This window comes from Streptomyces sp. NPDC049627 (assembly GCF_044465645.1).
Taxonomy (GTDB): Bacteria; Actinomycetota; Actinomycetes; order Streptomycetales; family Streptomycetaceae; genus Streptomyces.
In genome coordinates, this window is record NZ_JBITLW010000006.1 from 447,394 (window position 1) to 503,691 (window position 56,298).

Sequence of the window (56,298 nt, forward strand, 5' to 3'; positions counted from 1 at the left end):
CCTGCGCGGCCGCGAGCCGAAGTTCTTCTACTTCAGCGACTACCAGAACCTTCCCGGTCGGATCGCCCTGACGGAACGCGTAACACCTCCCCGAGCAACCGGTGCAACCTAGTAAACCTACTCCCACTGACAAGGCATCGTACGAGGATCTCGTCCCACGTACCCACTGAGCGAAACCGCCCGCGCCTTTCTATTCGGTCTCGATGGCATCGTTGTCAGCTTGTGCCGTGAGCCAGGTCCGCCGAGCCACATCGAGTTCGCTACGCACACGATCCCTACGCCGTCGGGGGAACTCGTGCGGCAGCAACCACCGTCCGACACCGGGATCTGGCCCGGTCACATGCCAGGCGGGAATCCCAGCCAGCAGACCGCGCAGGCACATGTCCGAAGTGCCGCCGGTCCCAGGGTCCAGGCGGGTGTGGAAGGCGATGATCAACCGCGGGTGCTCCTGCAACAGCATCCGAGTGTTCCGCTCGGGCCCGGCCGATCGCCACGCTTTTGGCCGTGCCTGTCGCTCGGCCTGCCAGTCCACCGGGTGACAGCGGTGGTGATCGCCGTTGAGTCCGTTCCGCTCGCACCAGAGGTGTGCTGCTTGATCTGCACCCGATGCAGCGCCCTCGATCACTACGAGCCGGTCACCGTAGCGCGCTGCTAGTCGGTCCAACACCGCGGCGACCGTGCCGGGCCAGGCCCACCGCCGGTCGCCGCACACCAGCACGCGGGGATCAGCCAGTTCCACGCGGCTCCTCGTCTTCTCCGGCCTCGTCGTCGGCCGGCCCTTCCTCGACCGCTTCGTCGTGCGGCATAAAGGACGAGGAGTCGGTCTTCCGCTCCTGGCATTCTGCAATCGCGAACGCGTTCTCGAGTCCCCTCAATTCTCGCTCGCCGATCAGTGAGGCGATGGGCCCGGTGATGTCGGTGAATACGATACGCGTTCCGGAATTGGAGATCCTTCGCACGAGGTCTCCGAGGGACGTCGGCAGTCGCGAAACGGGGACGCGATCCGCGTAGCTCAGCGGTGAATCCAGCCAGGCGCACGTGTGGAGCATATAATTCAGCGCACACGCCTGACTGGCTGCTTCAGTGGCACGGTCACGAGCCAATGCATCTTTGATCGCCTGGCTCAAGAACTCATCCGTGCTCTTTCCTGACGCCTTGGCCCAGGCGCGGATTCTTCTCTTCACCCCGGGCGCGAACGGGATGCTCATCCGCAGCATTCCGTCCGGCCCTGGGAAGAGGGTGCACAGCACGTCAATGGGAAGGGAGTCCTGGAGTCGCTTCCATACCTTTCTGATGGCAAGCTCCTCGTCTCGCGCCGACACGAGAACGGCGATGCTTTTTCCATCGCGTGACGAGGCCATTGGCATTCCGCTGATCCGTCGCGCGGCCTTCAGCTCGACTCCGCGTACGGTCCGAGTCAGGATGATCTCAATTGCGTGCAGAGACATGGGGACTCCAGGTCAGTAGAGCGAAATTGGGCCGTCGGGAAGCCAACCTTCCACGTATCCAAAGACCAGAAGGGCCACGCCTTCGGGTGAGACATCGCGGTGGCGAGTTCTCAGCTCGCTGATTTTCCAACGGGTGTGTGATGGAGACATCGTCAGGAACGAATCTGACTCTTCCGCGCTGATCCTTACGATGAAAACGTGGGAAACCGTGCGCTGGTCGTGCTCCCAGCATTCCGGCTCTCGCGTTTCGTGAACTCCATAGACGGATCCGAAACGCGGGTTCGAGATGCGAAATCGGTCGGCCAGGTACTGAGCGGCCCCGTCCTTGAAATCGGCGTCGCGGGTGAGGAGTGTCTGCGGGACTGTCCAGCCGGCGCAGCATCCGCCGCACAGCATCAGGCGGTCCTGGTCGTCCAGGAGGAGCAGGAGGACTCGGTGGTCGGCGACTGACGGGGCGTGGGAGGTTGCCATGCGGTCAGGCTGCCGCCTAGCTACTCAAGTAGCAATCGCGATGCCGCCCCATGGGTGACAGGTTCACTCGGGCAGTGCCAGATGCGCGCTGCGCGCCGTGGCCTGCCTGCACCGCCAGCGTGCACAGGTTGCACCAAATTCAGGCGTTGCACCGCACCCTGCACACACGACATGAGCTGCGAAAACGCTGCACAGGCGTTTGGGATTCGGGGCTGCCGCGTTTCGGGGGGTCGCACGCCACCAGGCCTGACCTGCGGCGACGGAATTTCCCACACATCCCACGAAGGCAAGGATCTCGGCGAGATCCGGCGACTAGCCTAGCGGATAAGGGATCGAGAATGGGAAGGTTCTCGTTTCCGCAGGTCAGAAGGGATCTGCGGGGGATGCTTGGGGTTGCGGTCGCGGGGGCGTACGTGGCCGGGGCGGGCGGCCAGGAGGCCGGTGATCGCCTCCGGTACCACCAGGGCGGTCAGGGCGGTGAGCGGTGTGCGCCAGCCGTCGGTGATGTCGTGCAGCAGGCCTGTGGCGAGTGGGCCGAGGCCGGCCAGGAGGTAGCCGGTGGTCTGGGCCATCGCCGAGAGGTCGGCGGCGGTCCGCGGGTCGTTCGTGCGCAGGCCGAGGAGCGTCATGGCCAAGGGGAAGGCGGCGCCGGTCGCCGCGCCGAGCAGGCACACCCATACCCAGCCGTGGGCAGGGGCCAGCAGCAGACCTGTGAGGGAGATCGGCTTCGCCGCGATCACGGCCACCACGAGGGACCGCTGGCTGCGCATGCGGGCGGCGGCAAGGGGCACGACGAAGCCCAGCGGGATGCCGATGGTCAGCATCACCGACATCATCAGGCCGGCCTGGGCGGGTGAGTAGCCGCTCGCCTGCAGGATCCTGGGCAGCCACGCCACCAGTACGTAGAACATGAGCGACACCAGCCCGAGGAACGCCGACACCCACCAGGCGAGCGCACAGCCCAGCAGGGATACGGATCCTCCGGGCGACCGGTGCATCGCCCTCGCCCCCGGCCTTGGCCTCGGCATCGGGGCTCCCCGCACGGCCAGCAGCCCCCACACCGCCGCAGCCGGCACCGCCGGTATCGCCCACACCGCAAGAGCGAACTGCCAGCCGGCCGCGGCGGACAACGGCACCGCGGCCCCGGCGGCGAGGGCGCCCGAGCCGGCCATGAGCGTCATGGTGAGGCCGGTGAACAGGCCGGCCCGGTCGGCGAAGTGGTCCTTGACGACCGCGGGTACCAGGACGTTGCCGACGGCGATACCGGCCCCGCACAGCACCGTCCCGGCGAAGAGCGCCGGCGGCCACGGAACCGCCCGCACCGCGGCGCCGAGCGCCAGTACCGAGGCGGCCGCGCACACGGCGGCGTGCGTCCCGAACCGGCGGGCGAGCGTGGGCGCGAGCCAGGCGAAGGCGCCCAGGCACAGCACCGGCAGCGTCGCCAGCAGGCCGATCCGGGCGCCGGACAGGGCGAGTTCCTGCTGCACGTTCCCGATGAGCGGCGGCATCCCGGTCATCGCCGCGCGCAGATTGACGGCCAGCAGAATCAGGCCGGCGACGAGCCACAGCCTGGTGTTCACGTGTGCTCCCCCGTGCACGTGCGGTCCCCGTGGATGTGACGGCGGCCCCCGCCTCCGCACAGGAGAGGGCCGCCGGGCTTTCGAGGCGGGTTCCGTCAGACGCTCACGCCGTGCCAAAAACGCTCACGCCGTGTCAGACGCTCACGCCGTGATCGACCGGACACGTCGCCCTGCCCGCGGCGCGGAACGCCGCACCGGCAGTCCCACCGGAGACGGTCGTGCCGAGCTGCTTGAGGATCTCGTCGGACAGCAGGTCCTCCTTGCCCTTCAGGGCGTCGGCGACCTTCGCGTCGGAGACGAACACCAGCTCCGCGGCGATGTTGTCCTGAACGATCCGCGCCAGGTTGTCCAGCGCCACTCCGATCGGGTCCGACGGCACCTGTGCCGTGGGGATGTCGATCAGGTGGGTGGCCACCTTCTTCTGGTTCATCATCGGCTTGATGATGATCTCCGCCTGGTTCAGCACCGACGTCGTCCAGATCGACAGCACCACCGTGTACAGGTCGGCCCAGGCCTCCTCCCCGATCTGCGCCCGCCACTTCCGGCACAGGCCCTGCACGCCGGAGATCTGCGCCGCCGAGGCGTGCTGCATGTTCACCCGGATCGACGGATAGACGCGCCGCGCGAAGTCCTGGAACGAGGCGATGTCGAAGGCGCGGGCGCGGACGGAGTCGGCGATGAAGGTCAGCGCCTCGTCGAGGATCTTCGCGCAGGAGTTGTGCAGCTCCTGCGGCAGGTTCGCCGCGGCGAGGTTGTTCTTCCCGGTGGTCAGGGTGTCGGCGAAGGATTGCAGCGGCGTGGTCCAGGCGTCGGTGCCGGGGCCCTTCATCGCCACCATGTCGAGGTCGTGGGCGTCGATCCGGTCGGCGTTGGCGACGTTCGGGACCTTGTCCGACAGGTACTGCGCGATCGTGGAGTAGATCCCGAGCGGCACATGGGCGAGGGACTTCGCCAGCTCGAACTCCTCGGCCACCGGGTGCTCGACGTACTGCTTGCCCTGGTGGACGAGGGTGAACGTGCCGCCCTTCGCGTCGTTCTGCACCACGATGACGGGCCCGAGATTCCTGACCAGGTCGGCTTTCAGCGCCGCGTAGTTGGCGCGCATCGCGGCGTTCACCGCGCGGAGGGAGTCCCGGGCGGCGGTCCGCGTGGTCACCGTCTCCGCGATGGGGGTGGCGTCGAGGGCGGCGGACGCCGTGGACGCCGCTGCAGCAGCGGGCGGCCGGGTGGCCGTATGGCCCAGGAAGGTCGCGGCGCCGATGCCGCCCGCGCTGCCGATGAAGGTCCGGCGTGTTGCCATGGCTTGCTCTCCGTAACGCATGGGTCGTCAGGTGTTCCCGCCGTGGGGGAAGCGGTGGTGTGGGGGGAACTGACCCGCCGGGAGCCGCTGAGGGCCGGGACGCGGGGAGCAATGCGAGGAAGGGGTCCCTCTCCGGCAGCGTGGGGCTGGAGGGAGGCCGGAGAGGGGGGAACTGCGGGGCGCGCCGGCTCGGCGCGGTGGGGGAGAGGACGCCGGCGCCAAGCCGTGGAGCACGCCGGCGCCAGGCCGTGGAGCACGCCGGCGCCAGGCCGTGGAGCACGCCGGCGCCAGGCCGTCGAGCCCCCGCGGCGGCGTCGTGCCCGACGTCTTCGCGTCAGACCAGTTCCTTGCCGGACGCGACGACCACGCCGTACGCGTCGGCGATGGCCGCCAGCGCACTGCGGTGCAGCTCGTCGGCGGACACGTCCACGATCGACCGGGTGGCGCAGGCGTCCGCCGGGACGGTCGGCCTGTTGCCGCGCAGGGCCGCGGACGCGGTCGTGTACGCGATGCACATGTGGGTCATGAACCCGGCGACGATCACGGTCTCGTTCCCGGCCTCGTCCACGAGCTTGCCGAGGTCGGTGCCGTGGAAGGCGTCCGGGGCCTGCTTGACGACCACGGCCTCGCCGTCGGCCGGCGCCACGTCGGGGTGGATCCGGCCGATCTCCGTGCGGATGTCGTACGGCGAACCCTCGCCGCCGTCGTGCTGGACGTGGATGACCGTGGCGCCGGCGGCGCGGGCACGGGACAGCAGGTCCGACGCCGCTTCCAGGGCGGGCTGCCAGCCGTCGAGTTCCATCACACCGCGGGTGTAGGTGTTCTGGTAGTCGACGAGGACGAGCGTCGAGGACGCGAGGGCCGCGGGGGTGTGGTCGGCACCGCCGAGTTCGCGCAGCGTCTTGCTTGCCACAGGTCTTCTCCAAAGGTCCACATGTTCAACACTCTGTTGAACGTGTATGCGACGCTATGGCCCGAACCGGGGGGTGGGCAATGACGCGCTCTATGCAGAAACCGACACCCATGTCCGCGAGGGAAACAGGGGGTTGCAGGGTGGGGGCCGTGAACCGACTGATGGTGATGGTGCTGTTCGAAGGGGTCGACCTCCTCGATGTCACCGGCCCGCCGGAGGTGTTCTCCCTCGTCCCGCGCGAAGTCCTGTCCAAGACCACGGAGCGCGCCGGCTACGAGGTCGTGCTCGCCGCCGAGACCCTGGAACCGGTGACGACGGCGGCGGGCGTACGGATCCTGCCCGACACCACGTTCCAGGACGTCGGCGCACGGGCCATCGACACCCTGCTGGTGCCCGGCTCGGTGGAGGTGGACAGCGAGCGCCGCGTCCACCCCGTCACCGAACCCGGCACGGTGGCCCGGGTGAAAGCGCTGGCCGGCCGTGCCCGGCGCGTCGCCTCGGTGTGCGTCGGCGCGCACATCCTCGCCGCCGCGGGGCTCCTCGACGGCAAGCGGGCCACCACGCACTGGTCGACCGCGCAGCGGCTCGCCGCCGACCATCCGGCGGTGCGGGTCGACCCGGATCCGATCTTCATCCGCGAGGGGGGCGAGGCCTCCCCGGAGGTGTGGACCGGCGCGGGGATCAGCGCCTGCCTGGACCTGTCGCTCGCCCTGGTCGCGGAGGACTTCGGCGAGCAGGTCGCGCTGCGCGTCGCCCGCCAGCTCGTGATGTACCTGAAGCGGCCCGGCGGGCAGTCCCAGTTCAGCGTGCCGCTGGAGCGGGTGTCCACGACACGGCGCATCGAGGATCTCCGGCACCACATCCTGAACCACCTCGACCAGCGCCTCACCGTCCCGGAGCTGGCCGCGTACGCGCACGTCAGCGACCGGCAGCTCACCCGGATCTTCAAGGCGGAACTCGGCACCACGCCGCACGCCTACATCGAGTCGCTCCGGGTCGAGACGGCCGGCCATCTGCTGGCGACCACCGACGACACGCTGGAACGCATCGCCTCCGGCTGCGGTTTCGGCACCGTCGACACCCTCATCCGGGCGTTCCGCCGCCGCCTCGCCGCGACGCCGAGCGAGTACCGGGCCAAGTTCCGCGGGACCACGGCCCAGCGGGCTTCCTTGACCTCAAGTTAACTTGAGATTTTACGTTGCTCTCGCGGGCCGCCCGGAGGCACCCGTGAACTCCCTTCACCAGCAACGGAATCGAGGCACCCTCATGTCCCAACCCCCGCTCAGGATCGGCGTCCTCATCGGCAGCGTCCGCCCCGGCCGTTTCGCCGACAAGGTCGCGCAGTGGTTCGTCTCCGAGATCGGCCGGCGTGACGACATGGAGACGCACGTCATCGACCTGTCCGAACCCGCCCTCGCCGACGAGCTCAAGCTGACCCTGGAACGGTCCGCCGCCCCGGACGACGCCCCGACCCTGGCCGAGCGCATCGGCGGACTCGACGGGTTCGTCGTCGTCACGCCCGAGTACAACCACGGCTACCCGGCCGCCCTGAAGCTGGCCATCGACTATGTCTACCGCGAGTGGCGGGCCAAGCCGGTCGGCTTCGTCTCCTACGGCGGTATGGCCGGCGGCCAGCGGGCCGTCGAGCAGCTGCGTCAGGTCTTCGCCGAGCTGCACGCCGTCACCCTGCGCGACACCGTCGGCTTCGCCATGGCCTGGGAGCGGTTCGACGAGGAGGGCCGCCCGCACGACCAGGACGGCACCGCCAAGGCCGCCGCCGTGCTCCTCGACCAGCTCGCCTGGTGGGGGCTGACCCTGCGCGAGGGCCGCGCCGCCAGGCCGTACGACGGCTGAACAGGCCCTCAGGACATCGCGACCCGGGCGAACCGCCCCGCCACCCGCAGGTCCCGCTCCACCCGCCCGGCCGTCTCCACGAGCTCCGGCAGCACGTCCCGTACGCACTCCTCCACGGACCGCCGCGCCGCGTGCATCGCCACGTTCACCGCGGCGACCACCCGGCCGCCGCGGTCGCGCACCGGTACCGCCACCGAGCGCAGGCCCTCCTCCAACTCCTCGTCGACCAGGGCGTATCCGCGGGTCCTGACGTCCTCCAGTACGGCCGTCAGCGTCGCGGGATCCGTGGTCGTACGCGGCGTCAGCGGGGACAGGCCCCCCAAGTGCCGTTCCCCGGCGGGGAGATCCGCCAGCAGCACCCGGCCCAGCGAGGTCGCGTAGGCCGGCAGTCGCGTGCCGACCGCGATGTCGACGCTCATCACGCGGGCGGTGGCCGCCCGGGCCGTGTACTGGATCTCCTCGCCGGACGGCGTCAGTACCGCCAGGGACGCCGACTCGTGGACCCGGTCGGCCAGTTCGGCCAGGTGGGGAGTGGCGATCCGCGCCAGGGACGTCCGGGACAGGGGCGGAAAGCCCAGCGACAGGACACGGGGCGTCAGGGAGAAGGCACGCGCGCCCGACGGGCGGACCAGGCCCAGATGCCCGTACGTGATGAGTGCCCTGCGTGCCGTGGCCCGGGACAGTCCCGTCGCCTGGGCCACGTCCGTGAGCGTCAGCTCGGCGCGTCCCTCGCCGAAGGCGGTCAGTACGGTCAGCCCGCGCGCCAGCGACTCGACGAACTCCCTGCCCAGTTCCTGTTTGGAGGCGCCCGTCCAGGTGGCCAGGCCCGCCGGAGCCGCCTCGCGGCGCGGCTCCGGGGCACCGCGCAGCTCGCGTTCCATCTCCGCCACCGCCGTGCGCAGGCGGGGGAGGAGTGTGTCGCGCAGGTCCGCCGCCGTGTGGCGGCTGGTGTGGCTGACCACGCTGGCCACGCAGGCGATGCGGCCGCCCGCCCGGGGATCCCGTACCGGGACGGACACGGCGACCAGCCCCGGTTCGATCAACTGGTCGTCCAGCGCCCAGTCGTCCTCCCGGGCCCGCGCCGCCCGGCGCTCGAAGGCCGTGTCGGACGACATGTGCTCCCGGGGCGGCACGGCCGGAAAACCGCGGTCCTCGGGGTCCGCCGCCCGGCGTGCGCGCCAGGCCTGCCACTCCGCGTCCGACCACTGGGTGGCGAACAGCGGGCCCGGCGCGGTGCGTTCGGCCGGCAGCAGGTCGCCGATGCGGAAGCTGAGGGACATCGCGCGGCGGCGGGTCGCCTGGTGGATGAAGCGGATGCCGTCGCGGTCCCCGACCGCCAGCGACACCGACTCGTCCAGCTCGTCGGCGAGCGCGTCCGCGTGCGCGGCGAGGAGGGCGGGCAGGCCCAGGGCGGCCAGGTAGGCGTTGCCGAGTTCCATCACGCGGGGTGCCAGCAGCACGTCACGGCCGTCGAGACGGACGTACCCCATGCGGGCGAGCGTGGACGCGATCCGGTCCACCGTGGAGCGGGCGAGCCCGGTGGCCTTCTCCAGCCCGCTCGCGCTGAGCGTCCCGCCGGCCTCCGTCAGCCGCCACAGCACCGCGACACCACGGATCAGCGGCGTCACCGCCTCGGCAGGTACGGCAGGGGCGTCCTGGATCGTCTTCGCGGGCATCGGCTCTCCGGTGGGGCGTTCACGGCAGGCCCCACCGTAATCCGCCGCAGGCCCGCTCCTCAGTCACGCTTGCTCCCGCGTCACCCGCACCCGGTAACTCCCCGCCAGGTCCGCCTCCACCACCGCGACCCGCACCCCCCGCTTCGCGTCCCGGAACTCCTCCCCGGGAACGAACGTCGCGTCCGAGAGTTCGGCGTGGACGTTGGGGCTGCGGGTGCAGCCGCCGCTGTCCTGCCGGGAGTCGTGGACCTGCACCGGCCCCATCCCGGTGTCCACGTCCGCGTCGACCTTGTAGACCAGCACGCCGGGCCGGCACACCGTCTCGTCGTTGCCCTCGCGCGTGCGCACCTCGACGGCGTATCCGGTGCGGCGGTCCAGCGGGATGAACACCAGCTTCGGACCGCCCGCGCGGGCCAGCGGCGTCAGGGAGTACTCGGAGGTCCCGCGGGCCGCCGCGCACCGTACCTGCGCGGCGTCCAGCCAGCCCAGCTTCCACTTGTGCCAGCCGAGCAGGTCGTTGTTGGCCCCCCAGTCCTCGCTCATGATGTCCCAGTGGCCGACCGCGCTCCCGCCCTCGGCGGTGTACAGGTCGGGCAGCCCGAAGACGTGGCCGTTCTCGTGGGGGAGGACGCGGTAGCCGGTGCGGTGGTAGGTGCCGGAGCCGTCGTCCTGGCGGGAGTAGACGAAGGAGGCGTTCGCGACCGAGACGCCGTCGGCCACCGGGGCCTCGGTGTTGCCCGCGAAGGACACCGACAGGACGGTGTCCAGGGCCGACGGGCCGGCGTTCGGCGTCACCAGCACGTTCAGGAAGTCGTACGCCCGGAAGTCCACCTCGGGATCGGCCGCCGCCACGATGTCCTGGACCAGCTCGCGGTACCCCGGGTCGAAGGGCGCGCCGCGCTCTATGCCGTACGCGTGGAACGACTGGGGCATGCGCAGCCAGCCGCGGATCGGGGTGCGGGGGCGGTAGTCGAGGCGGCCGTAGGAGCTGGTGCGGAACCACTCCTGGGTCTTCGGGAAGAACTCCGCGAAACGGTCGAGGGCCTTGCCCTGGCCGGGGGCGTCGGGGAAGTCGACCATCACGGTGAGGGCGTGGACGGTGCCGGTGGAGCGGGAGTAGCCGCGTACCGTCGGCACGCCCTCCGACATCTGGACCGCCGGCCGACCGCTGATCATGCAGGGGCCGAGAGGGGAGGAGCGGGCCAGGGCGATCGGTCCCGCCTGTGTTGCCGTCGAGGGGCCCGCCGTGTGGCGCCCGGTGCCCGCCGAGGTGCCGACCGCCAGGGTCAGGGCGGTCACGGAGGCGAGGGCAACCGCACGGCGGGGGCGTATCCGACGGCTCGGCTGCATGCAGGGGCCCTTCCGTCCATGACAGCTCGCCGGCCGCGCGCTGTGCCCTCTCGATCACCCTGTGGCGGGGCATGCGCGGGCGCGCGCTGGAAGAGACCGAACGTGGGTTCTTGGAACGGAAGAATGTGATTCAGGTCACATGAAAGTTTTCCGGAGGCGGGAAATAACCGGGGAGCCCTTCCCCGTTTAGCCATGTGTCCGAGCGAAACGGGGACAGCTTCCCCGGATCGCCTCCCACTGGAACTCAGGAGTACGCCGTGCAGACCGCGACCCCCGTAACGCGCAAGGCGAGCCGGCCGCGCGCCGACGCCCTGCGCAACCGGGAGCGGATCGTCACCGCCGCCCGGGAGATGTTCGTCGAGTTCGGCCCCGACGTGCCGCTGGACGACATCGCCCGCCGGGCCGGCGTCGGCAACGCCACGGTGTACCGCAACTTCCCCGACCGCGACGCGCTGGTCCGCGAGGTCGTCTGCTCCGTCATGGAGCGCACGGCCGCGGCTGCCGAGCGCGCGCTCGCGGAGACCGGGGATGCCTTCGGGGCCCTGGAGCGCTTCGTGCACACCGCCGCCGACGAGCGGATCAGCGCGCTGTGCCCGATGGTCCAGAGCACCTTCGACCAGCACCATCCGGATCTGGAAGTCGCACGCGAGCGGGTCGAGCAACTGGTCGTGGAGATCATGGACCGCGCCAAGGCGGCCGGCCAGCTCCGCTCCGACGTGGACGTCGGTGACGTCCTGCTCGCCGCGGCCCAGCTCAGCCGGCCCCCGGCCGGGACCGGGTGCCACATCGCCGACCGCTTCGTCCACCGCCATCTGCAGCTGTTCCTGGACGGACTGCGGGCCCCGGCCCGCTCGGTCCTGCCGGGCACGGCGCTGACCATGGAGGACCTGCGCCAGGCCTGACCGTCACCTCGACCGATCAGTCCCGACCGATCAGTCGATTAGTTCAGAGCACCACAGCAGTCATCACAGTCATCACATCAGCGACTCTCACCGGCCGTCACAGCCGACGAGCCGTCCCCTTACCTTTCACTTTTTCCGTCACGAAGTCCCGAAGTGGGTACCCCCATGTCTGAAACGGCCGCAAAGGCTCCCGGCACACCGGCGACATCCGGTGACGCCAACCGCTGGAAAGCGCTCGTCTTCATCGCGCTCGCCCAGCTGATGGTCGTCCTCGACGCGACCATCGTGAACATCGCCCTGCCCTCCGCCCAGCAGGACCTGGGCATCTCGGACGGCAACCGCCAGTGGGTCGTCACGGCCTACGCCCTGGCCTTCGGCGGACTCCTGCTCTTCGGCGGCCGGATAGCCGACCTGTGGGGCCGCAAGAACGCCTTCGTCGTCGGCCTGGTCGGCTTCGCCGGCGCCTCCGCGCTGGGCGGCGCGGCCACCAACGAGGCCATGATGTTCGGCGCCCGTGCCCTGCAGGGTGTCTTCGGCGCACTGCTCGCGCCCGCCGCGCTGTCGCTGCTCGCCGTGATGTTCACGGACGCCAAGGAGCGCGCCAAGGCGTTCGGCATCTACGGTGCCATCGCCGGTGGTGGCGGTGCCGTGGGCTTCATCCTCGGCGGCGTGCTCACCGAGTACATGGACTGGCGCTGGACGTTCTTCGTCAACATCCCGTTCGCGATCGTCGCCGCGCTCGGCGCGTACTTCGTGATCCGTGAGCCGGAGGGCGGCCGCAACCGCAACCCGCTCGACATCCCCGGCGTCCTGCTGTCCACCCTGGGCCTGGTCGCACTGGTCTACGGCTTCACCCGCGCCGAGTCCGACGGCTGGGGCGACTCCATGACCGTCGGCCTGTTCGTCGCCTCCGCGGTGCTGCTGCTCGCCTTCGTCATCACCGAGGCGAAGGTCAAGGCCCCGCTGCTGCCGCTGCGCGTGGTCACCGACCGCAACCGCGGCGGGATCTACCTCTCCCTCGGCATCGCGATCATCGCGATGTTCGGCACCTTCCTGTTCCTCACCTACTACCTGCAGATCGTCAAGGGCTACTCGCCGATCAAGACCGGCTTCGCCTTCCTGCCGATGATCGTCGGCATGATGGTCGGCTCGACCCAGATCGGCACCCGCCTGATGACCCGCGTTCCCGCGCGGATGCTGATGGGCCCCGGGTTCCTGGTCGCCGCGCTCGGCATGTCCCTGCTGACGCAGATGGAGATCGGCTCGTCGTACGCCTCGCTGGTCCTGCCGTCGATGGTGCTGCTCGGCCTCGGTATGGGTACGGCGTTCATGCCGGCCATGTCCCTGGCCACCCTGGGCGTCGAGCCGCGGGACGCCGGTGTGGCCTCCGCGATGGTCAACACCTCGCAGCAGGTGGGCGGCGCGATCGGCACGGCCCTGCTGAACACGATCGCCGCCTCGGCCACCACGTCCTACATCGCCGACCACATGGCCGGTGCGGCCGGCCGGTCCCAGCAGCAGCTGGTCCAGCTGGAGGGCATGGTGCACGGCTACACCAACGCGATCTGGTTCGCGGTCGGCATGCTGGTGCTCGCCGCCGTGCTCGTCGGTGTCCTCGTCAACGCCGGCAGCCCGGACACCACCACGGTGACCGGCTCCGGTGCCGAGGTCGAGGACGAGGTGGCGGTGCCGGTCGTCGCGCACTGAGTCCGACGACGACCGTACGGCCGTACCCCTTGGGACCAGGCGTACGTACGGGGATGGGGACGCTCCGTACGTACCGCCTCGCAGGATCTGCCCCGGCTCCGCTGAATGAGCGGTTCAGCGGAGCCAGGGCAGGTCCGCACCCGCTTCGCTCGGCTGCAGGCCCTCGGCGACGATCTGCATGATCTCGCCGAGGGCTCTTTGCTGTTCGGGGCTGAGGCGGTCGAACAAGGCCTGGCGTACGGCCTCCACATGGCCCGGGGCCGTCTGCTTCAGCACCTGGAGGCCCTGGTCGGTCAGCACCGCGAACTGGCCCCGCTTGTCGTCGGGGCAGTCCTCGCGCCGCACCCAGCCGTTCTTCTCCAGCCGGGCGACGGCGTGCGAGAGCCGGGAGCGGGTGATCTTCGCGTACATCGCCAGCTCGGTCATCCGCAGCCGGCGGTGCGGGGACTCGGCGAGCTTGACCAGGAGGCCGTAGTAGACGTGCGGCATGCCCGCGTCCCGCTGGAGCTGGCGGTCCAGGTAGTCCTCGAGCAGCGTGGTCGCGTCGATGTAGGAGCGCCAGACGCGCTGCTCCTCGTCGGTGAGCCAGCGCGGTTCCTCCCCGGGCGCGGGGCCGGACGCCGGTGACGCGGAGGGCGATGCCGTATTCATGTACTCCACTGTACGAGAGCTCTCCTTGAAGTTTTAACTACCTGGGCGTACGGTCGGACACAAGTTTTAGATTTGAAGCAACTGAGACTTCAGGTCCCCGGAGGGAGCCACCACCATGTCCGCCGCCACGCAGGAGCGCATGCCTGCTCTCTACCTCAGCCACGGCGCACCGCCGCTCGCGGACGATCCCGTATGGCCCGGTGAGCTCGCCGCCTGGTCGGCCGGCCTGCCACGCCCCAAGGCGATCCTCATGGTCTCCGCCCACTGGGAGGAGGCCCCGCTCGCCATCGGTGCCACCGCGACCGTTCCTCTCGTCTACGACTTCTGGGGATTCCCCGAGCACTACTACCAGGTGAGGTACGCCGCGCCCGGCGCTCCCCAACTCGCCGAGTCCGTACGGAAACTGCTGCGCGCCCCCGGCATACCCGTGCAGGACTTCCCGGACCGCGGCCTCGACCACGGCGCCTACGTCCCGCTCGTCGAGATGTACCCCGAGGCCGACATCCCCGTCCTGCAGATCTCCATGCCGACCCTGGACCCGCTGAAGCTGATGGAGATCGGCCGCAAGCTGGCGCCGCTGCGCGACGAGGGCGTCCTGATCGTCGGCTCCGGCTTCTTCACCCACAACCTGGCCGCCCTGCGCCAGGGCGGCATCCCCGCCTGGTCGGTGGAGTTCGACGACTGGGGCCGCCGGGCACTGGAGAGCCGCGACTGGGACGGGCTGCTGGACTTCCTCCACAAGGCCCCGGCCGGCCGCTACGCCCACCCGCGCACCGAGCACTTCGCCCCGCTGTTCGTGACGATGGGCGCGGCGGACGCGGCGGGCGAACTGGACGGCCAGAAGTCCGTGATCGACGGGTTCTGGATGGGGCTGGCGAAGAGGTCGGTGCAGTTCGGCTGAGGCTCGCCTCCCGCCCGGACTCAGAGCTCCTTCTCGTACCAGGCGACGTCCCAGTACCGGCCGAACTTGCGGCCCACCTCGCGGTATGTGCCGACGTACCGGAAGCCGAAGCGCTCGTGCAGCCGCACGGACGCCTCGTTCGGCTGGGCGATGCCCGCGTAGGCGCGGTGCACGTCCTCCCCGGCCAGGGCCTCGAACAGGGCCTTGTAGAGAAGGGTGCCGACACCGCGCCGCCCGGCGTCCGGCGCGAGGTAGACCGTCACCTCGACGGAGGTCTCGTAGGCGGGCTTCACCCGGAAGGCGCTGGATGTGGCGTACCCGAGAATCCGCTGTGAATTGCCTCCGGCGTCCGCCTCCACGGCAACCATCAGCCGATGCGGCCCGTCTTCAGGGTGGGAGAGCAGCCAAGGGCGGCGCTCTTCCGGCGTGAAGACCGCGGTATCGAAGGTGATGGGCGTCTCACGTGCGTAGTGGTTGTAGATGTCGGTGAGGGCGGCGAGGTCGCTGTCGACCCCCGGCCTGACCTGCACCTCTCTACGTTCCGACGGCATCGGGCCTCCTCGTGTGGCCGGACAGGGTACTGCAAGATCAGAAAAATAGGGGGGCGGGTTGGGAATTCTGTCCTGATTCCAGTCGTTGTTTCCATCGAATGCCGGGCACTCGAGGAGAGTCCCAAGCGTTCACGGACCACCCGCCAGCCCACATCGCAAGGGAGCACGCATGGCAACCCGTGCCGTCGCCCGTCGTCAGTCCGCCACCGGCGAGGCCGTCGACGCGGCAAGCAGTGTTCGCGCCCATGGCGGCGAGATCGCGGACCGCGACCTGGTCGGCATGTACCTCGACGAGATCGCGCGTACGCCGCTGCTCGACGCCGCCAAAGAGGTCGAGCTGTCGCAGATCATCGAAGCGGGTGTGTTCGCAAGGCAGGTCCTCGACGGATACGAGGAGTCCAAGGCGGACGCCACCCGTGAAGAACTCGAAGCCCTGGTGGCCGAGGGAGAGCGCGCCAAGGACATCTTCATCCGCTCCAACCTCCGCCTGGTCGTCGCGGTGGCCCGCCGCTACCCCCGCAGCGGCCTGCCCCTGCTCGACCTGATCCAGGAGGGCAACGCCGGTCTGGTGCGCGCGGTGGAGAAGTTCGACTACCGCAAGGGCTTCAAGTTCTCGACGTACGCGACGTGGTGGATCCGTCAGGCCATCACCCGCTCGATAGCCGACCAGTCCCGCACCATCCGCCTCCCCGTCCACCTGGTCGAGGAGCTGGGCCGCATCCGCCGGGTCCAGCGCGAGTTCAACCGGGAGAACGGCCGGGACCCGGAGCCCGCCGAGATCGCCGCCGAGCTCGGCTCGACCCCGGAGCGCGTCTCGGACGTCCTCGACTGGGCCCGTGACCCGGTCTCCCTCAACATGTCGGTGGACGACGAGGGCGAGACCCAGTTCGGCGACCTGCTGGAGGACACGTCGGCAGTCTCTCCCGAACAGTCCGTCCTGACCCTCCTCCGCAGCGAGGAACTGGACGACCTGATCGGCCGCCTCGACCAGCGCACGGCGTCCATCATCAAGATGCGGTACGGCATCGAGGACGGCCGGGAGCGCACCCTGACCGAGGTCGGCAAGGAGCACGGACTGACGCGCGAGCGGATCCGGCAGATCGAGAAGCACGCCCTGCTGGAGCTGAAGAAGCTGGCGCGCAGCACCGGCTTCGACGCGGCGGCGTAACGGCGTACGCCGGGTGGCGAAAGACCGCGCAAACATGGCGATGTAACGCCGCTTCAACCGACTGGCCCCCGGGAACAAGACCTCAGGGCAAGGAAGTTCGAGCCCTGAGGTCACCGGTCCTGGACCCCGGACCGGCCCCGACGGACGCATCACGGACCCGTCAGTCCCCTCACCACAGACCTGACCGACCACCAACAAGCCAAGTCCCGACGCACTCCCCCCGGCGCCGGGACTCTCCCCGAGCCGGGCTTCGGCGCCTATCCCCCCTGGGTGCCGGGGCCCGGCTCCTTGGGCTCCGGAGCCCGGACAGGCCGGACGGGTGGGCCACCCCGTACCTGAACCACGGGGTGGCCCACCCGGATGGCAGATTGTGCCACATGGGCATAGCCTGCCGGACGTGAGCAGCTCCACCCCCGCACAGCCCTCCGCCGCCACGCCCCCCTCGCTGACAGAGCGACGCAAGGCGGCGACCCGCATGGAGATCGCCCGCGCCGCGGCCGGCCTCTTCGTCAAACAGGGTCTGCGGGCCACCCGGGCCGAGGACATCGCCCAGGCCGCCGGAGTCGCGCCGCGCACCTTCTACCGCTACTTCGCCACCAAGGAGGAGGCGGTGGCCCCCCTCTACGCGGCCGGCGCCGACCGCTGGTCGGCCGCGGTCCGGAACGCCCCCGCCGACCTGTCCGTACCCGAGGCTCTGGAACACGCCGTCCGGTACACCCTGACGCCGGGCGCGGGCGTGTCCGCGTCCTCCTGGGAGTGGATCCGCACCCTGGTCCGCCTGGCCACGACGAGCCCCGCGCTGCGGAAGGTGTGGGCGCAGGTGTGCCATGAGGGGGAGGCCAGTCTGGCGGCGGTGCTGTCCGAGAGAACCACCGCCCCTTCGGACGCCCCCGACAACGTTGCCGTCCCCTCGTCCCCCGACCTCCGCTTCGCCGCCACCGTGGCCGCCGCGGCCGTACGCGTCGCCGTCGAGACCTGGGCGTCGGGCGAGGCGCCGCCCGAGGGGCCGGAGGGTCCGGCGGCACTGGCGATGCGGAATCTGGGGGCCCTGAGGGATTTCCCGTGGGAGGACATTGCGGTGCCGTGAGGGGCCGGCGCGGGCCGTGCTGGGGACCTGCGGCCCCCAGCCCCCCGCTTCGGCCCTGAAGGGGCCTCGTCCTCAAACGCCGGACGGGCTGAATCGCCGGCACCGGCGTCGAGAGGGGGAGCCCCCTGATGGTGGGTGGGGATCGGGACGGCTCCACCCACCCTCAAACGCCCGGACCAGCCGAAATGCCAACACGGGCGTCGAGAAGCGGAGCCCCCTACGGGTGGGTGGGGGATCGGGACTGCTTCGCTCATCCTCGAACGCCGGACGGGCTGAAACGTCGGGACCGGCGCTCGAGAAGCGGGGCGTACCCCCACGGGCCCGCAGTCGCCCGCGGCGGGAAGGGGACGTGCCGGGGGGTGTTCGCCCGCAGCGGCGGGCGTCAAAAGAGAGCACCTCTCTGCCCAACGGCAACCGCCCGACCGAGGACGGACACCCCCCGGCGCGGCCCCGACCCCCCACCGCCCGCAGGCGCTACGCGCACCCCCACCCCACCCGCACAGGCGCCGCAGGCATCACGCGCACCCCCACTCACCCCGCACAGGCCGCCGCAGGCACCCCCGCCCAACCGCCGGAGGCAACGGCAACCGTCACCCGAGCGGCCCGCCCTCCCCCGACGGCACCGGCCCCGCCCGGTCCAGCAACCCCGTCCGGGCCGCCAGCGCCGCCGCCTCCAGTCTTGAACCGACTCCCAGCTTCATCAGGACCCGTTGGACATGGGTGCGTGCCGTCGAGGGGGCGATGCCCATGCCCGCGGCGATCAGGCGGGTGTCCTCGCCGTCGGCCACGCGGACCAGGACCTCGACCTCCCGGGGCGTGAGCATCTGCAGCAGCCGCTGCCCCTCGTCGTCCGGTTGAGCCGCGGGGTTGAGCAGCTCACTGAACGCCCCCTGCAGCAGCTGTGGCGCCACCGCCGCCTCCCCCGCCCGTGCCTTCATGATCGCCCGCTCGACACCCTCGATGCGCTCGTCGTGCCGCACATAGCCGGAGGCCCCCGCCGCGAACGCCGCCGCGATGCCGCGCGGGCTCGGCACAGGGCCCAGTACCAGCACCGCGACCTGAGGGCGTTCCCGCTTGATCTTCAGCACCGGGTCGAATATCCCGGGCTCCGCCGGCGTCGCCGTCCCCAGCAGGCACACCTCCGGCGCCCGCGTGATCACCAGCTCCGCCGCCCCCGCGGCAGGCGCCGCCGCGGCCAGCACCCGGTGCCCCCGCAGCTTCAGCGCCGAAGCCAGTGCCTCGGCGAGCAATCGGTGGTCGTCGACCACCATGAGCCGCACTCCCATCGAGCAACCCCCCAGTCCCCCCAATGGATCCCCATCACTGCCCAGGACCGGCCGCGCCGGTCCGGATGCCTCACTGCGGAGGCCCCGCTATGGATGCCCACTGGTCCACGCGGACAGAAGCCCCCTCCCGGCTCCCCCGCCTTTCATGCCCCCGGAAGCTACACGCTTGTTCGACATTGCGCTCCCCCTCCCGGGCAGAAGTGCCCCGGAACGGCGGAATTTCTGGCTTTTCCCGCATTCGAGGACGATGAACGGTAAGCGCACGGCCCCGCTCCTGACCAGGAACGGGGCCGTCACCTCTCGACCGATTCGTCAGTCCGCGTCGGTCCGCCTCAGTCCGCCGTACGGCCGAACGCGATCACGTGGTACTTCTTCTGGAACGAACTGCCCAGATCGCTGGCGAACTTCTCCGCCATGTACAGCCGCCCCTGCGCATAGACGATCTCGGCGTATTCCGGAGACATACGCGTCTCCGCATCGCGCACCGTCCTCGCGGCCGGGTTCTCCAGCAGCTTCGTCTCCTTGAAGCTGCCCCCGTCGATGCTGACGATCTGCCCGCCCTTGTCGTACGGCGGACGCTTGTACGCGATGATGTTGCCGCCGTCCATGCGCAGCGGCGTGATCGTGTACCGGTCGCCCGCATCCGCACGCTGCCCGGTCTGCTTGCCGGTGGTCAGGTCGAACGCGACGATCTCGTTGGTCCGGCCGTACTCGCCGCCGCCCTGGTGTTCCTCGGTCTCCACGTAGAGCCGGTCGTTGCCCACCACGACTCCCGTGCAGGACTCGATGGCGGTGACGCCGGAGCAGCGGGCCGCGAACTGGTCGCCCGGCACGGAGATGCGGATGCGCAGCTTGCCGGTCTTGTTGTCGATCGAGAAGACGTCCGTGATCCCGATGGCGTCCTTGGACTGGCCGACCTCGGCGGCCACGACGAGCGGCTCGGTGGAGATGACGCTGGCGTACTCGACGCCCTCGGCCATCTTGTACTCCGAGATCACCCGCCCCGTCTTCTGGTCGATCGTCTGGATGTGCAGCTGGGGATTGTCGTAGCCGCCGCACTTGGCGACCGCGACCAGCTTCTCGCCGCCTGCGTACCCGAGGTCGTAGCAGGCGTTCTCGGGCTTGGGGACCCACAGCTGCTTGCCGGACCTGATGTCGAAGGCGGCACCGCCTCTGGTGCCGCCGGCCGCGACGGTGCCGCCGCTGACGGTGAGGTTGTCGTACCGGATCGGTTCGCCCTCGACCTTGGCGGTCTTCGTCCACAGCTTCTTGCCGGCGTCCAGGTCGATCGCCGCGACCTGGGTGCAGCCGTGCGAGGGCTTGTCCTTGGTCGGCTTCGCGGGCTCGAAGGCGATGGCCGTCAGGTTGTCCTCGGTGGTGCGCCTGCTGGCCTGGCAGACGGGGCCCGGCAGCGGGATCGTCCACAACTCGGTGCCCTTGTCGGGGTCGTAGCCGACGATCTCGTAGACGCCGCTCTTGACGTACGTCCGGTCGGTGAGCCACGAGCCGGACACGGTGATGCTGCTGTCGTCGGGGACAGCGGGCGCCGGGATCTGGAAGAGGACCTGGGAGTTGGGGTCGGACGGCACCTTCTCCTTGCCGGGGGTGGTGCTCCCGCCGCCGCTGCCGTTGCCGTTGTCCCCGCCGCCCGTGCCGCCGCTGGAGCTGGCGGTGTCGTCCTTGCCGCCCTCGTCACCGGACTGCTTGTACAGCACGACACCGCCGATGACCAGCGCGATCGCGACGACGGCCGCCACGATGACGGCGAGTTGCGTGTTGACCTTCCGGCCGCCGCCGCCCGGCCCGCCGGACTGGGGGTGCATCGGCGTGGTCGCGTGCGGATAGCCGTAGCCCGGCGGCTGCTGCCCGTACGGGTTCTGCGGCTGACCGTACGCACCGGGCTGCTGGCCGGGATGGCCGTACCCGGGCGGGGCGGCGGGCGGGGGTGTCTGCGGGGCGCCCTGGGGCGCCTGCGGGTAGCCGTACGCGGGCTGCGGCGGCGTGGGCGGACCTTGAGGTGTCTGCGGGTAGCCGTAGCCCGGCGCCCCTGCGGGCTGCGGCGCCTGCGGAGGCTGCGCGGGCGGCTGCTGGGGCGCGCCGAAGCCACCACCCGGCTGCTGGGGCGGCTGGTCCTGCGGCGGGCCGAACCCTCCCCCGGGCGGGGGCTGATGGGGCGGCGGAGGCGGCTGGGTCATGGCGTGGGTACCTCGGGGGACAGGGCGACGGACGCGGTGGGGACGGCGGAAGGGGAGAACGGGACGGGCGCTCGCCTCACTTGCCGAAGGCGAGGATCAGCTTCTCCTTCGCTTCGTCGTTGCCGCTCAGCCGGGTGCTCGCGAGGTAGAAGCGCCCGTCGACCCAGTCGTACGCCCGGGAGAAGAAGCTGTTCTCGACGCTTACGGTGCTCGCCGGGTTCTGCAGCAGCTTCGCCGGCTGGTGGCTGCCGCCGGTCACCGGGATCGACAGCACCTGGCCGCCCGCGTCGTACGACGGCTTGGCGTAGGCGATGAGCTTGCCGTCCTCGACCTTGATGGGCAGCATCGGCTCGTCCACGGGGGACTTCACGCGCCACTTCTCCTTGCCGTTGGAGAGGTCGATCGCGACGATCTCGTTGGCGCTGCTGGTCGACTCGGTGGGCAGGTAGAGCGTGTTCGCGTCGGCGGCCACACCGGAGCAGCCCCGCAGGTTGCGTTCGAGGATGGCCCAGCCGCACTCGACGCCGATCTTCAGGTCGACGCCGACCTCCGAGCGGAACTTGCCGCCGGAGCCGAGGGTGGAGATGTTCCAGGCCTTCTTGTCCTCGTTGGTGCTGTAGACGACCAACGGGTCGATGGAGAAGACGCGGGCGATCTGCCAGCCCTTGTCGTACTTCTGGGTCCACTTGGCCTTGCCGGTCGCCGGGTCGAGCTCCTGGATCTCGTCGTGCTCGTTGCTACCGGTGGCGTCGCAGGACGCCACGGCGATCAGCTTCTCGCCGCCCGCGAAAGCGTCCGGGAAGCACTTGTCGCCGTACCGCTTCTTCTCCCACAGCTTGCCGCCGCTGTTGACGTCGTACGCCGTGCCGGACTGGGCGCGGCCCACCATCAGGGTCTTGCCGGTGATGGACAGGTCGATCTTGATGGTGTTGTCGAACAACTCGCCGTTGGAGACGGTGTCCTTCCAGCCCTTGGCGCCGGTGGTGAGGTCGATCTGCTGGAGCTGGTTGCACTTGGCGCGGTCGCTGGTGCCGCTCTCGTACGCCACGACGATCTTGTTGTCGGCCGACTTCTGCGGGGTGACCGCGCAGATCTTCTGCGGGAGGCTGATCGGGGCCCACGTCTCTTCGCCGTCGGTGATGTTGTAGGCGAAGACCTGCTTGTACGCCGCCTTCACCGCGGCCTTGTCGGTGATCCACAGGCCGGGGGCGTCGGCGCCGGACTTGGGGGCGTCGGGCGCCTGCTTGTACCAGAGCACCTTCGCCTCGCCGGGCTGGCGGCCGCCGTTGAGGTTCTCCGGGTCGGCACCGCCGCCGCTGTCCTCGGACGCGCTCGGGGACTCGGAGCCCTTCGGGTCGTCACTGCCCTGCGCGACCGGCTTCTTGGGGTCGTCGTCGCCGCCACGGGTCACGGCGAGCACCGTGCCGCCGATGACGAGCAGCGCCGCGACGGCCGCGCCGATGACGAGGGCGGGCTTGCCCTTGAAGGGGTTGCCCGAGCCGGAGCCGGGCGCGCCCGGGTACTGCGGCTGGGGCGGGTAGCCGTAACCCTGGGCGGGCTGCTGGCCGTAGGGGCCGGGCTGCTGCGGCTGGCCGTACGGCCCCGGCTGCTGCTGCGGCTGGGCGTACGGGCCGGAGGGGTACGGCCCCTGCTGACCGTACGGGTTGGCCTGCCCCGGCTGCTGGGGCTGCGGCGGCTGCTGCGGGTAGCCGTAACCGGGCTGCGGGGCGGCCGGCGGCGGGCCCTGCGGGGGCGGCGGCGTCTGCGGCGGGCCCTGGGGCGGCGGGGGTGTCTGGGGGGCGCCCGGCGGTGGGGGCGGGGTCTGCGCAGCACCCGGCTGCGGGGGCTGCGGCGCTCCGAAGCCACCCTGCCGCGGGTCCTGCGGTGCCCCGAAACCGCCCTGCGGCGGCTGGTTGGGCGGCTGGCTCATGAGCGGTTCCCCCTTGTGACCGGTGCGGTGCCACGTCCTGTGCCGTCGCGTTTCCGCCACACCAGCGTTTCTCAGACTGTTCTCAGGCGGCCCTTTCTATCACCCGCCACCGACAGCACACCGGGCCGCATCCGCCCCTGTTCCCAAGGGAGGACCGGCCCGTGATGCCACTGTTATCCGCGTTCACAGCCCCTTCACGAGGGCGGTCCCCCAACGCCCCTGGGGGCGCGGGGCTGTTGTCCATATGCGGCTCCCGCCGCGTGGGCGCGACCAGCCACAACGGCGCCGCACCCGAACGACGACCCATCGCGGCACTCCCCACATGGCGGCACCCGGCGGAGCGCCTACGCCTCTTCGGCGAGTTCCAGCCAGCGCAGCTCCAGTTCGTCCCGCTGACCTGCCAAGTCGCGCAGTTCGGCGTCGAGTTCGGCGACCTTCGCGAAGTCGGTGGCGTTCTCGGCGATCCGCGCGTGCAGCGTGGTCTCCTTCTCGGAGATCTTGTCGAGCTGCCGCTCGATCTTCTGCAACTCCTTCTTCGCGGCCCGCAGATCGGCCGCGCTCCGCTCGGCCTTCTCGGCGGCCGGAGTGGCGGCCGCGACGGCGACCTGCGCCTCCATGCGGTGACGCCGCTCCAGGTACTCGTCGATGCCGCGCGGCAGCATGCGCAGGGTGGCGTCGCCGAGCAGGGCGAACACGCGGTCCGTGGTCCGCTCGACGAAGAACCGGTCGTGGGAGATGACGATCATCGAGCCCGGCCAGCCGTCGAGGAGGTCCTCGAGCTGGGTGAGGGTCTCGATGTCGAGGTCGTTGGTGGGCTCGTCGAGGAAGAGGACGTTGGGCTCGTCCATGAGCAGCCGCAGCAGTTGCAGCCTGCGCCGCTCACCGCCGGACAGGTCGCCCACCGGCGTCCACTGCTTCTCCTTGCTGAAGCCGAACGTCTCGCACAGCTGCCCGGCGGTCATCTCGCGCCCCTTGCCGAGGTCGACGCGCTCGCGCACCGCCTGGACGGCCTCCAGCACCCGCCAGTTCGGGTTGAGTTCGGCGACCTCCTGGGAGAGGTAGGCGAGCTTGACGGTCTTGCCGACGACGACCCGGCCACCCGCCGGCTGCGCCTCGCCCTCGGTGCGCGCGGCCTCCGCCATGGCGCGCAGCAACGACGTCTTCCCGGCGCCGTTGACGCCGACGAGACCGATGCGGTCGCCGGGCCCGAGCTGCCATGTCACATGCTTGAGCAGCATCTTGGGGCCGGCCTGGACGGTGACGTCCTCCAGGTCGAAGACCGTCTTCCCGAGGCGGGAGGAGGCGAACTTCATCAGCTCGCTGCTGTCCCGGGGCGGCGGTACGTCCTTGATGAGCTCGTTGGCCGCCTCGACCCTGAAGCGCGGCTTGGAGGTGCGCGCGGGCGCGCCGCGCCGCAGCCAGGCGAGCTCCTTGCGGACGAGGTTCTGCCGCTTGACCTCCTCCGTGGCCGCGATGCGCTCGCGCTCGGCACGCGCGAAGACATAGTCGGAGTAGCCGCCCTCGTACTCGTGGACCGTGCCGCGCTGTACGTCCCACATGCGGGTGCAGACCTGGTCGAGGAACCAGCGGTCGTGGGTGACGCACACGAGCGCCGAGCGCCGCTCGCGCAGGTGCTGGGCGAGCCAGGCGATGCCCTCGACGTCGAGGTGGTTGGTGGGCTCGTCGAGGACGATCAGGTCCTGTTCCTCGATGAGCAGCTTGGCGAGCGCGATGCGCCGCCGCTCACCGCCGGACAAGGGGCCGATGACGGTGTCGAGGCCCTGCGGGAACCCGGGCAGGTCGAGCCCGCCGAACAGCCCCGTGAGCACGTCCCTGATCTTGGCGTTCCCGGCCCACTCGTGGTCGGCCATGTCCCGGATGACCTCGTGCCGGACGGTGGCTTCGGGGTCGAGCGAGTCGTGCTGCGTGAGCACGCCGAGGCGCAGCCCGCCGGAGTGCGTGACCCGGCCGGTGTCGGCCTCCTCCAGCTTGGCCAGCATCCGGATCAGGGTCGTCTTGCCGTCGCCGTTGCGCCCCACGACGCCGATGCGATCGCCCTCGGAGACGCCGAGCGAGACACCGTCGAGCAGGGCACGGGTGCCGTACACCTTGCTGACGTTCTCGACATTGACCAGGTTGACGGCCATTGCTCTCCTGCCCGGGGGGCTGTGTCGACATGCGGCTCCGCCGCGGGGTCAGCCTCCCAGCCTAATGTGCGCCGGCCGGTGGCTGATCCCCGCACAGGTCAGCGGCGCATCATCGACGGGCGGCCGCCGCGCGGACCTCGGCGAGGAGGTCGTACATGACCTGGCCCGGGCACTCGGTGGCGAAGTAGTCGCGGTGACCGCCGACCGTGTTCGTGTCCTTCTTCGCGCCGTTGACGGGGTTGGTGTACGTCACCCGCGCCTGCGGGTCCAGGCCCTTGAACCGGGATATCACCTTGATCAGCCGGATCAGGGACGCCTTGGCCGCGTCCGTGGGGGGCTGCTCGTTGAGGGTGCCGAGCAGGGCGATGCCGAGGGCGCCCGAGTTGTAGCCCACGGAGTGGAAGCCGGTGACGAGGTCGCCGTCCGGGTTGAAGGCCGGGATGCCGTCGTCGCCGGAGTAGCGGCCCTCGTAGACGTTGCCGGCCTCGTCGATGAGGAAGTGGTAGCCGATGTCGCCCCAGTCGTTGGTGATCGCGTGCAGCTCGTAGATCGCGCGCACCGTCGCGGCCGGGTCGGGATCGTCGTTCGGCGTGGCGGTGTGGTGGACCGTGATGATCTGGAGCGGGTAGTACTTCTCGGGCGAGTTGACCTTGCCGTCCTTGTACCGCTTGGACTCGTCGGCGCCCCAGGCCGGCCGCGAGAGGTAGCGCACGCCGCGCACGCGCGTGGGCTCGCTCGGCACATGGAAGGTGCGGTCGGGTCCGTCGGTGGTGTCGATCGCCAGCGAGAGCACGCCGTCGATGTCGCTCGACGCCTTCACCTCGTACGCGGTGGTGTTCCGGGCGGCGACCAGGGCCGTGCCGCCGTCCTCAAGGTTCGCGCAGCCGCTCTTGAGGGTCTGCCAGTCGCCGTCCGCGAGCCGGATGGCGGCGCCCTCCTTCGCTCCCGACCAGCGCACCCCGACGTAGGAGGCGGCGAAGGCGGTGGTGGCCTCGCCGGTGCCGGTGGCGGCCTCGGAGCGGGTGGCGGGGAACTTCTCCGGCGTCGTACCGGAGTCCGTCGTACCGGAGTCGCCGGAGCCGGAGCCGGACGCGGAGCTGTCCGTGCCGCCGGAGTCGGTGGAGGCGAACACCATCGGCGTGAGCGCGGCTCCGGCGGCCACCGCGCCACCGGCGGCGATCATGCCACGCCGGGACAGGGAGCGCTTTCTACGGTGGGTCGGCTGGGTGGGGGTGGGGGATTCGGACACGGGGGTGTCCCCTTCCAGAAGTGCACTTGACGGCGCGCCGGCAGACCGGGGCACGGCGCTTGAAATGTCAAGGGACCCTAATCGCCCCACCCGTCCCACGGGTACTGCGATTGCAGTACATCCGTGTGGAGATCGAGCGAAGAATGCCTACTTGCGAGTACCGCTTACCGCCACTCGTGACCGGCGGGTCACGCGCGGGCGCCGTCCAAGACCGTGGCACCGGGCGCGGGCGCGGACGCCGTGCGCACCGCGCGACAAGTGCCGGACGCCCGCAGGGCATCGGCCACCTTCGCCGCCGACTCCGGGTCGCGGGCGAGGAAGGCCGTGGTCGGGCCCGAGCCGGAGACGAGCGCCGTGAGCGCCCCTGCGGCGCTGCCCGCGGCAAGGGTGTCGGCGAGCTGCGGGAAGAGGGAGAGGGCGGCGGGCTGGAGGTCGTTGGAGACGGCGGCGGCGAGTGCGTCGGGGTCGCCCTTGGCGAGGGCGTCGAGGAGCGGCTGGGAGGCGACGGGTTCGGGAATGTCCGTGCCCTCGCCGAGCCGGTCGAACTCACGGAAGACGGCGGGTGTGGACAGCCCGCGGTCGGCCATCGCGAAGACCCAGTGGAAGGCGCCGCCCACGTCGAGCGTCCGCAGTTTCTCGCCGCGCCCGGTGCCGAGGGCGGCCCCGCCGACCAGGCTGAACGGCACGTCGCTGCCCAACTCGGCGCAGATGTCGAGGAGTTCTGTGCGGGAGGCGTTCGTGCCCCACAGCGCGTCGCAGGCGAGGAGCGCGCCCGCGCCGTCCGCGCTGCCGCCCGCCATGCCGCCGGCGACGGGGATGTCCTTGGCGATGTGGAGGTGCACGTCGGGCGTACGGCCGTACCGCGCGGCGAGCGCCTCGGCCGCGCGGGCGGCGAGGTTCGTACGGTCCAGGGGGACCTGGTCGGCGTCGGGGCCCTCACAGGTGACGCGCAGGCCGTCGGGCGAGGGGGTCACGGTGACCTCGTCGTACAGGCTTACGGCGAGGAAGACATTGGCCAGGTCATGGAACCCGTCGGGACGGGCGGCGCCCACCGCGAGCTGGACGTTGACCTTGGCGGGGACCCGTACGGTGACGCTCGCGCTCACTTACTCGGACTCCTTGTGCTGGGCGCCGGCTTCCTTGTGCTCCGCGATGCGCGCGAACTCCTCGACGGTCAGCGCCTCTCCGCGTGCCTGCGGCGAGATCCCGGCGGCGACGAGCGCCGCCTCGGCAAACGCCGCGGAGCCCGCCCAGCCGGCGAGCGCGGCCCGCAGCGTCTTGCGGCGCTGGGCGAAGGCCGCGTCGACGACGGCGAAGACCTCGCGCTTCGAGGCGGTGGTCTTGATCGGTTCGGTGCGCCGGGTCAGGGAGACCAGGCCGCTGTCGACGTTCGGCGCGGGCCAGAAGACATTGCGGCCGATGGCACCGGCCCGCTTGACCTCGGCGTACCAGTTGGCCTTCACGGAGGGAACGCCGTACACCTTGGAGCCGGGCCCGGCGGCGAGGCGGTCGGCGACCTCCGACTGCACCATGACGAGCGTGCGTTCGATGCTCGGGAAGGTGTCGAGCATGTGGAGGAGGACCGGAACGGCCACGTTGTAGGGGAGGTTGGCGACCAGGGCGGTGGGCGGCGGGCCCGGCAGCTCGGTGACGTGCATCGCGTCGGAGTGCACCAGCGCGAAACGGTCGGCGCGCTCCGGCATACGGGCGGCGATGGTGGTGGGGAGCGCGGCGGCCAGTACGTCGTCGATCTCGACGGCGGTGACGCGGTCGGCGACCTCCAGCAGGGCGAGGGTGAGGGAGCCGAGCCCCGGGCCGACCTCGACGACCACGTCGTCGGGGCGGACCTCCGCGGTGCGGACGATACGGCGGACCGTGTTCGCGTCGATCACGAAGTTCTGGCCGCGCTGCTTGGTGGGGCGGACGCCGAGGGCCCCCGCCAGCTCACGGATGTCGGCGGGGCCCAGCAGGGCGTCGGGGGTGGGGCTGCTCACCCGACAAGGGTACGGGGGTGCGGGGCGGCGTCGGTGCAGCCTGCCCTGGCTGTGGGTTCCGGGCGCTGGGCTGGGCGGGGTGGGTCGCGCCGCCCGCCGCTACCGGGTGCCGCCTTTCTTCCGGTCGGGAGCCGCCCACGCCGGACGCCGCATCGCTGCCCCCGGCTCGCGTGCCTCACCTGTGCAGCCGCCCCCCGCAATGCGGCCAAGGACTCGCCCCCTGCCGCACATACAGCTTCTTCGCCCGCTGCGTCTGTTCCGCCGCCGGTGCGTCCTGCGGCCGCCCCTTGCCGCCGAGGCTTCGCCAGGTCTGGGTGTCGAACTGGTACAGGCCGCCGTACGTCCCCGAGGAGTCCACCGCGTCCGGCCGCCCCCCGGACTCGCACGCCGCGAGGCCCTGCCAGTTCAGCCGGTCCGCGCCGCGCACGGACGTCGGCAGCGGCTTCGTGCCGACCTTCACGATCTGGGTCCGGGGCTCGCGCACCACCTCGGACCTGACCCGGCGCGGCTTCTGCCGGACGCCGTTGACCGTGCGGAAGGAGAACGTCACGCGCCGCAGGCCGGGCACCCCGGCCCGCTCGACGATCTCCGTGCCCCGGAAGACCGAGGGGTCCTCGACGCGTTCCACGGCGAACGCGATCGCCTCGTCGCGGATCTCCTTGCGGCCGGTGATCCGCAGGACCGTGACCGTCTGCCCGTCGCGCGGGAACGTCTCGAGCGGGACGGACGTGGTGTCCTGGCCGCGCAGGATGATGCCGGCCTGCTCCACGACCTCGCGCACGGTCGCCGCGTTCGTGCGGATGGTGCGCGCCAGGCCGTCCGCCATGATCGTCACCGTGCGCTCGGTGCGTACGTCCAGCGCAAGCCCCTCGCGGCCGATGCGCCGGGAGCGCGAGGTCGACAGATACGCCCCCTCCGCGCGCACCCCCAACTGCCGGAGCGCCGCCTCCACCGTGTGCGCCGTCGTCCACACCTCGCGTCGCTGGCCGTCGATCGTGAGCCGCACGGGACGCCCGTAGTGCACCGCGACCTCGTCACCGCTGGACAGGGCGGCATCCCCCGCGGGCGCGACCACGTCGTGCGCCCCCACCTCCACACCCTCCTCGGCCAGCAGTTCGGTGACGTCGTCCGCGAAGGTGTGCAGGGTGCGCGGCTTGCCGTCGATGCTCAGCTCGACCGCCTTGTCCTTGGCGACGAAGGCGGTCGTCCCACCCGCGAGGAACGCGACGACCAGCGCCTGCGGCACCAGCCGGCGCATGGTCCCGTCCCCCCGTTCGGCGGCGCGCGCCCTGCGCCGGTGCGCGGCCCGCCGACCGCTCCTGGGGCGCACGACGGGTGTGCGCGCCGCCGCCTCGGACGCCTCCTCGTACGCCGGACGGTATGTGTCCTCGCGCGCCCCGTTCGCCTCGTATCCGCCGTGAGCCCCGTGAGCTCCGTGAGCTCCGTAGGTTCCCGAGGCTGCGGAGGACCCGTAGGGCTCGTATGTGCCGTACGTCTGGTGCGCCTGGTACGCGGGCGTGTATGTGTCCGTAGCGGCACGCGCCGCGTAAGCCCCGTATGCCGCGTGGGCCCCGTGCACCCCCAGCGCCCCCTGCGCTCCCTGCACCCCGTACGCCAGCGTCTGAGCGCTGTACGGGTCGAAGCCGCCGTACGCCGGGGGCTCGTGGGCCGGGCTCGGGCCATACGTCTCGAACTGCGCGTTGCTCACGACGACACGCTCCAGCGGAGGAGTCCGGATCGGAGCCCCAGAACCTAGCGGAGGGGTGGTGACTCTCCAAAGCGACTCGACTACCCAAAGTCACCGCCAGGCACGGCGAGTAGCCGCGCGAGCGTTATCCGGGAGTTATCGATCAGTAGCCGAAGGCATGTGCCGTGTTCGAGCCCAGGGCCGCCGCCAGCACGTCCTCATCGATCCCCCGTACGGCCGCCATGGCGCGCACCGTGACCGGAATGAGATACGGAGCGTTGGGCCGTCCGCGGTACGGCGCAGGCGTGAGGAAGGGCGCGTCGGTCTCCACGAGGAGCAGCTCCAACGGGGCCACCGCCACCGCGTCCCGCAGGTTCTGGGCGTTCTTGAAGGTGACGTTGCCGGCGAAGGACATGTAGTAGCCGGCGCGGGCGCACACCTGGGCCATCTCGGCGTCCCCCGAGTAGCAGTGGAACACCGTCCGCTCGGGGGCGCCCTCCTCCTTCAGCACCCGCAGCACATCCGCGTGGGCCTCACGGTCGTGGATGACCAGGGCCTTGCCGTGCCGCTTGGCGATCTCGATGTGGGCGCGGAAGGACGCCTCCTGCGCCTCCTTGCCCTCGGGCCCGGTGCGGAAGTAGTCGAGGCCGGTCTCGCCGACGCCCTTCACCTGAGGGAGTGCGGCGAGGCGGTCGATCTCCGCGAGCGCCTCGTCGAGCGCCCGCGCACCGCCGGGCTCGCGCGCCCCCTGCCGCGACCAGCCGTCGGGGTCCCCGTGCACGATGCGCGGAGCCTCGTTCGGGTGCAGGGCGACGGTCGCGTGCACGGCGTCGTACCGCGCCGCCGTCTCGGCCGCCCACTGCGAGCCGCGTACGTCGCAGCCGACCTGGACGACCGTCGTCACGCCCACCGACGCCGCCTTGGCCAGGCCCTCCTCCACCGTGCCGGACTGCATGTCGAGGTGGGTGTGGGAGTCGGCGACCGGAACCCGGAGCGGTTCCGGGAGGGGCGGGGCCGCGTGCTTGTCGGAGGCGTTCGAAGGCATGCCCCGATCCTACGAAAGGGGCATGCCCGGCCGGCCGACGCGGCTCAGCTCGCCTTGCGGTGGAAGACGTGCAGGAGATCGGACAGATGCCAGTGGTGGTCGGTCCCGCCCGCCGCCGGCTGGGACTCCTGCTCCCCCTGCCGCGGGACCGGGCGGGGGTGGTGCAGGGAGTTCTGCACGGAGGACACCTGCCCGGGCCGCATGATCCGTACGACGTGGTTGTCGCAGTTCTCGCACGTGGGCCGGCTCAGCGGCGACGGTACGACCTCGCCGTTCGCGACGTACATGACGAACTCGTGGCCGTCACCGTCGATGTGGTGCTCTATCTCGTACGACTGCTCCCAGCCGTGCCCGCATCGCATGCAGGCGAAGGAGTAGGACTCGTGGACGACGGCGGTCGCGGCGCTGCGAAGGCCCGTGGTCTGCTGTGCGATCTCGCTCATGCCAGCTCCTGTGGTCCGCTGGTGGAACGGGTTGCGTCCCTTCGTCCAGTGGACTCCTCCGCAGGAGCGAACGCACGTCATCTGCCCAGTATTGGGGGCGACTTGGGCGTTCCTTGCCGAAAGGCCCGGCTCCCTTTACCCCGGCATGGGGCGCGCGCCCATCCGAGATACGCCCTGCTCACACGGTGTTTCACGCCCCGGCGTTCTTAGCGGCCACGACCGCGTCGAAGACCTCTCTCTTGGGTACTCCGGCCTCCGCCGCCACCGCCGCGATGGCCTCCTTGCGCCGCTCCCCCGCCTCTTCACGCACGCGAACGCGCCGCACGAGTTCCGCGGCGTCGACCTCCTCGGCCCCCTTCTCGGGCGCCCCCTCGACCACGAGGGTGATCTCCCCGCGCACACCCTCCGCGGCCCAGGCCGCGAGCTCCGCCAGCCCGCCCCGCCTGACCTCCTCGTACGTCTTGGTCAGCTCCCGGCACACGGCGGCCCGCCGCTCGCCGCCGAACACCTCGGCCATCGCGGCGAGCGTGTCGTCGAGCCGGTGCGGCGCCTCGAAGTAGACCAGCGTGCGCCGCTCCTCGGCCACCTCCCGCAGCCGCGACAGCCGCTCCCCCGCCTTGCGCGGCAGGAACCCCTCGAAGCAGAACCGGTCGACCGGCAGCCCGGACAGCGCCAGCGCGGTGAGCACGGCGGACGGCCCGGGTACGGCGGTGACGCGGATGTCCTTCTCCACTGCTGCCGCGACCAGCCGGTACCCGGGGTCGGACACCGACGGCATCCCCGCGTCGGTCACCAGCAGCACGCGCGAGCCCTCCAGCAGGGCCTCCACCAGTTCGGGCGTACGGGCCGTCTCGTTGCCCTCGAAGTACGACACGATCCGCCCGGTCGGCTGCACGCCCAGCGCCTGGGTGAGCCGCCGCAGCCGCCGGGTGTCCTCGGCGGCGACCACGTCCGCGCCGGCCAGCTCCTCGGCGAGCCGGGGCGGGGCGTCCTTGATGTCGCCGATGGGGGTGCCTGCCAAAACAAGGGTTCCTGTCACGTTTCCATCCTCGCAGGGCGCATCCGCGGGACTCCCACAGACGGGTTCCCTACGATGGCGCGGTGACCAGTACCGCGTCCTCCATGGACACCCGGCAGGACCAGGCACCGCACGAGCAGCGGCCGTCGTGGCAGCAGCGGCTGCGCCGATTCGGCTACACGGCGACGCCGAGAAGCGACGTGCGGGACCGCCTGGTGCCGCCGTACGTCCGGCCCAGCCCGCGGATGTGGCAGTTCCTCGGCGTCCCGCGGGGGCTCGCCGAGCGGATGGTGCGCTGGTCGGGCTGGGGCGGTCCGCTGCTGGTCACGCTGCTGGCGGGGGTGCTGCGGTTCTGGAACCTCGGCAGCCCGAAGGACGTGATATTCGACGAGACGTACTACGCCAAGGACGCCTGGGCGATCGTCCACCGCGGCTACGAGGTCAGCTGGGACAAGAACGCCAACGACGTCATCCTGAAGATCGGCGACCACATCCCGATCCCGACGGACGCGGCGTACGTCGTGCATCCGCCGGTCGGCAAGTACGTCATCGGGCTCGGCGAGCTGATGTTCGGGTTCAACCCGTTCGGCTGGCGGTTCATGACGGCGCTGCTCGGCACGCTCGCCGTGCTGATGCTGTGCCGCATCGGCCGCCGTATCTTCCGCTCGACGTTCCTCGGCTGCCTCGCGGGCGCGCTGATGGCGGTGGACGGGCTGGCGTTCGTGATGGCGCGCACCTCGCTGCTCGACGGGGTGCTGATGTTCTTCGTGCTGGCGGCGTTCGGCTGCCTGGTCGTCGACCGGGACCGGGCGCGCGCGAAACTCGCCGCCGCGCTCACGGCCGGCCCCGACGGCCGGGTCCGCCCCGACACGCACACCGCCGAGAGCCTGCGCCTGGGGTGGCGCCCCTGGCGCTGGCTGGCCGGTCTGATGCTGGGCCTGGCCATCGGCACCAAGTGGAACGGCCTGTACTTCCTGGTCGCGTTCGGCCTGCTGACGGTGTTCTGGGACGTCGCCGCCCGCAGGGTCGCCGGCGCCCGCCACCCGTACACGGCCGTCGTCAAGCACGACCTGGGCCTCGCCTTCCTGGCGACCGTGCCGGTGGCGATCGTCACCTACATCGTGTCGTGGACCGGCTGGATCCTCTCCCCCACCGACGGCACCGGCGGCTACTACCGCGACTGGGCGACGGCGAACGGCCGCACCAGCAGCTGGTCGTGGCTGTTCCCCGACTGGTGGCTGAGCCTGTGGCACTACGAGCACCAGGTGTACGAGTTCCACGTCGGCCTGTCGTCCCCGCACACCTACCAGTCCAACCCGTGGAGCTGGATCGTCGACGGCCGCCCGGTGTCGTACTTCTACGAGTCCCCGCTGCCCGGCAAGGACGGCTGCCCCGTCGACGCGGGCGAGAAGTGCGCCCGCGAGGTCCTGGCGATCGGCACGCCGCTGCTGTGGTGGGTGGCCGCCTTCGCGGTGCTGTACATCCTGTGGCGCTGGTTCTTCCGCCGCGACTGGCGGGCCGGGGCGATCGCCTGCGGTGTGGCGGCCGGCTACCTCCCCTGGTTCCTCTACCAGGAACGCACCATCTTCTTCTTCTACGCCGTCGTCTTCCTGCCGTTCCTCTGTCTGGCCGTCGCGATGCTCCTCGGCGCGATCATCGGCCCACCGCGCTCCAGCGACACCCGCCGGGTGGCGGGTGCCACGGGGGCGGGGGTGCTGGTGCTGCTGATCGCCTGGAACTTCATCTATTTCTGGCCGATCCACACGGGCACGGCGATCCCGGTGGACCAGTGGCGGTCGCGGATGTGGCTGGACACCTGGGTCTGACCGCGCACCACACGTGGGTGACAGAGGTGCGTAACAGGGAGAGTCCGTGATCGTTCATTCAGGCATGAACGTAACTAAACGGACACTTGCTGTCGTCGCCCTCGCGGCCGCGGCCCTGTCGACCTCCGCCGTGGCCCACGCCGACACCCTCGACCCGAAGCCGCAGAAGTCGGTCTCGTACCTGGTGTACCCGTACCAGGGCACCTACCCGCCGGGGCTCCTGCCCTTCGCGGCCGCCGTGCCCACGGCCGCCCTCCTCGGCGTCAATCCCTTCAGCGTCGTGTGAGGATCGCCTCCCGCTGAGCGCTGTGGCCGGCCGGTCGGGCCGACCGCAGCGCTCAGTCGTATCCGAGCGGCACCGCTGAAATGGCCAACAACGGAAAACCCCGCCACGGGCTTCCCTCCCGCCACTTACAGTGCGGGAGACCGAAACGGGGAGGGGACCATGTCCAAGGGGGTCAAAGCCGCTGTCATAGGCGGGGTGTTCGCCGTGATGGTGGGCGGCGCCGGGTACGGCGCGTACAACGTCATGTCGGCGTTGAACGGCGGCGGGGCGACGGGGGCGGCGTCGCCGAAGAGCGGGCCGCCGAGCGCCGAAGAGGTCGAGGAGACGACCGCGAAGTTCTTCGCGGCCTGGGAGAAGGGGCAGGCGGCGCAGGCTGCCGCGCTGACGAACAACGACGCGGTCGCCGAGCCGGTGCTGACGTCCTACGGCGAGAAGGCGCACATCACCGGCGTGAAGATCACGCCCGGCGAGGCGAAGGGCGCCACCGTCCCCTTCACGGTGCGCGCGAAGGTGTCCTACGAGGGCAAGTCCGAGGCGCTCTCCTACAAGAGCGAACTCACGGTCGTGCGCGGGCGCACCACCGGGAAGGCCCTCGTCGACTGGGAACCGGCCGTGATCCACCCGCAGTTGAAGAAGGGCGACACCCTCGTCACCGGCGAGGCCGCGAGCCCGCCCATCGAGGCCGTGGACCGCGACGGCACCGTACTGACGAAGGAGAAGTACCCCTCCCTCGGCCCGATCCTGGACGCGCTGCGCGAGCGGTACGGCGACAAGGCCGGCGGCTCGCCCGGTATCGAGCTGGCGATCCAGCACGCCGACGAGTCACCGGACACCTCGCTGCTGACCCTCGCCAAGGGCAGGGCGGGCCGACTGGAGACGACGCTCAGCGCGAGGGTGCAGGCGGCCGCCGAGAAGGCCGTGAAGAGTCACGCCCAGTCCTCGGTGGTGGCCCTCAGGACGGGCACCGGCGAGGTGCTGGCGGTGGCCAACCATCGCGACGACGCCTGGAACGCGGCCTTCGAGGGGCGCGTGGCACCCGGCTCCACGATGAAGATCGTCAGCGCGGCGATGCTCATCGACAACGGCGTGACCTCGATGAACGGCCCCGCCCCCTGCCCGCCCAACGCCACCTGGAAGAGCCAGACCTTCACCAACCTCAAGGGCCTGGAGCCCAACGAGACCGCGAGCGCCACGCTCGCCGACGGCTTCCTGCGCTCCTGCAACACGGCCTTCATCAAGCTCGTCGACGAAGAGCCGCTCACCGACGCCTCGCTGACGACCGAGGCCGAAGAGCGGTTCGGGCTCGGCCGCGACTGGAAGACCGGCATCACCTCCTTCGACGGCAGCGTCCCGGCCTCCCCCGGCCCGGACCGCGCGGCCAACGCCATCGGCCAGGGCGACGTCCAGATGAACCCGCTGACCATGGCGTCGGTGACGGCCACCGCGATCACCGGCACGTTCCGGCAGCCGTATCTGGTCTCGCCCGGGCTCGACGACCGGCAACTGGCCACCGCCGAGGGACTGCGGGCGAGTACCGCCGCCCAGCTGAAGCAGATGATGCGGCTGGCCGCGACCGCACCCCAGGGCACCGCCGTGCGGGCCATGTCCGGGCTCCGCGGCGACATCGGCGCCAAGACGGGGTCCGCCGAGGTGGACGGAAACGCCACCTCCGACAGCTGGTTCACCGGTTTCCGCGACGACGTGGCGGCCGCCGCCATGTCCCAGCAGGGCGGCCACGGCAGCGACGCGGCCGGGCCGATTGTCGCAGAAGTGCTACGAGCGTCCCGGTGAAGTTAACCCCCACAGGACGGGACTCTAGGGTGGTCGTCGTCGTTGGTATGCGTGAGGTCGGCGGGGCGGCGGGGGCCCCTGGGATACGCGAGGGAAACGGAAAGCAGTGGGTAACAGAAGGCGCGTCGCCGAGCGACGGAAGACCAGACCCGCCGTGCTCGGCGGGATGATCGCCGTCGTCGTCGGCGGCGCCGGATTCGGCGTCTACGCCCTGTACAGCGGCGGAGCCGTGGCCGACAGCCGTACGGAGACGGCGGCCTCCGCCGCCGACCAGAAGCCGAAGGTCAAGACCGGCCCGCTGTCGGCCAAGGAGGTCACGACCGCGGCCGAGACGTTCCTCACCGCCTGGCAGCAGGGCAAGGTGCCCCAGGCCGCCGCCGCCACCGACGACAGCGCGGCCGCCCAGGCCCTGCTGACCGGCTACACCAAGGACGCCCACATCAAGGACGTCACCCTCACCGCCGGCCCCCGCACCGGCGGCAAGGTCCCCTTCTCCGTGAAGGGCACGGTGTCGTACCAGGGCACCAGCAAGCCGCTCACCTACGACAGCTCGCTGACCGTCGTCCGGCGCGCCGAGGACGGCAAGCCGCTGGTCGACTGGCACTCCGCGGTCGTCCACCCCGACCTGAAGGACGGCGACACCCTCGTCACCGGCGAGTCCGGCACCCCGCCGGTCAAGGCACTCGACCGGGACGGCAACGAGCTGACGGAGAAGAAGTACCCGTCGCTGGGCTCGGTCCTGGACGGGCTGCGCGAGAAGTACGGCGACAAGGCCGGCGGCAAGGCGGGCATCGAGCTCCAGGTGATCCGGGGCACGCAGTCCAAGAAGGCCGAGCTGTCCGACAAGACGCTGGTGGAGCTGAGCAAGGGCACGCCCGGCACGGTGAGGACGACGCTGAGCCCGGCGCTGCAGGCCGCGGCGGAGCAGCAGGTGGCCACCAGGCCGAAGGCGTCGGTGGTCGTGCTGCGCCCGTCGACCGGCGAGATCCTGGCGGTCGCGAACTCCTCGCACGGCTTCAACACGGCGTTCCAGGGCTCCCTCGCCCCCGGTTCGACGATGAAGGTCATCACCTCCTCGCTGCTGATGGAGAAGGGGCTCGCGTCGCCGGACAAGCTGCACCCCTGCCCGAAGTACTTCACGTACGGCGGCTGGAAGTTCCAGAACGACGACAAGTTCGAGATCAAGGGCGGCACGTTCAAGGCGAGCTTCGCCCGTTCCTGCAACACGGCCTTCATCAGCCAGGCCGGCAAGCTGGACAACGACAGCCTGACCAAGCAGGCCCAGCAGGTCTTCGGCCTCTCCCTCAACAACTGGTCCGTCGGCGTCCCGACCTTCGACGGCTCCGTCCCGGTCCAGTCGCAGGCCCAGATGGCGGCCGAGCTCATCGGCCAGGGCGGGGTGCGGATGAACCCGCTGAACATGGCGTCGGTCTCGGCGACCGTCAGGACGGGCACCTTCAAGCAGCCCTACCTGGTGGCTCCGACGGTCGACAACCGCACCCTCGCCACCGCCTCCCGCACCCTGTCGGCGGACACGCTCGCCCAGCTGCGCGAGCTGATGTCGTACACGGCGGCCTACGGCACCGCGGCCGAGGCGATGTCCGGGGTCACCGGCGATGTCGGCGCGAAGACCGGCTCGGCGGAGGTCGACGGCCAGAAGAAGCCGAACGGCTGGTTCACCGCCTACCGCAACGACCTCGCTGCGGCCGGCGTGGTCCAGTCGGGCGGCCACGGCGGGGAGACGGCGGGTCCGATCGTGGCGGCCCTGCTGAAGATGGGCGGCTGAGCAGCGGAGCCTGTGCCACAGGCTCTCAGCGGCTCACGGGTGCGGCGGCGGCCAGATAGGTCCGCCGCAGGAACCTCATCAACGCCTTCGACTCGAACTGCACCACGGACACACCGTCCGCCGAGTGGAACTCCACCACCGCCTGCACCCGCCCGCACGGCCACACCCGTATCTCGCCGCTCTCGGCCGGCGCCCGCAGCCCCTGCTCCAGCAGGGACCGCGAGAACGTCCACTCATGGGCCTCACGCCCGGGCAACCGCACCCGCACCGAGCGCGGGTCGGTATCGGGGTCGTAGCGCAGGACCACCGGGACGGCGTCCTGCTCCTCCGCCAGGATGTCCGCGTCCGTGACGATGTGGGCTCGCGCGTACTGCTCGACTACAGACATCGGACGGCCCCTTACGCTGCGTGACCTATGCGAAAGCTGTGCTTCCGCTCCCCCTCCAATGTCGCATATCTTCCCGAATGCGCCCGCGGGAGCAGGCATATGTCAGCTGTGCACTACACAAGTCCCTCGCTCTTGCAACTCATTCGCAGTAAGCCACTATCATCGAACGGTGCACGTACCTGACGGATTCATCGACGCGCCCACCTCACTCGCGGCCGGAGCGGTCGCCGCTGCCGCCGTCGCCGTGAGCCTGCGCGGGGCACGCCGCGAGCTCGACGAGCGGACCGCGCCGCTGGCCGGTCTGGTGGCCGCGTTCATCTTCGCGGTGCAGATGCTGAACTTCCCCGTCGCGGCGGGCACCAGCGGCCATCTGCTGGGCGGCGCGCTCGCGGCGATCCTCGTCGGCCCGTACACGGGCGTGCTGTGCGTCTCCGTCGTCCTGCTCATGCAGGGCATCCTCTTCGCGGACGGCGGCCTGACCGCGCTCGGCGTGAACATCACCGACATGGCCGTCGTCACGACGGTCGTCTCGTACGCCGTCTTCCGCGGCCTGGTCAAGGTGCTGCCGCGGAGGCGGCGCTCGGTCACGGTCGCCTCCTTCGTCGCCGCACTGGTCTCGGTGCCGGCCGCGGCGGTCGCCTTCACCCTGATCTACGCCGTCGGCGGCACCACCGACGTCTCGATCGGCAAGGTGGCCACGGCGATGGTCGGCGTGCACGTGCTGATCGGCATCGGGGAGGCCGCGATCACGGGGCTGACCGTGGGCGCGGTCGTCGCCGTACGCCCGGATCTCGTGTACGGCGCCCGCGACCTGCGCCAGCGCCTGAAGCTGCGGGTGAACGGCGAGCTGATCGACGCGCCCGCCCCTGCGGCGGCGCCCGTGGCGGCACGCACCTCGCGCCGCGCGCTGTGGATCTCCGGCCTCGTGACGTCCCTCGTCCTGGCCGGGTTCGTCAGCTTCTACGCCTCCTCCAGCCCCGACGGTCTGGAGAAGGTCGCCGCCGACCAGGGCATCGACAAGAGGACCGAGAAGCACGCCAGCGCGGACTCCCCGCTCGCCGACTACGGCGTCAGGGACATCGCCGACGCCCGCCTCTCCGGAGGTCTCGCGGGCGTGATCGGCGTGGGCGCGACCGCCGTGGCGGGCACCGGCGTCTTCTGGGCGGTGCGCAGGCGCCGTACGGGCGACGTGTCGCCCACGGCCGTGGAGAACGTCTGACGTCATGGGCGCCGGACACGCACACAAGCTCTATCGCCACGGCCACTCGCCCGTGCACGCTCTGCCGCCGCACACCAAGCTCGCCGCGACGTTCGCGTTCGTGCTGGTCGTGGTGTCGACACCGCGGGAGGCGATGTGGGCGTTCGGCCTGTACGCCGTCCTGCTCGCGCTCGTCGCGTACGTCGCGCGCGTGAGCGCCGGCTTCCTGCTCAAACGGCTGCTGATCGAGGTGCCGTTCGTCGCGTTCGCCGTGCTGATGCCGTTCGTGGCGGAGGGCGAGCGGGTCGAGGTGCTGGGGATGTCGCTGAGCGCCGGCGGACTGTGGGGCGCCTGGAACGTGCTGGCCAAGGGCACCTTGGGCGTCGCCGCCTCCGTCCTCCTCGCCGCCACGACCGAGCTGCGCGAACTCCTGCTCGGCCTGCAGCGGTTGAAGCTCCCGCCCCTGCTCGTGCAGATCGCGTCCTTCATGATCCGCTACGGCGATGTCATCACGGACGAGATGCGGCGGATGCGCATCGCCCGCGAGTCGCGCGGCTTCGAGGCGAAGGGCGTGCGGCACTGGGGCGTCCTCGCGAAGTCGGCGGGCGCGCTGTTCATCCGCTCCTACGAGCGCGGCGAGCGCGTGCATCTGGCCATGGTCAGCCGCGGGTACGCCGGTTCGATGCCGGTGATCGACGAGGTGACCGCGTCCCGGGCGCAGTGGTCGTACGCCCTCGCGCTCCCCTTCGCCGCCCTCGTCGTCTGCGTGTTGGGATGGACCCTGTGAGCGACCTTGTGAGCGATCCTGTGAGCACCGCTTCCCTGGAGGTCTCCGGCCTCGCCTTCGCCTACCCCGACGGCCACCAGGCCCTGTTCGGCGTGGACTTCCGCGTCGCGCGCGGCGAGCGGGTCGCGCTGCTCGGGCCGAACGGCGCCGGGAAGACGACGCTCGTGCTGCACCTCAACGGCATCCTGAGCGGCGGGGTGGGCAGCGTGCGGGTGGCCGGGCTGCCCGTGGACAAGAAGAACATGGCCGAGATCCGGCGCCGGGTCGGCATCGTCTTCCAGGATCCGGACGACCAGCTCTTCATGCCGACCGTGCGCGAGGACGTGGCGTTCGGGCCGGCGGCGGCCGGGATCAAGGGGCCCGAGCTGGAGGAGCGGGTCGACCGCGCCCTGCGGCAGGTCGGCATGCAGGACTTCAAGGACCGCCCGCCGCACCACCTCTCCTTCGGCCAGCGGCGCCGGGTAGCGGTGGCGACGGTGCTCGCGATGGAACCGGAGATCCTGGTCCTGGACGAGCCGTCGTCCAACCTCGACCCGGCCTCCCGGCGCGAACTGGCCGACATCCTGCGCTCGTTGGACGTCACCGTCCTGATGGTCACGCACGACCTGCCGTACGCCCTGGAGCTGTGCCCGCGCTCGCTGATCCTGAGCGACGGCGTGATCGCGGCGGACGGGAAGACCGGCGAACTCCTCGCGGACGACGAGTTGATGCGCGCCCACCGCCTGGAGCTGCCCTTCGGCTTCGATCCGCGCTCCGTGATGGGGGTGCCCCCGCGCGAGCCGGGCGAAGCCGGTTCGAGCGTGGGGGTGGGCGCGTGACGAACGAGAAGCCCGCCGACGACGGCGCCTCCCTGCTGCTCGACGAGCAGCTGTGCTTCGCGCTGTACGCCGCCCAGCGTGCCGTGACGGCCGCCTACCGTCCGCTTCTCGACGACCTCGGGCTCACCTATCCGCAGTACCTCGTCCTGCTGGTCCTCTGGGAACGCGGCGAGACGACGGTGAAGGAGCTGGCCGCGGCCCTGCGGCTCGACTACGGCACCGTCTCCCCGCTGCTGAAGCGGCTGGAGGCGGCCGGGCTGGTGCGCCGTGAACGGTCGGCGCGCGACGAGCGGTCCGTGCTCGTGGCCGTCACCGGGCGCGGGAAAGAGCTGCGGGAGCGGGCGAAGTGCGTACCCGGCGCACTGCTCACCGCGACGGGGCTCGACGAACCGGGGATCGCGCGGTTGCGCGCGGAGCTGTGGGAGCTCGCGCAAAGAGCGCACACGGCTGCGGACCGCCCCCGCTGATCTCGGGTTACCCCCGGTTGCCACCCCCTGGTAACGGAAGTCCCCCTACCAGCCAGTACCTTGTGCACGATGTACTTGTGCGCGTCTTTTCTGGGGGAGGGCCAGCCATGACCGAAGAGGGCACCGCCGTGGACACCCGTCCGACGAAGATCATGTACGTCGCCGAGGCCACAGCGCACGGCGGCCGCGACGGCTATGTCACCAGCCAGGACGGCCAGATCGAGCTCAAGGTCGCGATGCCCCCGGAACTGGGCGGCGACGGCAACGGCACCAACCCCGAACAGCTCTTCGCCGCCGGCTACAGCTCCTGCTTCCACAACGCGCTGATCCTGGTCGGCAACCGCGAGGGCTACGACCTCACCGGATCCACGGTGGCCGCCAAGGTCGGCATCGGCCCCAACAGGCACCGCGGCTACGGCCTCGCGGTCGCCCTCAGCGTCTCCCTGCCGGTGCTGGACGCCGGCATCGCGGCCAAGCTGGTCGACGCGGCGCACGACGTCTGCCCGTACTCCAACGCGACCCGCGGCAACATCGACGTCACGATCGTGCTCGGGTAGCGAGACGTCGGCCACACAACGGAATCCAAGGCCGCGCACCCGTGTTGGGATGGCTGTCGAAGGCGAACGAGCCGGTCGCCGCAACGAGACAGTCGCAGGGAGCACGGGCGTGGACGTGAACGGCACAGTGGCCGAGGGCTTCGAGCCGGTCAGGGAGGCGTTCGTACGGAACTTCGCCACGCTCGGGGAGCGGGGCGCGGCCGTCGCCGTGTACCGGGGCGGACGCAAGGTCGTCGACCTGTGGGCGGGGACGAAGGATGTCGACGGCACGGAGCCGTGGCGGCACGGCACCGCGCAGGTCGTGCGCTCGGCGACCAAGGGCGTCGCCGCCGCCGTACCCCTCCTGCTGCACCAGCGCGGGGAACTGGACCTGGACGCGCCGGTGGCCGAGTACTGGCCGGAGTTCAAGGCGCACGGCAAGGAGCGGCTGCTGGTGCGGCAGGTGCTGAACCATCGCGCCGGGCTGCCGGTCCTGGACCGCCCGCTCACGCCCGAGGAGGCGCTGGATCCGCACCGCGGCCCCGAGGCGGTGGCGGCGCAGGCGCCCGCGTGGGAGCCGGGCACCGACCACGGCTATCACGCGCTGACGTACGGCTGGCTGCTGGACGAGCTCGTGCGCCGGGTGACGGGGCGATGGGCCGGCGAGTGGCTCGCGACGGAGATCGCCGGTCCGCTGGGCCTGGATCTGTGGCTGGGGCTGCCGGAGTCGGAGGCGGGCAGGGTGGGCCGGACCGGCCGGGTGGAGGGGCCCGAGCCCGTCGGCGGACTGCGCTCGCGCCCGAAGCGCTCGGTCACCGCGGCCTACGACGACCCGGACTCCCTCACCCGCCGCGCGTTCGCCGCGATCACCCCGTTCCCCGACCAGAACGACCCCGCCTACCGCGCCGCCGCCCTCCCCGCGACGAACGGCATCGCGACGGCCGACGCCCTGGCCCGCTTCTACGCGGCGTTGATCGGCGAGGTCGACGGCGTACGGCTCTTCGACCCGGCGACGCTGGAACTGGCCCGGACCGAGGAGTCGGCCGGGCCCGACCGCGTCCTGGTGGTGGGCACCCGCTTCGGCCTCGGCTACATGCTCCACGGCACCGCGTCCCCCTTGCTGGGCCCGGGCTCCTTCGGTCACCCCGGCCGCGGCGGCGCCCTCGGCTTCGCCGACCCGGAAACGGGCATCGCGTTCGGCTACGTGACGAACGGCTTCCGCAGGACGGTCACGGCGGACCCCCGCGCGCAAGGGCTCATTCGGGCCGTGCGAACGGCACTGGCATAGACGCGGCACCGGTCGCACGGACGAGGGCGCGGGGGTCGATACAGGCGGTGCGGTCGGTGCGTCGGGTCACCGGGGTGGTCGCCGCGTCGGCCGAGGCGGGTGGGGAGCCACGTGCCTGCTCGTCGCCGTGGGCCGACGCGGGCTGCTGTCGGGCTGTCAGATGTGGATCGGGTGGGATGTGCGGCCGGACGCCTGGTCTATCTCTCCGTGTGCCTTGGTGAGCATCTGCATCGCCAGTTCGTTCAGTGCGCGGGCGCCGGCGATCTCCTCACCGACGCGTGGCTGATTGGAGTCGGTGTGGTGCCGTGTGGCGTGCCCGTGGGCCCGTACCTCGGTGCCGTCGGGGAGCCGTACCAGCGCCACCGCCCTGGTGTGCGTCTCGTCCTCCTGGAACTCCATCTCGACGTGCCATCCCACTGTGGTTCGCATCATGACGATCACCTCCGGAAGTACTGCTTCCAGGGTGCGCCTCGGAGGGCGCCGCCGACTAGTCGGGCTCGGCGAACTCCTCGGGACGCGGGGCCGGGGTGGAGCGTTTGGTGCGGGCGGGCGCGCTCAGGGCGGTGACCCGGTCGGCCAGGGCGGCGATCCGCTCGGTCGCCTCCGTCACCAGCTCGGCGCGCAGCATGCGCTGGCGGCGGTGGCCGAGCTCCAGGGTGGCCAGCGCCAAGCCCACGCCGATCAGCACAATGGCGGTCAGTGTCAGGTGGACGCGGGGCCTGCCGTCCCCGACCGCGTCGAAGGCCGCCCCGGACGCCAGGGCCAGGGCCCCGATCAGCGTCAGGCCCACGGCGTAGCCGCCGAGGAGCCAGGGGTGGTCCTCGCGCAGCCACGCCGACCGGGAGCGCCCGGCCTCGTCCCCCACCCGCCGCACCGCCGCGCGCAGGTCGTCCAGCTCCCACCGCGCCTTCTCCCGCTGCTCGCGCGAGAGCGGCGCCCGCGCCCCGGCGAGCCGCAGGTCCAGCCGCGCGATCGCCCGGCGGAGCTCGACCCGGGTCACCGGCGTGGGCAGGGTCTGCGGCCAGCGTGCCCACAGGTCGGCCTCCCGCCGGGTGATCCGGACGTGAGCGGCGGCCGTGCGCCCGCCGGCCAGCCCGAGCACCAGCAGCAGGACGAGGGCCGCGAACGCGCCCCCGTCGCCCCACGCGGACACCGCGCAGAACAGGGCGAAGACCACGAGCCCGGCGATCACCGGCCAGGTCTGCCGGATGTACGTACGGTGCTTGACCGTGTGCAGTTCACGCTCCCACCGGTCGACGGAACGCCGCAGCGGAAAGCGGACCATGGCCACGCCGACGAGCGCCGCGCACAGCACCAGACAGCAGGCCAGCGCGCCGTACAGGGTCCAGGGCAGGTCGCCCCGTCGGTACCAGCCCTGGTCGATGGGCAGTGCGGGGACCGTGAGCAGCAGGGCGCAGCAGAGCAGCGCCGTGACCGCGGCCGGCCGGCGGCCCGGCCGGTACCCCGGCTGCGGCGGCGGGACGGGCCGCCAGGTCCGGGACACCTCGGTCTCCAGGACAGCAGTCAGCTCCGCCAGGTCGGCGTCGAAGCGGGCGGTGCGCAGGAACTGGGCGTTGCGGTGGGCCAGGTCACGGATGGGTTCGGGGAGGTGGTCGGGTCTCGGCGGGGTGGCACCGTCCAGCAGCAGGGGGATGACGGTCCTGCCGGTGTGCAGGGCCTGGTCGATCTCCCGGCGGACCCAGTCCGTCCCGTCGTCCAGCCGCCGCTCGCCGGCCTCGCCCCGCGCGTCCGCCCAGCCCCGGTGCACCACGACGAGCAGCACCTCGCAGTCCGCCACCCGCTCCCGCAGTGTGTCCGGGTACCGCTGCCCCGGCACGATCGAGACAACGTCCCGGAAAACCTGGTCCTCGCCGAAATGATGTTCGAGTCGGTCGTACAGTTCCCGCACGACGTCTTCGTGATCGCCCCTGCGGTAGTTGATGAAGATGCCGCCCACGCCGCACACCCTAGGACCTGTCCGGAGCGACCGGGAGGCTGCATGAACGCCCGTGAACAGGCTTGCCCCTTCTGCGAGATCGCCGCCGGCACCGGCAAGGCGCGGATGGTCTACGAGGATGCGCACACCCTCGCCTTCTTCCCGCTGGCGCCCGCCACGCGGGGGCACACGCTGGTCGTGCCCAGGGCGCACGCGGCGGACCTGTGGGCGATGGGCGAGACGGATGCCCAACACCTGTTCCGGACCGTGATGGTGGTGGGCAGGGCGCTGCGCACGGTCCTCGGGCCCGACGGCATGAACGTCATCAACTCCGCGGGCGCGGCGGCCACCCAGACGGTGTTCCACACCCATGTGCATCTCGTGCCGCGCCGGCCCGGGGACGCGATGGGTCCCATCTGGCCGGCGAAAGGCACGGGTTTCCGTGCGGGTTCCCCGGGCGAGGACGCCTCCGCCGACGCGCTCGCCGCCCGTCTCTGCGCGGCGATCGGCGGCTCGGAGCAGTGAGTTCAGCGGGCGCGGCGGTGAGTTCGCGGGTTCACCGGGTGAGGACGACGACGGCGAGGTCGGCGAGCAGCAGGGGCGTGTAGAACAGCAGCAGCGTCGGCGTCAGCCAGACCTCCGGCCAGGGCATCCGCGCCAGATACGGCCCCACGTCCATGGACAGCACCTCGACCGTGCTGCCGGGGCGCCGGGCGTCGTCGTAGAGCCGGCGGTAGGCCCTTTCCTGGCGCAGGAAGAAGCAGTCCAGGTACCAGAAGCAGAGCAGCGGCACCACGCCGACGGTCGCGAGCTGCCAGCTGAACCGGCCGGCGGAGAGCGCGAGCAGCCCTGCGGCCAGGGTCAGCGACCAGCCCTTCACGAGGAACGAGTTGGTCCCGAGGCGCGCGACGGTCGCCTGGATGAACTCCAGCTGCTTGATCCGGTCCGCGTCCAGCGGCACCCTGCCGCCGGCCTCCGCGTCCGACCCCTCGCTCAGCGCCGTCACAGGCCTGCCCCCTCGGTGCACTGTCGCCGCAACGATCATAGTGCGGGCGCAAAGACCACAACTCGGGATCAGTGAGACTCGGCACACTCGCTTCGGTGACCGCCTTCGCCCTGCTTCCATGGAGATGTCGCGTTCCGCGGAGATGTCGCGCGCCGGACCTGGCCCCGCCGCCACCGCCACGTCTCCCGTTCACCGCCCTGGGCCACATCGAGGACATGCGCTGCTGCTTCTCCGCCCACCTCCCCGCCCTCGCGGCCCTGTCGGCCTTCCCCGGCCCCTGCGAGGTGCTGCGCTCCGGTGCCCGCCTCGCCCCCGCCCTGCTGCGCACCGCTTCCGCCGCCGTGCAGCGGGCGCGCTCCCATCACCCCGACGACCTGACCGCGGTCAACCTGGAACTGGTCACGCTCACCGAGGACAGCGCCGTCGTCACCTGGTACACCGGCATCCCGGGCACCAACGACGGGCTGGGCCACCCGCTCCCCGCGATCACCGAGGGTGAGGTCGTCTACGGCACCCACCCCTCCCGGCTCAACCGCACCGCCTCCGAGGGCCGGCCCACCGCCCACCACCAGGTCGAGCTCACGGACCTGGAGCCGGGGCAGACGTACTACTACCAGGCCCGCTCACGCGGCGTGGCCGCCACGCCCACCCCGCTCCACCTGGTGCGCGGCAACGCCGTGGGCACGTCGACGTTCGGCCTCGGCACGAGCGGCGGGCCCTACTCCTTCACCACCCCGCAGCCGCCGCCCGGCCGGCATCTGCTGTCGATCGCGCTCTGCAACGACCTGCACCTCGGCGAGACCACCGCGGGCCTCGTCGGCGGCCTGCCCCTGCCGCGCGGCGTCTCGCAGCAGCCGGGGCGCGCCCCGTATCCGGAGATCATGAGCCGGGCGCTGGTCGAGGAGGCCCGGCGGCGCGGGGCGGACGTGCTGCTGGCCGGGGGCGACATCTCGGCCGGCGGGGCGGCCCACGACCTCGGCGAGGCCCGGCGGATCCTGGACGGCTTCGGCACGCACGGGCGGGACTACTTCGTCGTACGCGGCAACCACGACCGCGCCGGGACCGATCTCGACGGGGACAACGCCTTCCACGACACCTTCCACAACACGTTCCGCACCGCCTTCCACGCCGCTTTCCAGGGCGGTGACGGCCCCGGATACTTCGCCCACGACCTCGGCGGGCTGCGGATCATCGGCCTCGACACCTACGTCAAGACCGGCAACGGCGCCGACGCGGGCGGGCTCGGGGCCGAGCAACTGTCGTGGTTCCGGGCGCGTCTGAGGGAGGCGCCGGACCAGCCGACGCTGGTGTTCGGCCACCATCCGCTGACCGTGAGGGACTCGGTGTTCCCGGTGACCCGCGGCCAGTGCCTGGAGCGCCGTCAGGCTCGCGCGCTGCTCGACGCCTATGCGCAGGCCCCCGGCGTCTTCCTCCACCACGCGGGTCACACGCACCGCAACAAGCGCACCGTGCTGCCGCGGGCCCCGCACGTCACCCAGCAGGAGGTCGCCGCCGCCAAGGAGTACCCCGGCGGCTTCGCTCTCCTGCGTATCCACTCCGGCGGCTACGCCCTCAACCACTACAAGGCCGACGCCCCGGCGGCCCGTCAGTGGAACGAGCGCAGCCGCCGGGTCGCCGCGGGCCTGTGGCCGCACCACGCCCTGGGCCGCTCGGTCACCGACCGCAACAGCATGAGCGTGCACGACCTGTCGGGCGTCGCCCAGCGGGAACTACAGGCCGTGATGAGCGCGCGACCTTGAGTGACCGTAGCATCGGAGCATGGCGACCCTCTGGGAGCTCATGCGGGACTGCATCCCCGACGACCACGCCCGCCAGGTCACCTCGCGCTACTACCTCGACGAGGTGATGGGCGCCCCGGGCGCCCCCGGGCTGGTCGTCGATCTGGGATGCGGCCGCGGCACCTCGGCCGAGCTCTTCCGCAAGCACGACCCGCAGGTGCGGTGGCTCGGCGTGGACATCCGCGACTCACCGGAGGCCGGACAGCGCCCGCCCGGCGGTGCCCCCGTGCTGCACTACGACGGCGTCCACCTGCCCCTCGGCTCGGACTCGCTCCCGCTGATCTACTCGCACCAGGTCTTCGAACATGTCGCCCGCCCGCGCGAACTGCTCGCGGAGATCGCCCGGGTGCTGCAGCCCGGTGGGCTTTTCATCGGATCAACATCCCAGTTGGAGCCGTACCACTCCTTCAGCCTGTGGAACTACACCCCGTACGGCTTCCGCGTGCTGGTCGAGGAGGCGGGGCTCACGCTGGAGGAGATCCGGCCCTCGCTCGACGGAGTGGCCCTGGTCATGCGGAGCTACCTGGGCCGGCCGGCCGAGTACAGCCGCTACTGGGACGAACAGTCCCCGCTGAACACCGAGATCGACCGGTGGGGGAAACAGGAGCGCCGCAGAACGGCCTTGGTGAACCTGCGGAAGCTCACGTACTGCGGTCAGTTCGCCTTCCGGGTCGGCAAAGATCGCAAAACTCGGCGCGCCGCGGGATGATTTGGGGCATTTCTTACATAATCCCCCTTAATCGTAAGGGCTCACCCCTCACGCATTGCATCCACCTCACTCCACCGGAGATGACATGCACAAGCTTCGCAAGGCCGCTGTCCTGGTCGCCGCCCTCAGCAGTGTCGCGCTCGTGGGCGCGGGCTCGGCCCACGCCCACGGCGGGGGCAACGACGTCAAGGTCCAGCAGAGCACCAGCTGCAAGTCCCACGACCTGAACCTCGACGTCCTCGGCATCGTCGGGGTCCTCAACGGCGTCCTGGGCAACGGGCTCAACGGCGAGGGCAACTCGGGCGGCCAGGCCAACCACCTCGGTTCGACGATGGGCTGCAACAACAGCGCCTTCGACCGCTGACGTCCGACCACCTGAGCGCATGAGCGCCTGACCGGCGAGGAAGCCCCGGCCGACGGCCGGGGCTTCCTAACTCGCGTGCAGCATCATGCCGATCCCCACGACCAGCAGCGCCGCGGCAGCGATCCGGGGCGCCCCGAAGCTCTCCTTGAAGAAGACGGCCCCGATCGCGGCCCCCACGATGATCGACGACTCCCGCAGGGCCGCGATCGGGGCCAGTTCGGCCTTCGTCTGCGCCCACAGGACGAGCCCGTACGCGGCGACGGACAACGCCGCACCCAGCAGCCCGACGCCGGCGAACGGCCGCAGCACGGCGACGGTCTCCCGCCGCCGGCGCCGGACGGCGTACGCCGGGATCACGAGGCCCTCGGCCATCATCAGCCAGGCGACATAGCCGAGGGACGACCCCGAGGCCCGTACGCCCAGCCCGTCGAGGACGGTGTACGCCGCGATGCTCAGCCCGGTCGCCAACGCCGCGCCGATCGCCGCCCAGTTGGGCCGGTGCCCGCGCAGCCCCCACAGGGCGACGCCGGTGAGGCCCGCGCAGGACAGGGCGATCCCCGCGGCCGCCCACCCGTCCGGCACCTCGTGCGCGACGAAGGCGGCGAGTACGGCGACGACGAGCGGCGCGGTGCCGCGCGCGATGGGGTAGGCCTGCCCGAAGTCGCCGAGCCGGAACGACTTCATCAACAGCACGTAGTAGACGACGTGGACGAGGGCCGACGCGAGGAGATACGGCCACGCCCGCGCCGCGGGGAACGCGGCGAACGGCGCGAGGACGGCGCCGATCAGCGCTCCGCCGCCCGCGATCAGCGTGAAGGCGACCAGCTTGTCGGTGATCTTGTGGGCGATGGCGTTCCAACTGGCGTGCGTGACGGCCGCCAGCAGGACGGCGGTGGTGACGAGCGGCGTCACGAAGTCTGCTCGCGCACGTCCACGAGGGCGGCACCGGCGCGCGCGGCAAGTGCCTTGGGTTCCATGGGGAAGACGGTGTGCGGCGTGCCGGCGGCGGCCCACACCACGTCGTGGTCCAGCAGCGACCGGTCGGCGAGCACGCGCGTCTTCGTACGGTGCCCGAAGGGCGGTACGCCCCCGATGGCGTACCCGGTGGTCTCCCGTACGACATCGGCCTTGGCCCGCGTGACCTTCTGCGCCCCGAGCTCCTGCCGCACCCGCTCGACATCGACCCGGGAGGCCCCGTCCATGAGCACCAGCACCGGCACCCCGTCGGCGGCGAAGATGAGCGACTTGCAGATCTGGCTGAGCTCGCACCCGATCGCGGCGGCGGCCTCGGCGGCGGTACGGGTCGCGTCCGGGAAGCGGCGGATCTCCGCGTGCAGTTCACCGAGCCCCAGCTCTTCGAGGGCGGCGGCGAAACGGGGGTGGGCTCCGGAGCCCTCGGCGTCAGTGGCGGCTGTCGCAGTCATGCACGGCACGCTAGCGGTACGTGCAGGAGGCACGCGAGCGGATTGTGGCGTCATTGCGCCAGGTCAGAGAAGGGCGGTTCGGGGAAACCGGACCCTCTATAGGATCAGCGAAGTTCGGAATCACTCACCAGAAAAACAGGGGGAAGAGCCATGCGCAGAATTGCCAGGCTGGGAACGGTGGGGGCCGGCGCGGCCCTTCTGCTCGGGGCGATGTCCAGCGTGTCGTATGCCGCCGGATACGTCGACCCGAAGTCGAGCTGCGCGAGTTCGGAGCAGGACGCGGGCGGTGTGGACTGCCGGGTGCAGTTCTACACGGACAGCAATTACAACGTCTATTCCGCCCTGAGCTGGTTCGACGCCTACGGCGAGGAACTCGGCGCCTGGGACCAGGCCACGGACGGCCGCGGTTCCTATTCCAAGGCCACCTGGACCGTCAGCGGCACGACGCACACGGCCGAGGTGTACGCCACCGGCGGCGTGGGCGACCTGAAGACCAAGGACCTCAGCATCCCCGAGGGAGTCAGGGTCACCCTGAAGGCCTGCCAGACGGACAACGGCGGCCTCTACAACTGCCATTCACGCACTGCCACTGCTTGAGCACTGCCACTGCTTCAGCACTGCTGCTACTCAAATACCACTCAAAACAAAACGGGGAGGCTTACGTGCGCAAATTCGCCCGTCTGGGAATTGTCGGGGCCAGTGCGGCCATGCTGCTCGGAGCCATGAGCGGGACGTCGTTCGCGTGGACGATGCCGATGTATCTCTGCGAGGGTTCGGAAAAGGACGCGGGTGGCGTCGACTGCGCGGTCCGCTTCTATACCGACAACTCCTACCTCGTAGACGCCGGGGTGGCGTCCTTCTACGCCTACGACGAGATCCTGACCGCCTGGGACCAGGAAAAGGACGGGCTCGGCGTCTACGTCAAGGCCTCTTGGACATCCGGCGGAACCTCCCATTCCAGGGAGGTCGCGGCCGTCAACGGCTCGGGGGACGTCGACTCCGCCAACCTCGACATCCCCGAGGGCACCAAGGTCACCGTCAAGGCCTGCCAGCGGCAGAGCGGGGAGATCCACAACTGCCTGACCGTGACGGCGACGGCCTGACCTGCCGACGACCGACCACACCGAAGGGCGCCCCACGCGCAGTGGGGCGCCCTTCACCATCAGTTCGGCATCCGACGCGTCCTCAGACCCGGACCACCTCCCGGTCCTGGTCCGAGCCCTTGTTCCTGCCCCTGCCGTCCGCCTCCGCGCGCAGTCCCTCGCCCTCCACGTCCACGTTCGGCAGGGCGCGGTCCAGCCACTTCGGCAGCCACCAGGCCCGCTTGCCCAGCAGTGCCAGGACCGCCGGGACGATCGCCATCCGCACGACGAACGCGTCGAAGAAGACCGCGATCGCGAGGCCGAAGCCGATCATCTTGACCATGGACTCGGACGAGCCGATGAAGCCGGCGAAGACCGCCATCATGATCACCGCAGCGGCCGTGACGACCCGGGCGCCGTGCTTGAAGCCGGTCACCACCGCCTGGCTCGGCTTCTCTCCGTGGACGTATGCCTCGCGCATCCGCGTCACGAGGAACACCTCGTAGTCCATCGCCAGGCCGAAGACCACGCCGACCATGAAGATCGGCATCATGGACATCACCGGGCCGGTCTCCTCCACGCCCATGAGATCCGCGAGCCAGCCCCACTGGAAGACCGCGACCACCGCGCCGAGGGCCGCCATCACGCTCAGCAGGAAGCCGAGCGCCGCCTTCAGCGGGACCAGGATCGAGCGGAAGACGACGATCAACAGCAGGAACGCCAGGCCGACCACCAGGGCCAGATACGGCAGCAGCGCGTCGTTCAGCTTCTGCGAGACGTCGATGTTCATCGCCGTCGTGCCGGTGACCAGCACGTTCGCATCCGTGTCGGCCTTCACCTGCGCGCCCTTGTCGCGGATGGCGTGCACGAGGTCCTCCGTCGTCACCGACGACGGCTTGGCGTCCGGGATCACCGTGATCGTCGCTGTGTCGCCCGCCTTGTTGGGCGCCGCGGGCGTCACGGTCACGACGTTCTTCAGGTCCTCGATGTCGTCGCCGACCTGGCTGAACACGGCGTCCGGGTCGCCGCTGCCCTTCGCGTCGACGACGACCATCAGCGGGCCGTTGAAACCGGGCCCGAAGCCGTCGGAGAGCAGGTCGTACGCGCGGCGCTGGGTCGTGGACGTCGGCTGCGAACCGTCGTCGCCCAGGCCCAGTTCCAGGGAGGCCGCGGGGACGGCGGCCGCACCCAGGCCCACGACACCCAGCATCAGCACGGCGATCGGGCGGCGCACGACGAAGCTCGCCCAGCGCGTGCCCATGTTCGGCCTGGCCCTGCCGGAGGCCGCCTTCCTCGCGGCCCGGTTGCCGCCCATCCACCGGCTCTTCCTCCCGGCGGGCTGCACCTTCCTGCCGGCGTATCCGAGCAGCGCCGGGATCATCGTCAGCGCGATCAGCACCGCGATCACGACCGTGCCGGCCGCCGCGATGCCCATCTTCGTCAGCATCGGGATGTTGACGACCGACAGGCCGACCAGCGCGATCACGACCGTCAGGCCCGCGAAGACCACCGCCGAGCCCGCGGTGCCGACGGCCCGGCCGGCCGCCTCCTCGCGCTCACGGCCCTCGGCCAGCTCGGCGCGGTAGCGCGAGACGATGAACAGGGCGTAGTCGATGCCGACCGCGAGGCCGATCATCATCGCCAGCGTCGAGGTCGTGGAGCCCAGGTCCAGCGCGTTCGCCAGGGCGGTGATCGTCGAGATGCCGATACCGACGCCGATCAGGGCGGTCAGCAGCGGGAGCCCTGCCGCGATCAGTGAGCCGAAGGTGATGACGAGCACGACCGCGGCGACCGCGATGCCGATGATCTCGGTGCTGCCGGTCTCGGGTGCCGCCTGGAGGGCGTCACCGCCGACCTCCACGGTCAGCCCGGCGTCCCGCGCGTCCTGCGCGGCATCCTGAAGGGCCTCGCGGGAGGCGTCCTTCAGCTCCATGCCGGAGACGTCGTACCGCACCGACGCATACGCGATCGTGCCGTCCTTGCTGACGGCCTTCGCGGTGTACGGGTCGGCGACGGAAGCCACCTCGGAGCCGTCGGACAGTTCGTCGACGGTCTTCTCGACGGTCGCCTTGTTGGCGGCGTCCGTCATCTTCTCGCCCTGCGGCGCCTTGAAGACGACCCGGGCGGTGGCGCCGTCGGCACTCATGCCGGGGAAGCGCTGTTCCAGCAGGTCGAAGGCCTTCTGCGCCTCGGTGCCGGGGATCGAGAAGGACGTGGACCCCGCGGAGGGCGCGCCGGCCGCGCCCACACCGGCCAGGGTGAGCAGCGCGACCCATATCAGGGCGACGAAATGGCGTCGCCTGAAGGCGAGCCTGCCGAGTTTGTACAGGAATGTGGCCACGAGGGCGTCTCCCGGTCAGTCGTGGGGTTGTTTCAGGGCAGGGGTGATCAGCCCGACGACGTGAGCGGTTACGTCAGGTGGAGGGCTTGCTTGAGGGAACCGTCGGCCGGGGGGACGAGGGGACTCGTCAGCTGACGGGTGCGCCGAGGGCGGGGAGGACCACGGCGTCGATGTACGAGGTGAGGAAGGCCCGCGTCGGCGGCCTCTCGTCGAGGATCGTGCAGGTGACGAACGCGCCGAGCATCATGTGCACCACGAAGTCCAGCGCCGGGCAGTCCGGCCGGACCTCGCCCCGGTCGACGGCGCGCTGCAGCACATGGCGGAATGCCGCGATCTCCGGCTCGACGATCTGGCTCCGGAACTCCCGGTGCAGGTCCGGGTTCGCGTGCATGGCCATGGCCAGCCCGCGCATCAGCGCGCTGTTCTGCTCCATCTCGGCGTCGTCCACATGCGCCATGAGCGCGTGGAAGTCGCCGCGGAGCGACCCGGTGTCGACCCCGTCGATGTCCTTGCCGGGCTTGGTGTGCCGGATGGCCTTCACCACCAGCTCGGCCTTGCCGCCCCACTGGCGGTAGAGCGTCGCCTTGCTGGACCGGGTGCGGGTGGCCACGGCGTCCATGGTGAGGGCGTCGTAGCCGACTTCTCGGAGCAGGTCGAGCACGGCCTCGTACAACTCGGCCTCGCGCTCGGGAGTGATACGACTGCGACGCGGCGCTGCGACCTCAGTCATGACCCTCTCCGCCTTCCCGCTCCGAACGACACGGTTTCGTACACGACGAATGTACCCCACCCTCTAGCGAAACGAAACGGTTTCGTTCGTGTCCTGGGTCACGCGCCGACCCGCGCCCCCGATGGCCGACCTGTTATGGCACGACTTGCCCCCATCCGCCCCCGGGCAAAGCATGGGGAGGTGAGCTACCTGCGCCTACCGCATCTGAGCGGCGAACTGCTGTGCTTCGTGGCCGAGGACGACCTGTGGCTGGCCCCGCTGGACCGGCCGGGCCGCGCCTGGCGGCTCACCGTGGACCGCACCAAGATCGGCCACCCCCGCTTCTCCCCCGACGGCCGCCACATCGCGTACACGAGCTGGCGCAGCCTGGGCCCCGAGATCCACCTGGTCCCCGTGGACGGCGGCCCGGGCAGACAGCTGACTCACTGGGGGTCGCCGGACACCCAGGTGTGCGGCTTCACACCCGACGGCATCATCCTGGCCGTCGCCTCCCACGGCGAGCCCTTCTCCCACTTCACCTGGTCCTACAAGGTCAGCCTCGGCGGCGACCCCGGCCGCAAGCTGCCCTGGGGGCCGTGCTCCGACATCCAGGTCGCCGACCTCGACGGCGAGCGCAAGACGCTCCTGCTGACCGGCACCCCACCGCACGAACCGGCCGCCTGGAAGCGCTACCGGGGCGGCGCCACCGGCCGCCTCTGGCTGCACGGCGAGCGCCTGCTGGCGGACATCGGCGGCCACTTCCACTCACCCATGTTCGTCGGCGGCCGGATCGCGTTCCTCTGCGACCACGAGGGCGTCGGCAACCTCTACTCGTGCGCCTACGACGGCTCCGACCTGCGCCGCCACACCGACCACGACGCCTTCTACGCCCGGCACGCCTCCAGTGACGGCACCCGGGTGGTGTACCAGTGCGCGGGCGACCTGTGGATCGTGGACGACCTCGCCGCGGACAGCAAGCCGCGCAAACTCGAAGTACGGCTGAGCGGGCCGCGCGCCGGCCGCCGTACGTACCAGGTGCCGGCCGCCCAGCACGTCGACGGCGTCTCCGTCGACGAGACGGGCCGCGCGAGCGCCGTGGTCGTACGGGGCAGCCTCTACTGGCTCACCCACCGGGACGGCCCGGCCCGCACGATCACCGACACGCCCGGCGTACGGATCCGGCTCCCGGAGATGCTCGGCTCGT

General features: G+C 71.0%; 54 protein-coding genes (2 of these 54 cut by a window edge). 25 read left to right on the forward strand and 29 right to left on the reverse strand.

The features are described 5' to 3' along the window. Positions 1-112, forward strand: partial view of a hypothetical protein gene (locus ACIBU0_RS19130; protein ID WP_398819373.1) — the 3' portion only. Its footprint begins 602 nt before the window's first position; the window shows 112 of its 714 coding nt (coding positions 603-714); the start codon falls outside the window, past its left edge; it ends in the stop codon at positions 110-112. 78 nt (positions 113-190) lie between these two features. Here ACIBU0_RS19130 and ACIBU0_RS19135 read toward each other — a convergent pair whose 3' ends face one another. The 6 genes from ACIBU0_RS19135 to ACIBU0_RS19160 all read right to left on the reverse strand — a co-directional run bounded on the left by ACIBU0_RS19135 (position 191) and on the right by ACIBU0_RS19160 (position 5,712). Continuing rightward, on the reverse strand, positions 191-739 hold the full coding sequence (locus tag ACIBU0_RS19135) for an SLOG family protein (RefSeq protein ID WP_166662365.1): 549 nt from the start codon (positions 737-739) through the stop codon (positions 191-193). After that, complete coding sequence (locus ACIBU0_RS19140) at positions 726-1,448, reverse strand: hypothetical protein (protein ID WP_208299042.1); 723 nt, start codon at positions 1,446-1,448, stop codon at positions 726-728. Before ACIBU0_RS19140 ends, ACIBU0_RS19135 begins: the two co-directional genes overlap by 14 nt. A 12-nt stretch (positions 1,449-1,460) precedes the next feature. Next, a complete protein-coding gene (locus tag ACIBU0_RS19145; protein ID WP_133928803.1) occupies positions 1,461-1,919 on the reverse strand; it encodes a hypothetical protein in 459 nt (152 codons plus the stop codon). Positions 1,920-2,236: 317 nt separating this feature from the next. After that, entirely contained in the window at positions 2,237-3,499 is a 1,263-nt protein-coding gene (locus tag ACIBU0_RS19150) for a CynX/NimT family MFS transporter (RefSeq protein ID WP_398819377.1), read from the reverse strand. Between the two features lie 133 nt (positions 3,500-3,632). Beyond that, on the reverse strand, positions 3,633-4,799 hold the full coding sequence (locus ACIBU0_RS19155; protein WP_398819380.1) for a hypothetical protein: 1,167 nt from the start codon (positions 4,797-4,799) through the stop codon (positions 3,633-3,635). Between the two features lie 334 nt (positions 4,800-5,133). Next, positions 5,134-5,712: a cysteine hydrolase family protein gene (locus ACIBU0_RS19160; RefSeq protein WP_398819382.1), complete on the reverse strand. Its 579-nt coding sequence runs from the start codon at positions 5,710-5,712 to the stop codon at positions 5,134-5,136. 140 nt (positions 5,713-5,852) lie between these two features. Between ACIBU0_RS19160 and ACIBU0_RS19165 the strand changes: the two genes are divergently transcribed. Both ACIBU0_RS19165 and ACIBU0_RS19170 read left to right on the forward strand, forming a co-directional pair. Beyond that, on the forward strand, positions 5,853-6,896 hold the full coding sequence (locus ACIBU0_RS19165) for a GlxA family transcriptional regulator (protein ID WP_398819385.1): 1,044 nt from the start codon (positions 5,853-5,855) through the stop codon (positions 6,894-6,896). Between the two features lie 82 nt (positions 6,897-6,978). Beyond that, on the forward strand, positions 6,979-7,566 hold the full coding sequence (locus ACIBU0_RS19170; RefSeq protein WP_398819388.1) for an NADPH-dependent FMN reductase: 588 nt from the start codon (positions 6,979-6,981) through the stop codon (positions 7,564-7,566). A gap of 8 nt (positions 7,567-7,574) precedes the next feature. Here the strand turns inward: ACIBU0_RS19170 and ACIBU0_RS19175 are convergent, their stop codons facing one another. Beyond that, the gene (locus tag ACIBU0_RS19175; RefSeq protein ID WP_398819391.1) at positions 7,575-9,242 is read right to left on the reverse strand and encodes an IclR family transcriptional regulator C-terminal domain-containing protein; all 1,668 of its coding nucleotides are present in this window, start codon (positions 9,240-9,242) and stop codon (positions 7,575-7,577) included. Positions 9,243-9,305: 63 nt separating this feature from the next. Continuing rightward, a complete protein-coding gene (locus ACIBU0_RS19180) occupies positions 9,306-10,592 on the reverse strand; it encodes a M6 family metalloprotease domain-containing protein (RefSeq protein WP_398819394.1) in 1,287 nt (428 codons plus the stop codon). A 257-nt stretch (positions 10,593-10,849) separates the two neighbouring features. Between ACIBU0_RS19180 and ACIBU0_RS19185 the strand changes: the two genes are divergently transcribed. Beyond that, the gene (locus ACIBU0_RS19185; RefSeq protein WP_398819397.1) at positions 10,850-11,494 is read left to right on the forward strand and encodes a TetR/AcrR family transcriptional regulator; all 645 of its coding nucleotides are present in this window, start codon (positions 10,850-10,852) and stop codon (positions 11,492-11,494) included. A 165-nt stretch (positions 11,495-11,659) separates the two neighbouring features. Further along, the gene (locus tag ACIBU0_RS19190; RefSeq protein ID WP_398819400.1) at positions 11,660-13,201 is read left to right on the forward strand and encodes an MFS transporter; all 1,542 of its coding nucleotides are present in this window, start codon (positions 11,660-11,662) and stop codon (positions 13,199-13,201) included. Positions 13,202-13,315: 114 nt separating this feature from the next. Here the strand turns inward: ACIBU0_RS19190 and ACIBU0_RS19195 are convergent, their stop codons facing one another. Then, a complete protein-coding gene (locus ACIBU0_RS19195; RefSeq protein ID WP_398819403.1) occupies positions 13,316-13,852 on the reverse strand; it encodes a MarR family winged helix-turn-helix transcriptional regulator in 537 nt (178 codons plus the stop codon). A gap of 115 nt (positions 13,853-13,967) precedes the next feature. Here ACIBU0_RS19195 and ACIBU0_RS19200 point away from each other — a divergent pair, with 115 nt between their 5' ends. Next, positions 13,968-14,753, forward strand: coding sequence for a dioxygenase (locus ACIBU0_RS19200; protein WP_398819406.1), 786 nt, complete (start codon positions 13,968-13,970; stop codon positions 14,751-14,753). Positions 14,754-14,773: 20 nt separating this feature from the next. On the opposite strand, the gene ACIBU0_RS19205 is transcribed toward ACIBU0_RS19200, so the two are convergent. Then, positions 14,774-15,304, reverse strand: coding sequence for a GNAT family N-acetyltransferase (locus tag ACIBU0_RS19205; protein WP_398819409.1), 531 nt, complete (start codon positions 15,302-15,304; stop codon positions 14,774-14,776). A gap of 169 nt (positions 15,305-15,473) precedes the next feature. On the opposite strand from ACIBU0_RS19205, the gene ACIBU0_RS19210 reads away from it, so the two are divergent. Together ACIBU0_RS19210 and ACIBU0_RS19215 are read left to right on the forward strand one after the other, a co-directional pair. After that, complete coding sequence (locus ACIBU0_RS19210) at positions 15,474-16,472, forward strand: RNA polymerase sigma factor RpoD/SigA (RefSeq protein WP_398819411.1); 999 nt, start codon at positions 15,474-15,476, stop codon at positions 16,470-16,472. A 397-nt stretch (positions 16,473-16,869) separates the two neighbouring features. Continuing rightward, entirely contained in the window at positions 16,870-17,559 is a 690-nt protein-coding gene (locus ACIBU0_RS19215; RefSeq protein ID WP_398819414.1) for a TetR/AcrR family transcriptional regulator, read from the forward strand. Positions 17,560-18,149: 590 nt separating this feature from the next. Here ACIBU0_RS19215 and ACIBU0_RS19220 read toward each other — a convergent pair. The 11 genes from ACIBU0_RS19220 to rsmI form a co-directional block, all read right to left on the reverse strand. Further along, positions 18,150-18,845: a LuxR C-terminal-related transcriptional regulator gene (locus ACIBU0_RS19220; protein WP_398819417.1), complete on the reverse strand. Its 696-nt coding sequence runs from the start codon at positions 18,843-18,845 to the stop codon at positions 18,150-18,152. A gap of 332 nt (positions 18,846-19,177) precedes the next feature. Further along, positions 19,178-21,040 (reverse strand): PQQ-binding-like beta-propeller repeat protein, encoded by a 1,863-nt coding sequence (locus tag ACIBU0_RS19225; protein ID WP_398819420.1) that lies wholly within the window; start codon positions 21,038-21,040, stop codon positions 19,178-19,180. Between the two features lie 76 nt (positions 21,041-21,116). Next, positions 21,117-22,970, reverse strand: coding sequence for a PQQ-binding-like beta-propeller repeat protein (locus ACIBU0_RS19230; RefSeq protein WP_398819422.1), 1,854 nt, complete (start codon positions 22,968-22,970; stop codon positions 21,117-21,119). 344 nt (positions 22,971-23,314) lie between these two features. Next, a complete protein-coding gene (locus ACIBU0_RS19235; RefSeq protein ID WP_398819425.1) occupies positions 23,315-25,117 on the reverse strand; it encodes an ABC-F family ATP-binding cassette domain-containing protein in 1,803 nt (600 codons plus the stop codon). Positions 25,118-25,226: 109 nt separating this feature from the next. Next, on the reverse strand, positions 25,227-26,366 hold the full coding sequence (locus tag ACIBU0_RS19240) for a peptidoglycan recognition family protein (RefSeq protein WP_398819428.1): 1,140 nt from the start codon (positions 26,364-26,366) through the stop codon (positions 25,227-25,229). A 188-nt stretch (positions 26,367-26,554) separates the two neighbouring features. After that, entirely contained in the window at positions 26,555-27,472 is a 918-nt protein-coding gene (locus tag ACIBU0_RS19245; protein ID WP_398819431.1) for a 4-(cytidine 5'-diphospho)-2-C-methyl-D-erythritol kinase, read from the reverse strand. Further along, a complete protein-coding gene (rsmA, locus tag ACIBU0_RS19250; protein WP_398819434.1) occupies positions 27,473-28,360 on the reverse strand; it encodes a 16S rRNA (adenine(1518)-N(6)/adenine(1519)-N(6))-dimethyltransferase RsmA in 888 nt (295 codons plus the stop codon). A 175-nt stretch (positions 28,361-28,535) separates the two neighbouring features. After that, on the reverse strand, positions 28,536-30,068 hold the full coding sequence (locus ACIBU0_RS19255; protein ID WP_398819437.1) for a ubiquitin-like domain-containing protein: 1,533 nt from the start codon (positions 30,066-30,068) through the stop codon (positions 28,536-28,538). A 142-nt stretch (positions 30,069-30,210) separates the two neighbouring features. Then, the gene (locus ACIBU0_RS19260) at positions 30,211-31,092 is read right to left on the reverse strand and encodes a TatD family hydrolase (protein ID WP_398819440.1); all 882 of its coding nucleotides are present in this window, start codon (positions 31,090-31,092) and stop codon (positions 30,211-30,213) included. Between the two features lie 44 nt (positions 31,093-31,136). After that, positions 31,137-31,535, reverse strand: a complete 399-nt coding sequence (locus tag ACIBU0_RS19265; RefSeq protein ID WP_398819443.1) for a hypothetical protein — start codon at positions 31,533-31,535, stop codon at positions 31,137-31,139. 190 nt (positions 31,536-31,725) lie between these two features. Next, the gene (rsmI, locus tag ACIBU0_RS19270; protein WP_398819446.1) at positions 31,726-32,574 is read right to left on the reverse strand and encodes a 16S rRNA (cytidine(1402)-2'-O)-methyltransferase; all 849 of its coding nucleotides are present in this window, start codon (positions 32,572-32,574) and stop codon (positions 31,726-31,728) included. 62 nt (positions 32,575-32,636) lie between these two features. Between rsmI and ACIBU0_RS19275 the strand changes: the two genes are divergently transcribed. The 4 genes from ACIBU0_RS19275 (at position 32,637) to ACIBU0_RS19290 (ending at position 38,242) form a co-directional block, all read left to right on the forward strand. Next, positions 32,637-34,379 carry a dolichyl-phosphate-mannose--protein mannosyltransferase gene (locus ACIBU0_RS19275; protein WP_398819449.1) on the forward strand — a complete coding sequence of 581 codons (1,743 nt, stop codon included), beginning with the start codon at positions 32,637-32,639 and terminating at the stop codon, positions 34,377-34,379. A gap of 64 nt (positions 34,380-34,443) precedes the next feature. Continuing rightward, on the forward strand, positions 34,444-34,665 hold the full coding sequence (locus ACIBU0_RS19280; RefSeq protein WP_398819452.1) for a hypothetical protein: 222 nt from the start codon (positions 34,444-34,446) through the stop codon (positions 34,663-34,665). A gap of 159 nt (positions 34,666-34,824) precedes the next feature. Next, complete coding sequence (locus ACIBU0_RS19285; protein WP_398819454.1) at positions 34,825-36,456, forward strand: penicillin-binding transpeptidase domain-containing protein; 1,632 nt, start codon at positions 34,825-34,827, stop codon at positions 36,454-36,456. A 106-nt stretch (positions 36,457-36,562) separates the two neighbouring features. After that, positions 36,563-38,242, forward strand: coding sequence for a penicillin-binding transpeptidase domain-containing protein (locus ACIBU0_RS19290; protein WP_398819457.1), 1,680 nt, complete (start codon positions 36,563-36,565; stop codon positions 38,240-38,242). A 25-nt stretch (positions 38,243-38,267) separates the two neighbouring features. Here ACIBU0_RS19290 and ACIBU0_RS19295 read toward each other — a convergent pair whose 3' ends face one another. Further along, a complete protein-coding gene (locus ACIBU0_RS19295; protein ID WP_398819461.1) occupies positions 38,268-38,630 on the reverse strand; it encodes an SsgA family sporulation/cell division regulator in 363 nt (120 codons plus the stop codon). A 169-nt stretch (positions 38,631-38,799) separates the two neighbouring features. Between ACIBU0_RS19295 and ACIBU0_RS19300 the strand changes: the two genes are divergently transcribed. From ACIBU0_RS19300 to ACIBU0_RS19325, 6 genes are all read left to right on the forward strand, one after another. Then, positions 38,800-39,849 carry an energy-coupling factor ABC transporter permease gene (locus tag ACIBU0_RS19300; RefSeq protein WP_398819464.1) on the forward strand — a complete coding sequence of 350 codons (1,050 nt, stop codon included), beginning with the start codon at positions 38,800-38,802 and terminating at the stop codon, positions 39,847-39,849. Between the two features lie 4 nt (positions 39,850-39,853). Beyond that, complete coding sequence (gene cbiQ / locus ACIBU0_RS19305; protein ID WP_398819466.1) at positions 39,854-40,615, forward strand: cobalt ECF transporter T component CbiQ; 762 nt, start codon at positions 39,854-39,856, stop codon at positions 40,613-40,615. Further along, entirely contained in the window at positions 40,603-41,433 is an 831-nt protein-coding gene (locus ACIBU0_RS19310; RefSeq protein ID WP_398819469.1) for an energy-coupling factor ABC transporter ATP-binding protein, read from the forward strand. The genes cbiQ and ACIBU0_RS19310 overlap by 13 nt, the downstream gene beginning before the upstream one ends. Beyond that, on the forward strand, positions 41,430-41,900 hold the full coding sequence (locus ACIBU0_RS19315; RefSeq protein ID WP_398819472.1) for a MarR family winged helix-turn-helix transcriptional regulator: 471 nt from the start codon (positions 41,430-41,432) through the stop codon (positions 41,898-41,900). Before ACIBU0_RS19310 ends, ACIBU0_RS19315 begins: the two co-directional genes overlap by 4 nt. 107 nt (positions 41,901-42,007) lie before the next feature. Then, entirely contained in the window at positions 42,008-42,457 is a 450-nt protein-coding gene (locus ACIBU0_RS19320; RefSeq protein WP_398819475.1) for an organic hydroperoxide resistance protein, read from the forward strand. 109 nt (positions 42,458-42,566) lie between these two features. Then, positions 42,567-43,724 (forward strand): serine hydrolase domain-containing protein, encoded by a 1,158-nt coding sequence (locus ACIBU0_RS19325; RefSeq protein WP_398819478.1) that lies wholly within the window; start codon positions 42,567-42,569, stop codon positions 43,722-43,724. A 156-nt stretch (positions 43,725-43,880) separates the two neighbouring features. On the opposite strand, the gene ACIBU0_RS19330 is transcribed toward ACIBU0_RS19325, so the two are convergent. Together ACIBU0_RS19330 and ACIBU0_RS19335 are read right to left on the reverse strand one after the other, a co-directional pair. Beyond that, entirely contained in the window at positions 43,881-44,156 is a 276-nt protein-coding gene (locus ACIBU0_RS19330; RefSeq protein ID WP_398819481.1) for a DUF1876 domain-containing protein, read from the reverse strand. A 55-nt stretch (positions 44,157-44,211) separates the two neighbouring features. Then, a complete protein-coding gene (locus tag ACIBU0_RS19335; RefSeq protein ID WP_398819483.1) occupies positions 44,212-45,681 on the reverse strand; it encodes a toll/interleukin-1 receptor domain-containing protein in 1,470 nt (489 codons plus the stop codon). 42 nt (positions 45,682-45,723) lie between these two features. Here ACIBU0_RS19335 and ACIBU0_RS19340 point away from each other — a divergent pair, with 42 nt between their 5' ends. After that, positions 45,724-46,185, forward strand: coding sequence for an HIT family protein (locus ACIBU0_RS19340; RefSeq protein WP_398819486.1), 462 nt, complete (start codon positions 45,724-45,726; stop codon positions 46,183-46,185). 31 nt (positions 46,186-46,216) lie between these two features. On the opposite strand, the gene ACIBU0_RS19345 is transcribed toward ACIBU0_RS19340, so the two are convergent. Then, positions 46,217-46,666 carry a hypothetical protein gene (locus tag ACIBU0_RS19345; protein WP_398819489.1) on the reverse strand — a complete coding sequence of 150 codons (450 nt, stop codon included), beginning with the start codon at positions 46,664-46,666 and terminating at the stop codon, positions 46,217-46,219. 215 nt (positions 46,667-46,881) lie between these two features. Here ACIBU0_RS19345 and ACIBU0_RS19350 point away from each other — a divergent pair, with 215 nt between their 5' ends. The 3 genes from ACIBU0_RS19350 to ACIBU0_RS19360 all read left to right on the forward strand — a co-directional run bounded on the left by ACIBU0_RS19350 (position 46,882) and on the right by ACIBU0_RS19360 (position 49,538). Further along, positions 46,882-48,426 carry a metallophosphoesterase gene (locus ACIBU0_RS19350; RefSeq protein ID WP_398819492.1) on the forward strand — a complete coding sequence of 515 codons (1,545 nt, stop codon included), beginning with the start codon at positions 46,882-46,884 and terminating at the stop codon, positions 48,424-48,426. A 19-nt stretch (positions 48,427-48,445) separates the two neighbouring features. Then, positions 48,446-49,174, forward strand: a complete 729-nt coding sequence (locus ACIBU0_RS19355) for a class I SAM-dependent methyltransferase (protein WP_398819495.1) — start codon at positions 48,446-48,448, stop codon at positions 49,172-49,174. 85 nt (positions 49,175-49,259) lie between these two features. Then, positions 49,260-49,538: a hypothetical protein gene (locus tag ACIBU0_RS19360; RefSeq protein ID WP_398819498.1), complete on the forward strand. Its 279-nt coding sequence runs from the start codon at positions 49,260-49,262 to the stop codon at positions 49,536-49,538. Positions 49,539-49,604: 66 nt separating this feature from the next. Here the strand turns inward: ACIBU0_RS19360 and ACIBU0_RS19365 are convergent, their stop codons facing one another. Next, on the reverse strand, positions 49,605-50,450 hold the full coding sequence (locus tag ACIBU0_RS19365) for an EamA family transporter (protein WP_398819501.1): 846 nt from the start codon (positions 50,448-50,450) through the stop codon (positions 49,605-49,607). Further along, complete coding sequence (locus ACIBU0_RS19370) at positions 50,447-50,962, reverse strand: YbaK/EbsC family protein (RefSeq protein WP_398819504.1); 516 nt, start codon at positions 50,960-50,962, stop codon at positions 50,447-50,449. The genes ACIBU0_RS19365 and ACIBU0_RS19370 overlap by 4 nt, the downstream gene beginning before the upstream one ends. Before the next feature lie 150 nt (positions 50,963-51,112). On the opposite strand from ACIBU0_RS19370, the gene ACIBU0_RS19375 reads away from it, so the two are divergent. Both ACIBU0_RS19375 and ACIBU0_RS19380 read left to right on the forward strand, forming a co-directional pair. Further along, positions 51,113-51,559, forward strand: coding sequence for a hypothetical protein (locus ACIBU0_RS19375; RefSeq protein WP_398819506.1), 447 nt, complete (start codon positions 51,113-51,115; stop codon positions 51,557-51,559). Positions 51,560-51,669: 110 nt separating this feature from the next. After that, positions 51,670-52,065, forward strand: a complete 396-nt coding sequence (locus ACIBU0_RS19380) for a hypothetical protein (protein ID WP_398819509.1) — start codon at positions 51,670-51,672, stop codon at positions 52,063-52,065. A gap of 82 nt (positions 52,066-52,147) precedes the next feature. Here ACIBU0_RS19380 and ACIBU0_RS19385 read toward each other — a convergent pair whose 3' ends face one another. Continuing rightward, the gene (locus ACIBU0_RS19385) at positions 52,148-54,385 is read right to left on the reverse strand and encodes an MMPL family transporter (RefSeq protein ID WP_398819512.1); all 2,238 of its coding nucleotides are present in this window, start codon (positions 54,383-54,385) and stop codon (positions 52,148-52,150) included. Between the two features lie 127 nt (positions 54,386-54,512). Continuing rightward, positions 54,513-55,115 (reverse strand): TetR/AcrR family transcriptional regulator, encoded by a 603-nt coding sequence (locus ACIBU0_RS19390; protein WP_398819514.1) that lies wholly within the window; start codon positions 55,113-55,115, stop codon positions 54,513-54,515. A 180-nt stretch (positions 55,116-55,295) separates the two neighbouring features. Here ACIBU0_RS19390 and ACIBU0_RS19395 point away from each other — a divergent pair, with 180 nt between their 5' ends. Next, on the forward strand, positions 55,296-56,298 hold the start of the coding sequence (locus ACIBU0_RS19395) for a S41 family peptidase (protein WP_398819517.1). The gene runs 2,231 nt beyond the window's last position; only the first 1,003 of its 3,234 coding nucleotides appear in the window; it begins with the start codon at positions 55,296-55,298; the stop codon falls past the right edge of the window.

What these genes read in the sequence shown, in the direction of transcription:
- ACIBU0_RS19140 (WP_208299042.1), bottom strand. Translation starts at nt 1,448, where the DNA reads ATGTCTCTGCACGCAATTGAGATCATCCTGACTCGGACCGTACGCGGA.
- ACIBU0_RS19145 (WP_133928803.1), bottom strand. Translation starts at nt 1,919, where the DNA reads ATGGCAACCTCCCACGCCCCGTCAGTCGCCGACCACCGAGTCCTCCTG.
- ACIBU0_RS19155 (WP_398819380.1), bottom strand. Translation starts at nt 4,799, where the DNA reads ATGGCAACACGCCGGACCTTCATCGGCAGCGCGGGCGGCATCGGCGCC.
- ACIBU0_RS19170 (WP_398819388.1), top strand. Translation starts at nt 6,979, where the DNA reads ATGTCCCAACCCCCGCTCAGGATCGGCGTCCTCATCGGCAGCGTCCGC.
- ACIBU0_RS19175 (WP_398819391.1), bottom strand. Translation starts at nt 9,242, where the DNA reads ATGCCCGCGAAGACGATCCAGGACGCCCCTGCCGTACCTGCCGAGGCG.
- ACIBU0_RS19180 (WP_398819394.1), bottom strand. Translation starts at nt 10,592, where the DNA reads ATGCAGCCGAGCCGTCGGATACGCCCCCGCCGTGCGGTTGCCCTCGCC.
- ACIBU0_RS19190 (WP_398819400.1), top strand. Translation starts at nt 11,660, where the DNA reads ATGTCTGAAACGGCCGCAAAGGCTCCCGGCACACCGGCGACATCCGGT.
- ACIBU0_RS19195 (WP_398819403.1), bottom strand. Translation starts at nt 13,852, where the DNA reads ATGAATACGGCATCGCCCTCCGCGTCACCGGCGTCCGGCCCCGCGCCC.
- ACIBU0_RS19200 (WP_398819406.1), top strand. Translation starts at nt 13,968, where the DNA reads ATGTCCGCCGCCACGCAGGAGCGCATGCCTGCTCTCTACCTCAGCCAC.
- ACIBU0_RS19205 (WP_398819409.1), bottom strand. Translation starts at nt 15,304, where the DNA reads ATGCCGTCGGAACGTAGAGAGGTGCAGGTCAGGCCGGGGGTCGACAGC.
- ACIBU0_RS19210 (WP_398819411.1), top strand. Translation starts at nt 15,474, where the DNA reads ATGGCAACCCGTGCCGTCGCCCGTCGTCAGTCCGCCACCGGCGAGGCC.
- ACIBU0_RS19220 (WP_398819417.1), bottom strand. Translation starts at nt 18,845, where the DNA reads ATGGGAGTGCGGCTCATGGTGGTCGACGACCACCGATTGCTCGCCGAG.
- ACIBU0_RS19225 (WP_398819420.1), bottom strand. Translation starts at nt 21,040, where the DNA reads ATGACCCAGCCGCCTCCGCCGCCCCATCAGCCCCCGCCCGGGGGAGGG.
- ACIBU0_RS19230 (WP_398819422.1), bottom strand. Translation starts at nt 22,970, where the DNA reads ATGAGCCAGCCGCCCAACCAGCCGCCGCAGGGCGGTTTCGGGGCACCG.
- ACIBU0_RS19235 (WP_398819425.1), bottom strand. Translation starts at nt 25,117, where the DNA reads ATGGCCGTCAACCTGGTCAATGTCGAGAACGTCAGCAAGGTGTACGGC.
- ACIBU0_RS19260 (WP_398819440.1), bottom strand. Translation starts at nt 31,092, where the DNA reads ATGCCTTCGAACGCCTCCGACAAGCACGCGGCCCCGCCCCTCCCGGAA.
- ACIBU0_RS19265 (WP_398819443.1), bottom strand. Translation starts at nt 31,535, where the DNA reads ATGAGCGAGATCGCACAGCAGACCACGGGCCTTCGCAGCGCCGCGACC.
- ACIBU0_RS19280 (WP_398819452.1), top strand. Translation starts at nt 34,444, where the DNA reads ATGAACGTAACTAAACGGACACTTGCTGTCGTCGCCCTCGCGGCCGCG.
- ACIBU0_RS19285 (WP_398819454.1), top strand. Translation starts at nt 34,825, where the DNA reads ATGTCCAAGGGGGTCAAAGCCGCTGTCATAGGCGGGGTGTTCGCCGTG.
- ACIBU0_RS19295 (WP_398819461.1), bottom strand. Translation starts at nt 38,630, where the DNA reads ATGTCTGTAGTCGAGCAGTACGCGCGAGCCCACATCGTCACGGACGCG.
- cbiQ (WP_398819466.1), top strand. Translation starts at nt 39,854, where the DNA reads ATGGGCGCCGGACACGCACACAAGCTCTATCGCCACGGCCACTCGCCC.
- ACIBU0_RS19310 (WP_398819469.1), top strand. Translation starts at nt 40,603, where the DNA reads ATGGACCCTGTGAGCGACCTTGTGAGCGATCCTGTGAGCACCGCTTCC.
- ACIBU0_RS19320 (WP_398819475.1), top strand. Translation starts at nt 42,008, where the DNA reads ATGACCGAAGAGGGCACCGCCGTGGACACCCGTCCGACGAAGATCATG.
- ACIBU0_RS19330 (WP_398819481.1), bottom strand. Translation starts at nt 44,156, where the DNA reads ATGATGCGAACCACAGTGGGATGGCACGTCGAGATGGAGTTCCAGGAG.
- ACIBU0_RS19340 (WP_398819486.1), top strand. Translation starts at nt 45,724, where the DNA reads ATGAACGCCCGTGAACAGGCTTGCCCCTTCTGCGAGATCGCCGCCGGC.
- ACIBU0_RS19350 (WP_398819492.1), top strand. Translation starts at nt 46,882, where the DNA reads ATGCGCTGCTGCTTCTCCGCCCACCTCCCCGCCCTCGCGGCCCTGTCG.
- ACIBU0_RS19355 (WP_398819495.1), top strand. Translation starts at nt 48,446, where the DNA reads ATGGCGACCCTCTGGGAGCTCATGCGGGACTGCATCCCCGACGACCAC.
- ACIBU0_RS19360 (WP_398819498.1), top strand. Translation starts at nt 49,260, where the DNA reads ATGCACAAGCTTCGCAAGGCCGCTGTCCTGGTCGCCGCCCTCAGCAGT.
- ACIBU0_RS19370 (WP_398819504.1), bottom strand. Translation starts at nt 50,962, where the DNA reads ATGACTGCGACAGCCGCCACTGACGCCGAGGGCTCCGGAGCCCACCCC.
- ACIBU0_RS19375 (WP_398819506.1), top strand. Translation starts at nt 51,113, where the DNA reads ATGCGCAGAATTGCCAGGCTGGGAACGGTGGGGGCCGGCGCGGCCCTT.
- ACIBU0_RS19380 (WP_398819509.1), top strand. Translation starts at nt 51,670, where the DNA reads ATGCTGCTCGGAGCCATGAGCGGGACGTCGTTCGCGTGGACGATGCCG.
- ACIBU0_RS19390 (WP_398819514.1), bottom strand. Translation starts at nt 55,115, where the DNA reads ATGACTGAGGTCGCAGCGCCGCGTCGCAGTCGTATCACTCCCGAGCGC.